37 protein-coding genes, 2 pseudogenes and 1 riboswitch are annotated in these 44,432 nt (G+C 46.7%); of the genes and pseudogenes, 16 read left to right on the top strand and 23 right to left on the bottom strand.

Annotation, left to right across the window (positions count from 1 at the left end):
• A pseudogene (locus ACVA53_RS20075) lies at positions 1–521 on the bottom strand (myo-inosose-2 dehydratase); the annotation flags it as partial.
• A 574-nt stretch (positions 522–1,095) separates the two neighbouring features.
• Between ACVA53_RS20075 and ACVA53_RS20070 the strand changes: the two are divergent.
• Positions 1,096–2,559, top strand: a complete 1,464-nt coding sequence (locus ACVA53_RS20070; RefSeq protein ID WP_446506056.1) for a sugar porter family MFS transporter — start codon at positions 1,096–1,098, stop codon at positions 2,557–2,559.
• 178 nt (positions 2,560–2,737) lie between these two features.
• On the opposite strand, the gene ACVA53_RS20065 is transcribed toward ACVA53_RS20070, so the two are convergent.
• The gene (locus ACVA53_RS20065) at positions 2,738–3,649 is read right to left on the bottom strand and encodes a LysR family transcriptional regulator (RefSeq protein WP_255041299.1); all 912 of its coding nucleotides are present in this window, start codon (positions 3,647–3,649) and stop codon (positions 2,738–2,740) included.
• Between the two features lie 201 nt (positions 3,650–3,850).
• Here ACVA53_RS20065 and ACVA53_RS20060 point away from each other — a divergent pair, with 201 nt between their 5' ends.
• From ACVA53_RS20060 to ACVA53_RS20050, 3 genes are all read left to right on the top strand, one after another.
• On the top strand, positions 3,851–5,632 hold the full coding sequence (locus ACVA53_RS20060; protein ID WP_255041298.1) for a sodium:solute symporter family transporter: 1,782 nt from the start codon (positions 3,851–3,853) through the stop codon (positions 5,630–5,632).
• Between the two features lie 73 nt (positions 5,633–5,705).
• On the top strand, positions 5,706–6,257 hold the full coding sequence (locus tag ACVA53_RS20055; protein WP_255041297.1) for an acyltransferase: 552 nt from the start codon (positions 5,706–5,708) through the stop codon (positions 6,255–6,257).
• Position 6,258: 1 nt separating this feature from the next.
• Positions 6,259–8,529, top strand: a complete 2,271-nt coding sequence (locus ACVA53_RS20050) for a heparinase II/III domain-containing protein (RefSeq protein WP_446506055.1) — start codon at positions 6,259–6,261, stop codon at positions 8,527–8,529.
• Between the two features lie 141 nt (positions 8,530–8,670).
• Here ACVA53_RS20050 and ACVA53_RS20045 read toward each other — a convergent pair whose 3' ends face one another.
• Positions 8,671–9,066 (bottom strand): thiol-disulfide oxidoreductase DCC family protein, encoded by a 396-nt coding sequence (locus ACVA53_RS20045; protein ID WP_446506054.1) that lies wholly within the window; start codon positions 9,064–9,066, stop codon positions 8,671–8,673.
• Between the two features lie 320 nt (positions 9,067–9,386).
• Here ACVA53_RS20045 and ACVA53_RS20040 point away from each other — a divergent pair, with 320 nt between their 5' ends.
• Positions 9,387–10,466, top strand: a complete 1,080-nt coding sequence (locus ACVA53_RS20040) for an alcohol dehydrogenase family protein (protein ID WP_446506053.1) — start codon at positions 9,387–9,389, stop codon at positions 10,464–10,466.
• Between the two features lie 513 nt (positions 10,467–10,979).
• On the opposite strand, the gene ACVA53_RS20035 is transcribed toward ACVA53_RS20040, so the two are convergent.
• The 9 genes from ACVA53_RS20035 to ACVA53_RS19995 all read right to left on the bottom strand — a co-directional run bounded on the left by ACVA53_RS20035 (position 10,980) and on the right by ACVA53_RS19995 (position 19,865).
• Positions 10,980–11,534: a DUF1097 domain-containing protein gene (locus ACVA53_RS20035; RefSeq protein WP_446506052.1), complete on the bottom strand. Its 555-nt coding sequence runs from the start codon at positions 11,532–11,534 to the stop codon at positions 10,980–10,982.
• Between the two features lie 12 nt (positions 11,535–11,546).
• Positions 11,547–12,431, bottom strand: a complete 885-nt coding sequence (lsrF, locus tag ACVA53_RS20030) for a 3-hydroxy-5-phosphonooxypentane-2,4-dione thiolase (protein WP_446506051.1) — start codon at positions 12,429–12,431, stop codon at positions 11,547–11,549.
• Positions 12,424–13,080 (bottom strand): dihydroxyacetone kinase subunit L, encoded by a 657-nt coding sequence (locus ACVA53_RS20025; RefSeq protein WP_255041288.1) that lies wholly within the window; start codon positions 13,078–13,080, stop codon positions 12,424–12,426. The genes lsrF and ACVA53_RS20025 overlap by 8 nt, the downstream gene beginning before the upstream one ends.
• Positions 13,081–13,189: 109 nt before the next feature.
• Positions 13,190–14,185 (bottom strand): dihydroxyacetone kinase subunit DhaK, encoded by a 996-nt coding sequence (locus ACVA53_RS20020; protein ID WP_255041287.1) that lies wholly within the window; start codon positions 14,183–14,185, stop codon positions 13,190–13,192.
• A gap of 26 nt (positions 14,186–14,211) precedes the next feature.
• Positions 14,212–14,526: a hypothetical protein gene (locus ACVA53_RS20015; RefSeq protein WP_255041286.1), complete on the bottom strand. Its 315-nt coding sequence runs from the start codon at positions 14,524–14,526 to the stop codon at positions 14,212–14,214.
• A gap of 336 nt (positions 14,527–14,862) precedes the next feature.
• Positions 14,863–15,213 (bottom strand): helix-turn-helix domain-containing protein, encoded by a 351-nt coding sequence (locus ACVA53_RS20010; RefSeq protein ID WP_255041285.1) that lies wholly within the window; start codon positions 15,211–15,213, stop codon positions 14,863–14,865.
• Between the two features lie 96 nt (positions 15,214–15,309).
• Positions 15,310–16,482: a MerR family transcriptional regulator gene (locus tag ACVA53_RS20005; RefSeq protein WP_446506050.1), complete on the bottom strand. Its 1,173-nt coding sequence runs from the start codon at positions 16,480–16,482 to the stop codon at positions 15,310–15,312.
• 237 nt (positions 16,483–16,719) lie between these two features.
• Complete coding sequence (gene pflB / locus ACVA53_RS20000) at positions 16,720–19,017, bottom strand: formate C-acetyltransferase (protein ID WP_446506049.1); 2,298 nt, start codon at positions 19,015–19,017, stop codon at positions 16,720–16,722.
• A 437-nt stretch (positions 19,018–19,454) separates the two neighbouring features.
• Positions 19,455–19,865, bottom strand: coding sequence for a DUF2799 domain-containing protein (locus tag ACVA53_RS19995; protein WP_446506048.1), 411 nt, complete (start codon positions 19,863–19,865; stop codon positions 19,455–19,457).
• A gap of 219 nt (positions 19,866–20,084) precedes the next feature.
• Here ACVA53_RS19995 and murQ point away from each other — a divergent pair, with 219 nt between their 5' ends.
• Together murQ and ACVA53_RS19985 are read left to right on the top strand one after the other, a co-directional pair.
• Positions 20,085–20,993 carry an N-acetylmuramic acid 6-phosphate etherase gene (murQ, locus tag ACVA53_RS19990; protein ID WP_446506047.1) on the top strand — a complete coding sequence of 303 codons (909 nt, stop codon included), beginning with the start codon at positions 20,085–20,087 and terminating at the stop codon, positions 20,991–20,993.
• Positions 20,994–21,331: 338 nt separating this feature from the next.
• Positions 21,332–21,448, top strand: a pseudogene (locus ACVA53_RS19985) (DoxD-like family protein); the annotation flags it as partial.
• Positions 21,449–21,549: 101 nt separating this feature from the next.
• On the opposite strand, the gene ACVA53_RS19980 reads toward ACVA53_RS19985, so the two are convergent.
• Positions 21,550–21,750, bottom strand: coding sequence for an MbcA/ParS/Xre antitoxin family protein (locus ACVA53_RS19980; RefSeq protein WP_255041278.1), 201 nt, complete (start codon positions 21,748–21,750; stop codon positions 21,550–21,552).
• A 208-nt stretch (positions 21,751–21,958) separates the two neighbouring features.
• Between ACVA53_RS19980 and ACVA53_RS19975 the strand changes: the two genes are divergently transcribed.
• Entirely contained in the window at positions 21,959–23,305 is a 1,347-nt protein-coding gene (locus tag ACVA53_RS19975; RefSeq protein ID WP_446506046.1) for a magnesium transporter, read from the top strand.
• Between the two features lie 330 nt (positions 23,306–23,635).
• Here ACVA53_RS19975 and ACVA53_RS19970 read toward each other — a convergent pair whose 3' ends face one another.
• Positions 23,636–24,523: a patatin-like phospholipase family protein gene (locus ACVA53_RS19970; protein ID WP_255041275.1), complete on the bottom strand. Its 888-nt coding sequence runs from the start codon at positions 24,521–24,523 to the stop codon at positions 23,636–23,638.
• Positions 24,524–25,010: 487 nt separating this feature from the next.
• Between ACVA53_RS19970 and ACVA53_RS19965 the strand changes: the two genes are divergently transcribed.
• From ACVA53_RS19965 to ACVA53_RS19955, 3 genes are all read left to right on the top strand, one after another.
• Positions 25,011–25,205, top strand: a complete 195-nt coding sequence (locus ACVA53_RS19965) for a helix-turn-helix transcriptional regulator (protein WP_255041273.1) — start codon at positions 25,011–25,013, stop codon at positions 25,203–25,205.
• A 122-nt stretch (positions 25,206–25,327) separates the two neighbouring features.
• Complete coding sequence (locus ACVA53_RS19960; protein ID WP_255041271.1) at positions 25,328–26,002, top strand: fibrobacter succinogenes major paralogous domain-containing protein; 675 nt, start codon at positions 25,328–25,330, stop codon at positions 26,000–26,002.
• Between the two features lie 247 nt (positions 26,003–26,249).
• Positions 26,250–27,455: an acetamidase/formamidase family protein gene (locus ACVA53_RS19955; protein ID WP_255041270.1), complete on the top strand. Its 1,206-nt coding sequence runs from the start codon at positions 26,250–26,252 to the stop codon at positions 27,453–27,455.
• 431 nt (positions 27,456–27,886) lie between these two features.
• On the opposite strand, the gene ACVA53_RS19950 is transcribed toward ACVA53_RS19955, so the two are convergent.
• The 8 genes from ACVA53_RS19950 to ACVA53_RS19915 form a co-directional block, all read right to left on the bottom strand.
• Complete coding sequence (locus tag ACVA53_RS19950) at positions 27,887–28,951, bottom strand: saccharopine dehydrogenase (protein WP_255041269.1); 1,065 nt, start codon at positions 28,949–28,951, stop codon at positions 27,887–27,889.
• A gap of 42 nt (positions 28,952–28,993) precedes the next feature.
• Complete coding sequence (locus tag ACVA53_RS19945; RefSeq protein WP_255041268.1) at positions 28,994–30,490, bottom strand: Na+/H+ antiporter NhaC family protein; 1,497 nt, start codon at positions 30,488–30,490, stop codon at positions 28,994–28,996.
• A 155-nt stretch (positions 30,491–30,645) separates the two neighbouring features.
• A riboswitch (Lysine riboswitch) is annotated at positions 30,646–30,822 on the bottom strand.
• 405 nt (positions 30,823–31,227) lie between these two features.
• A complete protein-coding gene (cspE, locus tag ACVA53_RS19940) occupies positions 31,228–31,437 on the bottom strand; it encodes a transcription antiterminator/RNA stability regulator CspE (RefSeq protein ID WP_107349178.1) in 210 nt (69 codons plus the stop codon).
• Positions 31,438–31,715: 278 nt separating this feature from the next.
• Positions 31,716–32,621, bottom strand: a complete 906-nt coding sequence (locus tag ACVA53_RS19935; RefSeq protein ID WP_446506045.1) for an ROK family protein — start codon at positions 32,619–32,621, stop codon at positions 31,716–31,718.
• A gap of 74 nt (positions 32,622–32,695) precedes the next feature.
• Positions 32,696–34,441 (bottom strand): DUF2264 domain-containing protein, encoded by a 1,746-nt coding sequence (locus tag ACVA53_RS19930; RefSeq protein WP_446506044.1) that lies wholly within the window; start codon positions 34,439–34,441, stop codon positions 32,696–32,698.
• Positions 34,442–34,452: 11 nt separating this feature from the next.
• Positions 34,453–36,378, bottom strand: a complete 1,926-nt coding sequence (locus tag ACVA53_RS19925) for a TRAP transporter large permease (protein ID WP_446506043.1) — start codon at positions 36,376–36,378, stop codon at positions 34,453–34,455.
• A gap of 93 nt (positions 36,379–36,471) precedes the next feature.
• Positions 36,472–37,452: a TRAP transporter substrate-binding protein DctP gene (gene dctP / locus ACVA53_RS19920; protein WP_446506042.1), complete on the bottom strand. Its 981-nt coding sequence runs from the start codon at positions 37,450–37,452 to the stop codon at positions 36,472–36,474.
• Positions 37,453–37,489: 37 nt separating this feature from the next.
• Entirely contained in the window at positions 37,490–38,659 is a 1,170-nt protein-coding gene (locus tag ACVA53_RS19915; protein ID WP_446506041.1) for a glycoside hydrolase family 88 protein, read from the bottom strand.
• Positions 38,660–38,986: 327 nt separating this feature from the next.
• On the opposite strand from ACVA53_RS19915, the gene ACVA53_RS19910 reads away from it, so the two are divergent.
• The 3 genes from ACVA53_RS19910 to ACVA53_RS19900 all read left to right on the top strand — a co-directional run bounded on the left by ACVA53_RS19910 (position 38,987) and on the right by ACVA53_RS19900 (position 42,015).
• The gene (locus tag ACVA53_RS19910; RefSeq protein ID WP_446506057.1) at positions 38,987–40,072 is read left to right on the top strand and encodes a LacI family DNA-binding transcriptional regulator; all 1,086 of its coding nucleotides are present in this window, start codon (positions 38,987–38,989) and stop codon (positions 40,070–40,072) included.
• 225 nt (positions 40,073–40,297) lie between these two features.
• The gene (locus ACVA53_RS19905) at positions 40,298–40,618 is read left to right on the top strand and encodes a hypothetical protein (protein ID WP_446506040.1); all 321 of its coding nucleotides are present in this window, start codon (positions 40,298–40,300) and stop codon (positions 40,616–40,618) included.
• Between the two features lie 737 nt (positions 40,619–41,355).
• Positions 41,356–42,015 carry a cupin domain-containing protein gene (locus ACVA53_RS19900; protein WP_446506039.1) on the top strand — a complete coding sequence of 220 codons (660 nt, stop codon included), beginning with the start codon at positions 41,356–41,358 and terminating at the stop codon, positions 42,013–42,015.
• Between the two features lie 36 nt (positions 42,016–42,051).
• Here ACVA53_RS19900 and ACVA53_RS19895 read toward each other — a convergent pair whose 3' ends face one another.
• Positions 42,052–43,230 (bottom strand): MBL fold metallo-hydrolase, encoded by a 1,179-nt coding sequence (locus tag ACVA53_RS19895; RefSeq protein WP_446506038.1) that lies wholly within the window; start codon positions 43,228–43,230, stop codon positions 42,052–42,054.
• Between the two features lie 120 nt (positions 43,231–43,350).
• Here ACVA53_RS19895 and ACVA53_RS19890 point away from each other — a divergent pair, with 120 nt between their 5' ends.
• Positions 43,351–43,965 (top strand): TetR/AcrR family transcriptional regulator, encoded by a 615-nt coding sequence (locus ACVA53_RS19890; protein WP_446506037.1) that lies wholly within the window; start codon positions 43,351–43,353, stop codon positions 43,963–43,965.
• Between the two features lie 85 nt (positions 43,966–44,050).
• Positions 44,051–44,299 (top strand): CG2 omega domain protein, encoded by a 249-nt coding sequence (locus ACVA53_RS19885; RefSeq protein ID WP_446506036.1) that lies wholly within the window; start codon positions 44,051–44,053, stop codon positions 44,297–44,299.
• The last annotated feature ends 133 nt before the right edge of the window (positions 44,300–44,432 follow it).

Genomic DNA, 44,432 nt, shown 5'->3' with positions numbered 1-44,432 from the left:
AGCTCCATCATGATGTTGATGTCGTCTTCAGTTTCACAGATAGTGCCCACGTGGTGGTGGAAAGACAGCTTGATGTCATGCTCGTTTAGTAGGTACTCAGAAACTGTTGTTAGCTTCTCACAGTAGGTTTTCCACTCATCCATTGTCAGGATAACGCGCTGAGACAATGGTGTGTTGATGTCGCCGTGAACTGTATTGCTCACTTCACCAAATACCATCGCTTTACAGCCAGCGGCTTTCAGCAGTTTGATGTGCTCCTGCATTGCTGCGATTTCTTCGTCAGCGGTTAGCGTCATCAGGTTGCCGCTGTACCAGCCAGAAGCGAGAACCAGACCGTGTTGCTCTAGAAGTGGAATAAGTACTTCTGGCTCACGAGGATATTTAGTACCTAGTTCAGTACCAGTAAAGCCCGCTTCTGCCATCTCACTCAAACATGTTTCCAATGGGATTTCACCACCCAATTCTGGCATATCATCGTTAGTCCAAGTCAGTGGGCTGATTCCGTATTGCACATTGCTCATGTTTGTTCTCCAAAAATATAACTTAAATAAAAATTTAACGTGATGAGGTGATTAGCTTGTTCTTTGGATTATGCCTTTTTCGCATCTAGGTAAAGAATGTCGCTCTGTTCACCGTTCGCTTAACTTGGGAATTACTATAACCAAAAAAAACAAAATGAAAAATATTTTCCGAACATCTAAAAGCATTTCATTTTTTTGAAAAAAATAGAAAGAACCCAGTAACCACGCGGTCCAAGGCGATTTCTTGAGCAAGATCACAAACCGATAAAACCCAATAAAAACAACCATTTAAATTAAAAATTAATTTTGAAAAATATTTTTCTTAATTTGATCAAGATATCATTTACGAATAAAAATCAACTTTAGGTATAGCCGAGAGCAAATGTTGTCCATATGATTAAAACATCACCTTATGAAAAAATATTTTCAGAGCAACATATAACTACTACAGATAAAAGGGTGAAATAAAACAGCCGATACCTATGCCCTACAGTAAAGGCGTATCGGACCGCTACCCAGCTCATGCTTATTCGATGGTTGAGTGAGAGAAGGGAAAAAAATCAAGGAGCAACGCATGTCACCCACAACCGCGGCCGAGGCCCGAAAACATAATTTTGCTTACATTATTCGAATTTGTTGTATTGCAGCCCTAGGGGGAATCTTATTAGGTTATGACACTGCTGTTATTTCCGGCGCCATCGGCCCCATACGCGAACACTTTGGACTAACCTCTGCACAAACCGGCTGGGCAGTATCAAGTGTGGTTCTAGGTAGTATCATTGGTGCGGTAAGTGCCGGCTGGGCAGCCCTCAAATATGGCCGTCGTAAAACCCTCTTCATCGGCGCTATCCTCTTCATGATCTCCGCCATCGGCTCGGCACTTGCCACTACCTTCACGTTCTATGTTCTACTTCGCATTGTTGGTGGTGTCGCTGTTGGTTTGGCCTGTGTGGTTTCACCTATGTACATGTCTGAAGTGGCGCCGAAAGACTTCCGCGGCCGTGCCGTCAGTATGTTCCAACAATCTGCTGTTATCGGTCAGACTGGGGTGTTCTACGTTAACTACCTGATTGCAAAAGGTATGAGTGAAACGTGGTTGGTTGATATGGGCTGGCGCTGGATGCTGGGCTCAGAAGTGCTTCCAGCCGCACTGTTTGCTGGCCTGTTGTTCCTTATTCCTGAATCACCACGCTGGCTGGTACTAAAAGGTAAAGTTGACGAAGCCAAAGACACCCTGTCGCGTATTTCTAATCCTAAGCATGCTGATCAGCTAATTGGTGAAATCCAAGCCTCACTGGCTGACTCCAATGCGCCGGGCAAGAAAAAAGTCAGCCTGCGTTCCCCACTACTGTTCTCTATCTTGGTGATCGGTACCTTCGTTGCTGCTGCCCAGCAGCTAACCGGTATCAACGTGATTATGTATTACACGCCGGAAATCCTAAGACCGATTACCGGTAGTACTGAGAACGCCCTATTCCAGACGACTTTTGTCGGTATTGTCTTCATCCTGGGTAACGCACTGGGTATGTATCTCATCGATAAAGTAGGTCGTTTACCACTGATGAAATACGGTACATTCGGTTGTGCGGTGGGTATGACGGTTGTCGGTTACGTACTTTACACTGGCACTGAAGGCTACGCAGCATTGTTCGCACTGTGTCTATACGTTGTTTCTTATGCGACATCGTGGGGTTGTGCTTGCTGGACCATGATCTCGGAAATCTTCCCGAACAGCATTCGCTCTCGTGCAATGTCTATAGCAGTGGGTGCACAGTGGTTCACCGGTTTCATCGTCACCCAGTCGTTCCCAATGCTGAATGACAATGCCTTCCTAAGAGAGCATTTCAACGGTGCATTCAGCTTCTGGTTGTTCGCTATCCTGTCACTGATTTGTATGTTTGTTGTGGTCAGGTTCGTTCCAGAAACCAAAGGTGTCAGCCTGGAGAAAATGGAAGAAGTGATGGCCAAAAAACTTGGCAAGAAAGTACCAGCACCAGCTGCTACTGAAGCGCAAGCAAACGCAAACGCAAACGCTTAATAATCCATTTTCTCTACCAAATCCAACTGCTCCACATTTAGACCAACAAACAGGCTTACCTCGGTAAGCCTGTTTTTTTATGTCTACGCCGACAAATACAGATCCAAGCAAAGCTTCTGCATTATACCAATCTGGATAAGTAATTGATCTATGTATTACGTAGGAAAAATGGTTGGTATTAGCTTTGCAGCATTCGTTGAATATCCGGTACTTTGTGCTGACACGCTTTCACCAACTCCGATAGCTGAGGTGCGACCCCTTGCCTTTTGTAATACATATATAATGGCAACACTAAGTTCACCTCAGTGATCGGGATACAAACACAATTGTCCTGAGCGATGAACTTGATACACCTTGGCGCAATGGAAATACCCAACCCAGAAGACACCGAGGTTACCAAGTGACGCATGTTATCAGGGTGACTGGCAACCTTTGGCGAAAAGCCACTTTCCTGGCAAAGCAGGAGAATGTGCTCGTACATTTCAATCCACTCGTGGGGCTGAAACAGGATAAACCGCTCATTTCGCAGTTCGCTCAAAGACAACTCATGACGCTCAGCAAACGGATGGTTCAACGGAAGGATTGCCATCAGTCGGTCTGAGTAAATCGTCTCAACCATAAACTGCTTGCCGTCTAATTTCGGCTGCCGCCGGGAAAAAGCAATATCAATCTTGTTCTCGGTTAACGCCTGGTATTGCTCATCGGCGGCCATTTCGAACAGGTTGGTCTGGGTGTTGGGATTCGCCGCTGTAAACCGGCTCAATAACGTCGGTAAGAAGAACGAACAAGCAGTCGCCAGATACCCAATATTGATCTGGCACTCACCTTGCTCGGTCGTTTGCCCCAACATTGTTTTAACCCGCTGATCGTTAGCAATGATATTCAACGCTTCTGGCAGCAACATTTCTCCCGCCAACGTGAGCTCTACCTGATGGGTAGTGCGTTGGAACAGCTTTACACCCAGTTCATTTTCCAATTCAGAAACATGGCGCGAGACCGTCGGCTGCACCGTGTGTAATTCCCTCGCAGCAGCTGAAAAGTTCTTTAATTTCGCTACGGTTATGAAGGTTCTGAGTGTTTTTATGTCCATCCAACTGCCCATTCGTCATTTGTATTATTGTTATACATTAATATCATTTCCACCGATTGATAAGGATCTCTATAGTGAAACGTGTATCAAGTCTCATGCTTTTTTTTCTGCATGGTTACTTGCGCCAAAACAACAAAAGGGATGAGACACCTCAACTTTGTCTTATTACACCTTCTCCCTATCACAATAGGAACCTACAAAATGGATATAGATATTCTTGTCGTACTCGTGTACTTCATCTTTCTAATGAGCCTTGGCTGGGTGTTCCGCTCGGCGGCATCCAATACCAGTGAATACTTCCGTGGGGGAGGCCGCATGCTATGGTGGATGGTTGGCTCCAGTGCGTTCATGATGGCACTGAGTGCGATGACCTTCACCGGGTTGATGGGAAAAGCGCTAACTAGCGGCATGTCCGTGGGTGTGGTATTTATTGCTAACGCCCTTGGCTACTTCTGCAACTACCTCTTCTTTGCTGCTAAAGCGCGTCAAATGCGTGTGATCAGCCCACTTCAGGGCGTAAGGCTACGTTTGGGTAAAGTGAACGAGCAGGTCTTCACTTGGGCTAACGTACCACTCAGCGTGCTTCAAGCCGCTATCTGGCTGAACGGTTTGGCGGTATTTACCAGTGCAGTCGTCGGTGTCCCTCTTGAGCAAACCATTATCGGTGCCGGTCTGGTCGTACTGTTCATGTCATTGGTTGGCGGTAGCTGGGCAGTTATCGCCTCAGATTTCATGCAGATGATCATTATCACCGTAATGACATTTGTCGCAGCCATGGTGGCGATTTGGAAATCTGGCGGTGTGGGTAACCTAATGGAAGTGGGTCTGCCTGCCCAACAACTAATTGGTGACGGCTACAGCTACACCCACCTGTTTGTCGGCTGGTTTATCTGTATCTTTATCAAGCAGTTCTTTAGCACCAACAACATGGTCGACTCTTACCGCTTTATCGCCTCAAAAGATACTAAAAACGCCCGTAAGGCAGCCCTTTTAGCCTGTTTCCTAATGATCCTGGGTCCAATGATTTGGTTCCTGCCTGCATGGTTTGTTGCCGGTAACTACCCAGATGTCACGACTTGGGGCTTGGAAGGCCTTGGTGACAAAGTAGCCGATGCAACATACTACATCTTTGTTAGCCGTGAAATGCCTGTCGGTATGGTTGGCTTGATGCTAGCAGCCATGTTTGCCGCAACCATGTCATCAATGGATTCAGCACTGAACCGTAACGCCGGTATCATCCTGAAAAGTGTCTATGAACCATACTTCTGTAAAGATTACTCTGAAAAACACCTGATGCTTGCCAGTAAGATCCTAACTGCGGTATTTGGTGTGGTGATCATCATCACTGGTCTGTTCCTGACATCTCTAAAAGAATTCGGCCTGTTTGACCTAATGATGCTGGTCGGTACGCTAGTTGGCTTCCCAGTGCTTATTCCTTCCATCATGTGTTTCTTCATCCGTAAAACACCTGACTGGGCTGGCTGGGGCACAATTTTGGTTGGTATGGGTGTTTCTGCCATCATTGCCTTTGTTATCACGCCACAGACTATCGAAGCTGTACTGGGTCTAGATGCACCAATCAGCGCCCGTGAATTTGCAGAAATGAAGTCGGTCACTCTGGGTGTTATCGGTCACATGTCGATCACGTTGCCATTCTTTGTACTGTCTCGCTTCTTCTACAAAGAGCCATCTCCAGAGCGTGCGGCTGAAATCAACAAGTTCTTCAACAATGTCGATACCGAAGTCGTGGTTGAAGACACCGAAGCTAGCATCCGTATGGATAACAAACAGCATGACATGCTAGGTAAGATGCTGCTCACTGCATCGCTATTCTTGGCGTCATTGGCCCTCGTTCCTAACCCGCTATGGGGTCGTGCACTGTTTATCGTGGTTGCATCGATTGTCGGCTTTATCGGTTTCTTACTTCTTCGCTCTAAGCGCAAGTTGACTGAAGCAGTCGATGCCGAGTTGGCCATTAGCTAAGCAATATTGATTTTTATTTTGAACGACTTGGGATAGGAGCAGCCTTGCTCCTATCTCTTTTAGGGAGACGAACATGTCAGTACAGCAACGATTCGGTGGCGAGCTAACTGAAGAAGAATTCAAAAAATTCACGCTCTACACCAGCCAAAGCAATAACTTTGAAGATGATAATGCCCGTGCCCAAATCCTCGGGTTCCTAAACGAAGGGGTCCGTATTGCCCCTGGCGCCATTGTCCGTATTGGCGACAATCAAATCGCCAAGCATTCTTATATTGGTCTCTATAGCTACATCAACGGCGATGTTTCGATCGGTGAGAATGTGTTGATTGGCCCGCATGTCTCGATCGTCGCCTCAAACCACCTGTTCGACCCGGCCTCCGGCCACTTCAGTGCCCGAACCTGCCTAGAGAAGGGCAAAGTGGTCATCGAAGACGGTGTTTGGCTGACTTCCGGTGTGGTGATCACTCCCGGTGTCACCATTGGCAAAGCGGCCTTAGTGTGTGCCAATGCTGTGGTGACCCGCAACGTCGCTCCACATGCCATAGTTGCAGGCTCTCCGGCCACGCAAATCGGGGAAATAAACCCGGAAAACGGAGAATACATCTGGTTTAACAAGGAAGTGTAATATGTTGTCTCTACGCCGAACCCATGATTTTCAAAAGTTTGTCACCCCAGAACAAAACAAGCCGGCACGGATCAATCCACCGAGCTTTAACTGGCCGCAGTCAGACTATACCGCCGTGTATAGCATCGAGCTAGAACATGTTGAAAAGCCACTTCAATGGCGCTGGGAAAACATCAGTTCACCATTCCGCCTGCCTTTCATGCTTTCTTGTGGCCAATACCGCTGGCGGGTGCAAGATATCAATAACGAAATGTCACAGTGGATGACATTTGCCATTGATGAACAAACTGAAAAGTATCAGCCGCCAAGTGCCAACGAGCTGTTTGAACTGTGCGCCGAGCATGATCAATTCTTGATGTATTTTGATAGTGATATCACCGACGTTCGAGATGCTTCTTCGCAAGCTTACGACAAATTCAAGAACACGGTTGCACTGGTCAATCTCGATGCTATTACCTACCCGACCCACTACCGCCGTGGAGAAGAAGAAGGTAAACGTACCGCCATTGCCAATGTGCGCAACTGGATTGATCGCGACTTGATGGCGCTTACCCTGCTCTACAAAATCTGGGGCGAGGAAGAAAGCGGTGAGTTAGCCGTGCAACTTATGCTACGACTAGCCGAATGGAGCCCTGAAGGTCCGGCATCACTGCTTCGTCCGTGCACCTGGGGCGACGAGGTTGGCCTATCGCTAGCTCGAAACCTTTACCTTGCTTATCACTGGTTGGCACCGCTACTGACCGACAGTGAAAAAGATTTCATCAGACCCATGCTGGTGCGTATTGCCTACCAGATGGAACAACGTCTAGAGCAAGATCAGTTCAAACAGTTCCCAGGCCATTCACACACGTCTCGCCTGCCCGCTTATCTGGGTGTAGCGGCATTAGCACTGCACAAAGAATATGATGCGCAGGTTTGCGAGCGCTGGCTCAACTACGCCTTGATGATTTACCAAAGCGTGCTGCCATTTTACGGTGGCGAAGATGGCAGCTGGGCTGAAGGTCCTTTCTATTCATCGTCGTATAGCAAGTGGCATCACCCTTTCTTCCTATCAGTCGAAAGGATAAGCGGATTCTCTTTTTATGAGCATCCTTTTTACAAAAACTACTGTCAATTTGCGATGGACTTTGTCGCGCCCGAACAAGATATCCATCCGTTCGGTGATGGCTTTTGGTGCAAACGTGATGGCCGCGAGTGGCCGGGCTTTTTTGCCCAGAACCCACTGCGGATATACGCCGAGCGCTTCGGTGATGAACATGCCCGTGAGACCTGCAAGCAGCTAGAGTCGAAGATCGATGTGTTCCATCTGCATTTGCTTGATGTTGTTCCGACACATACACAGCTGGCATTTGCCAAAGACGCCGCGCTTTGTGATAAAACGACTTCTGCCAAAGTAGATTGCCAAAAGAAGCCTGTTTATAGTCAATATTACCCTTTTGCCGGCCTTGGCAAAGCACAGACCCAAGAGCTAGCGCTTTACTATCGAGCCAGCCAATTTGGTAACAGCTCACACCGTCATGCCGATCAGGGTAACGTTGCGTTGTTTGATGATGGTGAGAGCATCCTGACCCCAAGTGGCAGCTACGGCTACCGGTTTGGCAGTGGTCACCACAGCCAATGGACCCGTACTACCCAAGCCCATAATTTACCCCTATTTGTTGATAACCAAAAGGGTGGTAAAGAAGTGGGAGGCAAAGGCCAAATCTTGGATAACGAAGCAGCGACGGCCAAGGTACTGCGGCAAGAACAAGGGACAGGCTGGTCACTGGTGCAGTTCGAACTTGGCCATGCCTATGAAGAGACCAACCACTTTACCCGTACTGTAGTCATGCTGACTGGCAAAGGTCTGCTGATTTGTGATCAAATTTCGCTATATAAACCTCAGGCAGTGCAATGGCGACTTCACTCTCCACTCTATGCAGTAACTGCAGGTGGCAACATCAGCCTTGCAGGACAAAGTAAAGACTACCAAGTGAGCTTGCCAAGCCATGATCGCATCAGCCCTGCGCTCTCCTATGGCTACGACGAGGATAAATCACATGATGAACAAGTGATCTCGGATGCCAGCGAGCAAATGTATCATTTACAATGGTCGCTACCTGAGCAACAGGAACACTTAGTGATTTCGTGCTGTGAAAAGCAACCTATCGCCCACCAGCTTGGGGCCGATCAGACACTGACAATTTTTGCCGACCAAGAAACAATCGTAATTGACCTTAACAATGACCTTGTTGAAGTCCAACAAGCCACCCAAAAAGTTGCTGTTGGTTGATTTATAAGAGGGTCGATAACCAGCCCCACCAGGTGTCCATCCGGTGGGGTTGTTGTTATATCACTCATCCAATTTGAACTGGAAACCGAGACCGCTCTGCAAAAAACCATTGCCATTACCCACTACGGATAACTTGGCAACCTACTTGGAGCAAGCGTTGCTGTCACAGCGGAATTTGCGCGCCAATAGCGAAGAAATTAGCTGACGATGTTTGGCAAAAAACAAGTATGCCCTATCGGCAAACGGTTTAATCCACCACCAGCGCAAAAAAGCCACCCGCCATTTTTTGCCAACTAATCGCCACGCATGGTACGTCACATCCAACCCATACACAGCTTTACCTTCTAACTGACCATGCAAGATCTGCATTGCAGCATTTGGGTCAACGGCTGGAAACCGCTCGGAAAAATCTGGCTGCTGGATATCTTCAAGCTGAATTACATCGCGAGAGTCATACTGCTTCAAGGTCGCCATTTCCTTTGCGCAGAGTGGGCATGAGCCGTCAAAAAATATCGTCAGCATATAAACCTCATCCATACGTAAACCACCCTTGTACGTCAAAAGGTGCAGATTAGATTACCGATCACACTGAGCAAACGATCACCAATAAAAATAATGGACCAATCTGGATAAGTCGTTGATCAAGTATTTGCACTGGAAAAATCGTTGTTATCAAGGCAGAGATAGCAGTAACTAGTTGCTCTAATTATAAAATATCTAACGCAGAGAACAGCGATTTTAACCTGCAAGACTGATCAAATGTTTATGTAGGTTGGTATTAAATATACATGCACAAATAAACGAACTCGGATACTCTCTTGCTAGTCAATATTGAGAGATCGCTAGGAGCAAAACACATGGAACCAAAATGGATGAAAGCCATTGTTACCGTTGGACAAGGCGGCTATGAACAGTTGGTTTACAAAGATGTGGCATTGCCCCCCCTTGAGCATGACGAAGTATTGGTGCAAGTCCATGCTGCGGGGATGAACAATACCGAAATCAACACCCGTTTAGGCTGGTATTCATCCTCTGTCACCGACTCAACCAATAACACGTCAGATAGCGCATCACCTAGCCAACAACAAAAAAGTGATGGCGGCTGGAATAAGTCCACCCCTTTCCCACTCATTCAGGGTACAGACTGCTGTGGCACTGTCGTTTCTGATGCTGATAACTCCCATCGTCACTTGGTTGGAAAGCGTGTTCTTTTGCGCCCTTGCCAGAGAGGAGAAGGTTTCGATAATGCCTGGCTGGGTTCGGATTTCAATGGTGCCTTTGCCCAATTTACCAAGGTCAAAGCCAAGCACGCATTTGCCATAGAGTGTGAATGGTCTGATGCCGAGCTTGCCACGATTCCGTGTGCTTATGGTACTGCAGAAAACATGCTTCACCGCGCCAACCTAGTTGAAGGTGAAACAGTCCTGATCGCGGGTGCATCCGGCGGTGTTGGATCGGCAGCCATTCAGCTAGCCAAAAGGCGAGGTGCTAAGATTATTGCCATTGCCAGCCGTGACAAGCATCCGCAACTGGAAAAATTGGCCGTTGATCTACTGCTGGATCGCAGCGATGATCTCATCAGCCTACTGGGCGAAAACAGTGTCGATTTAGTCGTCGATAATGTCGCGGGCAAACAATTCCCAACCATGCTAAAGGTACTCAAACGCGGTGGACGACTGGTTTCTTCCGGCGCCATTGCCGGCCCTGTGGTCGACTTAGACATGCGGGATATGTACCTCAAGGACATCACCCTTATCGGTACGACCGCTTGGGATGCCCCCGTTTTCCCTAACTTAATAGGCTATATCGAAAGGGGCGAAATCCAGCCATTACTAGCCAAGACCTTCCCACTCGAAGAGATTGCCGCCGCACAACAGGCGTTTCTCGAGAAGAAGCATGTGGGTAACTTTGTGTTAATCCCTTCTTCGCAGGGCTAATGACCCAAAGGAAGGCCAGTTGCGTTTGCGCTGGCCTTTTTGGCTACGTCCTTATTTTCTATTCAATTCCCCTAGTAATACCAACCTACATAAGTATAAATCATCGAATCATTGATGGGCAGCAGGATAACTTCATTATTTTGCCATCAGTCAAAATAATGCTCCACGAAAAGGCAAAAAGCCCCACCACGCTCAGTAGAAAATGTCGGTTCTGTGAACTGGAACGAACCATCGCTGATAGATCTATCAAAAAGTGATAACTAGGCCTTACCGAATCTGAGCCTGATATGACATGATGGTTTCAAGTTATATAGCGTAATGAGCTTGAAAGGAGAAACGTATGGGATTTATTATTTTTTCACTCGCCACTCTTATCTCTGGAGCAGCAGGCTTCATCCACTACAGCTTCAGCAACGAACATTAACGATAAAAAAACTTGCTGAAAAACCAGTTAACTTATCCGACAATGACAAGTTAACTGGCATCCTAATCCCAACATTTACCATGTTAGTATTAGGTCGATGGGTGCTCCACCGAGGCTTTCTCTGTAGAGTCTTGCAGTGATGCTTCGTATTTACCCCTAAGAGTGACAGTCATCCAACCATAGCCAAGGCCGATGACGCAATATACCAACTCGGTGATTGCTGCAGTCGCAAAAGTTGCTCCCGGCACATAAGACATGAAGCCAAAGAAGATACCAGCCCCAACAAACAACGCTGGCACAAAATCAAACGGCGGAATGCGCTCCAGACAGATGCAAGGGATCACCACAACGAATACCGCAACAGGGAAAGCAAAGAACCCTAAGCCTCCCCCCAATGCCCCGCCTAGCAGCATAATCGCAACTGACGCGACAATACCGGTCACATAGTTGCAAAAGACCTTTTTCCCACCTTCCAAGGTACAACCCGCCATGAAGTACATGGCCCAGGAGATAAAGGCTATCCAGCCAAACCCTACATTATCGGCCACGGGCATGAGTCCAGCCAATACCTGATCGAGCCCTTGAATAGTAAACGCTAAAGTCGCAACCATAATCGGGATAACAATAAACTTACTCCAGTTCATAGCGTATTCTCCTTATGCCAACTGGCTTTTCACTGATTGGTATAGGTCAAACCCCTGCGGTGGTGTCAACCCATCATGGACGATCGCACTGATAGCTCGGAGCATGCCAACCGGACAATCCGACTGGAACACATTACGCCCCATATCAACCCCAGCAGCACCGTCTTGGATTGCCTTATAAGTCAGGTGCAAGGCGTCCATTTCCGAGGTTTTCTTGCCACCAGCGACAACAATAGGAACAGGGCAGGCAGCCGTGACCTTTTCAAAGTCATCGCAATAATACGTTTTGACAATATGGACACCTAATTCCGCCAGCACTCGGGTCGCCAGCATGAAATAGCGAGGAGTACGCTCCATCTCCTTGCCCACCGCCGTAACCCCCATAGTCGGAATACCGTAACGAGCGCCACTATCGACGGTGCGAACAATATTTTCCAAGCTGCGGCACTCACCACTAGCACCGACAAATGCTTGTACAGCAAGACAAGAGGCATTGATCCGCACCGCATCATCAATATCGACACCGGACACTTCCCAGCTCATATCATCTTTGAGCACCGTGCTCCCTGCAGTGGCACGGAGGATCACCGGTTTATTGTGGTTGGGCTGTATACAGGTTCTGAGCGCTCCACGGGTCGCCATCAGAGCATCTGCATATGGGGCCAAAGGGTTGATAGACAAGTCTAAACGCTCCAGCCCGGCCGTTGCCCCCATAATGTAGCCATGATCAAAGGCTAGCATGACCGTTTTACCGGTATCGGGGCGGAAAATACGGCTAAGCCGATCTTTCATTCCCCAATCAACATGATCCATGCCCTTTATATGGAAAGCCTCTTTCACCGGAGGACAATCCAAGCCATATTCTTTCGCCAGTACCATTCCATCTTTGTCAGCCATAACACTCTTCCTTATTCATGACGTTTATCTGATTGGAAAAAGAATTGAACAGGATCGAAATACTGGTTGCCCCCGGATCAACAAACCCAATGGCTTTTTCCCCCATATTTTTAGCTCTGCCCCGCACTGGTTTCATCTGTTTGGTCTTCTCAGCCCCGCTTTTTGAGGCCTTTGCCGCACTCAAAAACATCGCAGCGATATCCTCGGAATCCAATGCCAATTGTTCCATCACTTCAACCGCTGGGATAAGCGCATCCAACATGGTTTTATCGCCAGCTTTCGCGCCGCTGAAATAAGCGAGCTTATCAAGCCCCTTCCTGAAGGCTGTCGCCGTTTGCTGCGGTGTGAGTTCCGGTTCATTAAGACCCGTAGCCAAGCCGCAGAACAGATTGCCAATTAACATGCCGGCAGAGCCTCCATCTTGACTCATGATGGACCAGCCCATGTCATCTATGGTTTTCTGCCAATCTGGATCGCTGCTATTTGCCAATGCTTTATCAATGCATTGAGATACCCTTAGCATGGTAGTGCCATGGTCTCCGTCACCCGTTTTGCCATCTAAATCATTCAACAGCGGCACAGATTCACGAATGTCCTTCGCAGCAGATAACAACATGCTAAATAATAACTTTTGATTAAACGTCTTCATTTATGTCACCTTTTTCAGGCCAAATGATCCCCTGCACCTTTCGATACACGTCTGGTTATTATTCAATGAAGTGCCAGGTATCTTACCTGGCACAAAGACATTGCTCTGGTTAGTATTGACACCAGTATGGGGTGTTACACGGCCTATCCCAATAAGAGAGGATTTCTGGATCGAATTTAGCGATACACATTTGGAACCCAGCCATCTCCTGCACGGTTAGCAATTCATCAATCTTGCTACGGCTGATCGTAATACCCGCTTCTTTCAGCTTGATATGGCAGGCACGGCTGACTATAAACATCTCCATCAAGGTCGTTGCCCCAGTGCCATTAATCATCAGCATCAAGTCGTCCCCCGGCTGAGCATCAATCGCCGCACACAGTTGATCTAACATGATATTAGCGGTGTCATCGGCCGAGCGAATTTTCATTCTGCCGCCGCCACCTTCGCCATGCTGGCCCATACCGATTTCCATTTCATCGTCAGGAAGATCACCTATCGCCATACCCGACTGCGGATGGGTCGCATTACTCATTGCAACAGCCAAGGTCGCCATATTCTCGTTAAATGAATTGGCAATCCGGTATACTTCATCAAGGGAGAGCCCGGCTTCGGCAGCAGCTCCAGCAATTTTATACACCGGGACACACCCCACCAAACCCCGCCGATCTTTGATATCGGTGTTCAATCCGGCACTGATATCTTCGTGGGTCAGCAGCATTTTGACATTGATATTCTCACGCTTTGCCATTTCCATCGCCATATTGGCGGCCATGACGTCCCCTTCATGGTTCAACACAACAAAGAGCACACCAGCAGGACGGTTGGCTAATTTGAGTGCCTCAAAGACCTTCGGTGCTCCGGGCGCGGCAAATACGTCCCCAACCACAGAAAAATCGAGCATCCCCTCACCCACAAAACCACTTAAAGCAGGTTCATGGCCAGCACCACCAAGGGTCACAATGGCCACTTTATCTTGGTCTTTAGGCACCGCACGTGTAACGATTTTATCCTCTACCACTCGCACTTGGTTGGGGTAACTCAATGCAAATCCTTGTAGCAACTCAGAAGTGATATTCTCAGGGTTATTAATAAACTTCTTCATAGTCGATATCCTTTTATGCGGTGATATTAGCAGTACTGCATCAGTTCAACGGGCGCTTCGTCTTCCATAATAAATGCGACGCGCAAAGACTCATTCGGGCTAAACGGCTCAAGTAGTATTTCCTTGCCTTCAATCGCTTTATCAAGGTCATCAACTTCATAAGCCACGTGTGCGGTATTCTTTAGTACCTCTGGCAACGGACTGTTATCCAAGAAGCGCAACCATTCAATACGGTTCTCACTCTTTTCAAAATCTGTTGTATAAAGGCTAATATCAGGATTAAAAGATTCACCGGAGTGCTCTACTGGCGACGGGATCCCGACATGATTAAACTTTTTCATCTTAACCTCCATTGATTCATAGCTGGTAAAGCTATCGGACAAATCAAATATAGAGAGGTTACAAATGAAATAACGTGATATCCCTCACCTAAACAATCAGCTTAAAAAACCACCAAAATCAACACCTTAACTAAAAGTAAATATTACTAATAGGCAAGTGCAACAACGGTAAATACAAATAAGGTTTTAGCAAGTGCAACAACATTGACGGTAAGAAAGCTCAATACTGATTAGCCTTTCAGGGCAAGTGCAACACCAGCGGTTAATCACAACGCTCAGCCTCCCAAGGGGCAAGTGCAACATGAGATCGCTATCTCATTTCCAACCTTAATTTCATTACTGGCCATAAGAAACAATCAGGTTTTCCAGTTGCTCCATATCAAGTTCGGGGTGGTAATGGAGGATGAAACGCTGGCATTGTTCTTTATTCAGCCCCATCTGATTGAGCTTGATAACCAACTCTTCATATTGCTTCTCAGTCACCTGTTGATGAAACTGTTTCCGATACCTTGCCATTTTATTGGCAAGTTGTGGCTCATAACCATAAGGGCCAGAGTTACGAGCCAGCTCCCTACTAACAGTCGAGCGATGAATATTTAATATCCGCGAGATCTGTGATTGGTTCTTGCCTTCTTTCCGCAATGCCCAAATTTGCAAGCGGTTTTCTTCTGTAAGCTGCTTGTACATAAGGTCCCGTATTCACAATGAAAACAATACAATGAAATTTATATCACTGATTGGGAGCCATGCCATTAACAGTAAAGTGAAACTGTGAAGGGGTAATTATTCAAATCTACCTAAAATAAACATCTGGTAGCCGAATTGCTCAAAGCCCTGATGGTAAATATCCAACTCAGTTTGAATATCTTTGAGTGCCTGTGACTCAGCCATCGTCTCTTTCAGCTCATTGATCCGCTGCTGAAGTGGCAAGAAATACGCCTGCCACGCCTTATCGCTCAGGGTAAAGTTATCGATCACGTGGTAACCGGCCTCTTGTGCCTGCTTGATCCGCACCTCAACCGTGGTCATGTCTGGGTATTCTTTCTGCCAGAACGCTAACCTTTCTGCACTTGGTGTCTCGGTATGCCACACCAAATCACTGAGCACCAATACGCCTTTATCTTTTAGCAACGGACGCCACTGTTTGAAAGCTTTGTTCACTCCCATAATATAGGCAGAGCCCTCGGCCCAGATAACATCAAAGCTGGCATCGTCAAATGGCAAGTCAGTCATACTGGCACACTGGGTAATGACTTTGTCTGCACCACCTGTCTCAGTGGCTCGCTCGCGCAACTTGCTTAGTGCATCTTCATGGTTGTCGATCGCAGTAATCACGGCATCAGATTGTTTAGCCAGTACGGTAGTTGTAATACCCTTACCGCAACCAATTTCCAGCACCGTTTGCGGTATTGATGGAAGCAACTTGAACGCCTTGATGGTTTCCGCCTCAGTTCCCGGCCCCCAGCGATCCAAACCGTCAAAGATAGTATTAAAGTCTGCCATGTATTGTTCGTGTGTATTCATGTCTTTTGATAACCACTTCAGTCTCAAGGCTTGTTTCTCATCAAAGCCCTGTTTCATTAACCAATCCAAATGGGCGTCAGGGGCAGTCTGCTCCAACGACTGATGCCATGCCGTCATGTCCGATTCACCCAGCATCGCAGCCAGTAGATTCCGAGATTGCTGTTTGTGGGCGATCTCGTCATCCAGCTGTTGCATGCGGTTAAGCAGTAACTGGCGATCGACTTTCGCTTCTAGGCATGCTTGACACTCCTTAAGAGTTAGCCCACCGGCTTGCAGTTGTTGCAACAGCCGCAAGCGTTGGAGATCCCGCTCGCTGTAACTGCGATAGCCATTGTCGAGTCGCTTTCCGGCAATCAGCCCCAGCTTCTCATAGTACAGTAAGGTAGAGCGCGAAAGACCGACGTGCTCTGCTAGTTCTGAAATTCGATACATGGCGCGGCCCTATGGAATAAAGTCGTGAGCTTAAACTATAAAGCCTTAGACAGGTCAATAACACTTATACAGAAAATCTCCCAGTAACATCCGCTGCACAGCCCCACCGCAAGGTGAAACAGGTTTCGCTCTTGGAAGATAAAGATAAAAAAGGCCTGCACGGAGGCAGGCCAAGTTTTGCTAACAAGTAGCTAGGTAGTCACAGCTTGTTATATTTCAGCAATGCTCCTTGAGCACTTACATTTTTTCGGTAAAGGTACGGGTTATCACATCCTGCTGCTGCTCTTTGGTCAGCGAGTTGAAACGGACCGCATACCCCGATACACGAATCGTTAGCTGTGGGTATTTTTCAGGGTGCTCGACAGCATCTAACAACATGTCACGGTTCATCACGTTAACGTTCAGGTGCTGCCCACCTTCAACGCCTACCCCATGCTCTCCCGTTTCATGGTGGAAATAGCCATCCATCAACGCTGCCAAGTTTTGCTTCTGGGTCTCGCTATTTTTACCCAGTGCATTTGGCACAATCGAGAAGGTATATGAGATACCGTCTTTGGCGAAGGCAAACGGCAGTTTCGACACCGAGGTCAGCGAAGCCACCGCCCCTTTCTGATCTCGGCCATGCATTGGGTTGGCACCGGGACCAAACGGCATACCTGCACGGCGGCCGTCTGGGGTATTACCGGTCTTCTTACCGTAAACCACATTGGATGTGATAGTCAGAATTGACTGCGTTGGCGTCGCTTCACGGTACATACTCATCTTCTGAATTTTCTTCATGAAGCGCTCAACGAGATCACAGGCAATGTCATCAACCCGAGAGTCGTTGTTCCCAAACGTCGGATAATCGCCGTCAATATCAAAATCAATCGCTAGACCATCGTTGTCACGGATCGGTGTCACCTTGGCAAACTTAATCGCAGCAAGGGAGTCTGCAACCACCGACAAGCCAGCAATACCACAAGCCATTGTGCGTTTAACATCTCTGTCCATCAGTGCCATCAGTGACGCTTCATAGCTGTAGCGGTCATGCGAGTAGTGGATAATATTCAACGCTGTCACATACTGCGTTGCGAGCCAATCGAGCATGGCATCGAAACGTGGCATAAGGGTGTCGAAATCCAATACATCATCGGCAATCGGAGATTGTTTCGGGCCCACCTGAGCTTTTGACTTTTCATCAATACCGCCATTGATAGTATAAAGCAGTGCTTTTGCCAAATTAGCGCGGGCACCAAAAAACTGCATGTCTTTACCAACGATCTGCGGGCTAACACAACATGCGATGGCATAGTCATCATTATTAAAGTCAGGGCGCATCAAATCATCATTTTCATACTGCAGAGATGATGTATCAATAGACACCTTAGCAGCATATTTTTTAAACCCTTCAGGTAGTTGCTCAGACCACAGCACCGTCATGTTAGGTTCTGGCGCCGGTCCCATGTTATACAGCGTATGCAGGTAACGGAAGGTGGTTTTACTAACCAATGTACGTCCGTCGACACCCATTCCCGCCATCGCTTCTGTCGCCCAGATTGGGTCACCAGAGAATAGCGAATCGTAATCTGGCGTACGAAGGAAACGCACCATGCGCAGCTTCATAATGAAATGATCGACGAGCTCCTGAGCCTGTGACTCACTCAATACACCATTGGCCATATCTCTCTCGATGTAAACATCAAGGAAAGTGGAGGTACGGCCAAGGGACATTGCTGCGCCGTTTTGCGATTTTACAGCAGCCAGATAGCCGAAATACGTAAATTGGATAGCTTCCTGAGCAGAGCATGCAGGAACAGACATATCAATGCCGTATTTTAACCCCATGGTGCGGATGTCTTCCAAGGCTTGGATCTGATCAGCCAGTTCTTCTCGTAAGCGCAGTGTTTTTTCTAAATCTTGGCCTTGCTCTAAAAAGGCTTGGGTTGATTTCAGCTGCGCTTGTTTGTCCGCTTTCAGGAAATCAATACCATATAGGGCAAGACGGCGGTAATCACCAATGATACGTCCACGACCATAGGCATCTGGTAAACCAGTAATGATGCCGGATTTACGGCACGCTAAGATATCTTTGGTATACAGATCAAAACAGGCTTTGTTATGCGTCTTGCGGTATTCGGTGAAGGTTTTTTCAACCCCAGGATCTAACTCTCGACCGTAGACTTCGCATGAGGTTTTCACCATACGGATACCACCGTTGGCAATAATGGCACGCTTGAGAGGCTTATCGGTTTGTAGACCAACAATCGTTTCCAACTCTTTATTGATGTAGCCAGCATCGTGCGAAATAATAGTCGATGGTAAGTCAGTATCAAAGTCAACCGGCGCATGTGTGCGGCTTTCCTCTTTGATCCCTTCTAAGACATTATTCCAAAGCGTTACCGTTGCTTCTGTTGCCTCTGCAAGAAAAGATTCATCACCTTCATAAGGTGTATAGTTAGCCTGAATGAAATCACGGGTGTTGACCTCAGTCTGCCAATCGCCAGCAGTAAAACCTTTCCACGCTTGAAGCATTTCAGTAGTAGGAATAGTCATATTAAATACCTAACAATAATAGTTTTCTGTGATGTATATTTTTCAAAAGAAAAAAAAGAAGAAATTTCAAGGTTCAAAGCTTTTAATAAATAAACTTTTACGATCTATAAAATACAGGTTAAATGTATTTCATTAATATTTAGACTGGCACTTTTTCGATGTGCACTTGATGGTTGAATCTTATGACAAACCAATACATGAGTAAAATGAATGCTTTTCATTATCTAGATGCATCAAATGCATAGGCAAAAATAAAATCAATACAATCATGTGATTAAAAGAAAAAATCACAGTAAAAAAGGAATGAAAATGTGCTAAACAAGATCAAATGGAATAATCATTTTCTTTTAAACATAAAAAAACCTTCATATTAGCTATTATAAATAACGTTAATGAAGGGCTTTTCTAATCTATTCGCAGCTAATCAAGCAAGGTCTTTAATAGCCAAAGCCAAATCCATCAGATGAGCTCTCTCGCTCCATCTCTATAACGAAAGCATCGTGGCCATAATTATATTGCTGCCTAAATTCGCCACCATCAGGCATGCCATCGCAAATACCAAAATAGTTTTGGCCTGATTTTCCTAGTTGCCATGCCTTATCAATATCACAGAACTCTACGCGACCAATCTCATAACCCGTACTGTATTTTTGTTGCGCCGCCAATAGATCACCGTCAACCAACGATGACAGTTCCCTAACCCGATGACCTTTAAGTGCATCTTGCTCACCCAGCGATTGCCAATCTTTGGCAGCAACGTAGCTATCGACGTAATTGGTACTGCACCCACTCAATGCCAGCCCCATTGAAACGCCCAGTATGGCACGCATCCGTTTTTGATTATCCATTGTCGTTACCCAAAAAATATAGCCAAAATCAGCAATGGCTAATTATGGCACAGAGGAATAGAGATTTTAGCTAGCTTTTTGATAGCACGTGAGAATTTGGCTATAGCGAAGATACAGTGCTGCTGGATAGCTCCAACAGCAGGCAATCTCCACCTAATTCCTCGCTCTAGACTTTGCGATAACATAAAATAGTGATACCTCATTGAAACGGACCCCAGAATGAAAATTGATTTGACCAAGATGGTGACTGAAAGCCGTAACAGCGCCAGCGCAGAGATTGATACGCTATCAACCATTGATATGTTAAACGTCATCAATCAAGAAGATCAAAAGGTCGCGCTTGCCGTCGAAGCGGTACTGCCTGAAATCGCCCGCGCGGTTGATGCCATTGCTGATGCCTTCCTGCAAGGTGGCAAACTGATTTATAGCGGCGCAGGTACCTCTGGTCGATTAGGCATTCTGGATGCCAGTGAATGCCCGCCGACCTTTGGCAGCAAGCCGGAGCAAGTGGTTGGGCTTATCGCAGGTGGCCATCAAGCCATTCTCAAGGCGGTCGAAAATGCCGAAGATAACCGTGAAATGGGGGCAGGCGATCTGCAGGCGATTAACTTTAGTCGCAAAGATGTGTTGGTTGGCATTGCAGCCAGCGGCCGGACTCCCTATGTACTCGGCGCCATGGACTATGCAAAATCTGTTGGCGCAACGGTTGCTTGCATCAGCTGTAATCCACAAAGCCCTATGGGTCAATCGGCAGATATAGCTATCACACCGGTTGTCGGACCGGAAGTCGTCACCGGCTCATCACGCTTGAAGGCTGGTACAGCACAAAAACTGATCCTCAATATGCTTACCACCGGTGCGATGATCAGAACCGGTAAGGTATATGGCAATTTAATGGTGGATGTCGAAGCAACTAACGCCAAGTTGGTCGAACGCCAAAAGAACATCGTCATGGCTGCCACAGACTGTAGCCGAGAGCAGGCCGTTGAAGCACTCAAAGCTTGTGACGGCCACTGCAAGACGGCGATTGTGATGCTATTGGCTGGTGTCGACGCAGCAGAGGCATCATCGCTGCTGACCGAAAGTCACGGCTTTACCCGCAAAGCAATTCGCAACAATACCAATTAGGGTAAGCTAAGAAACAATTAAGACGCTCAGTTCAGGCAATAGAAAAACGATAGCGGCTGTGGAAAATACAAAAGGCTGAAATCATAATGGGCAGAAATAAAAATGCCCAGCCGAGGCTGAGCGAAATTTGCAAGTGTCCAAAGTAAGACACAATTAGCGAGTCAAATTCTAGCAAGTAGATACAGGTAAACATTGTATCTGTATCCATCATAGCCACATCTTCCTTAACCAATACTGGCACGGCTACATTAATAGTAGTTCATTTCCCATATTTGAGACTGGTCGGATGTTACTCCCCTCTCTCTACCCCATTCACCGACTGGAGAAAAAGCGAATGAATACTCGGTTGGTTCGGCGGCGATGGGCTAGAAGGCACTGGTCAGTGGATGGTCTTCGTCGGTCTGGAGCCCGGCTACCTGATGGCCGGTGGCTATGAATTCAGCTTGGCGCTACTCGCGATGTCAATCTCGTTCAAGCATCCAGCCACAGAATGGCGAGTATCAATAGGTAATGCTCGCCACTGACAGAGGCTAAGGACATTTAAGCCATCGTGGGTTCAAACAGTATCACCGGCCTTCAAACGGCGAAGCAGTTCTTTGACTTCCGCTCTTCCCGATTCAGATTTACATAGGCTCGCCGGTGAAACCAAACCCAGGGCGATATTTTCCGTGTGCAGCCAATCGTCGGCTTTTTCACGGTCGCCGAAATACGCCAAGGCATCATCGTATAACGCTTCAGGAACTTGCTGTTTATCCATCCGTCTTCTCCTCGCCAGTAACTAACCACTCACTCAATATTAAACTAACCTGATTTCATAATAGCGACAGTTAGCGACATCACAATTGACCGACAAAAATGAAAACCATACTCTATACCCAAGCTACGAGGGGCTCCCCCTCTATTACGATAAAAACAACAAGCCCAACCTTTAGCTGGCTGCTTGCGTTTGCAACAAGGAAACCTGCATGAGCAACACCATAGACTTAAGCCTGCTCATTGAGCGTATCTCTGCCGCAGATACCGACGAACAACGTCAAATTTTCAATGAACCCGAGCTCCAACAGCTAGAAGCCGGCGCATTCGCGACCTTGTTAGAGGCTCTGCCGCTCGATCAACGTATGGAGCTCTGGCGTCAGTTACCCCTCAATGATCATGTCGATGTCCTTACTGCAATGCGCGGCGACACCCGGGAATGGGTTATCCAGTCATTGAGCGATGCCGAATTAGATTTGGTACTCGATAAACTCGACAACCTTTCGTTGATTGAGTGGGCTGACTCACTACCAGAAAATATCATTGATCGGGCGATTGAAAAGCTCAGCAAAGAAGACATTGAGCTGTTTGATCGGGCCAACCAATACGATGACGATCAGATCGGTCGTTATGCCAACCCCAAGGTGCTTTCACTGCCGCAGGGGATCTCGGCCAAACGCGCCAAAATTTTGCTGGAGCGCTATGGCTACCAATATCCGACTTCAATTTACGTCGTCACCCGTGACACTAAGTTTGTCGGTAAAGTCAATTATCAACAATTGGTCGAGGCAGAGCCACTCACCATACTGAGCAGCCTGGCCGATACCGACACGCCGGTCCTAGAAGATGGCGCTTCTCTCACCGAAGCGGTAGAAGCCGTAGAGCATAGCCAACAATTTAGCTTACCGATCGTTGATGAAAACTTTGCCTTGATTGGCGAAATCGATACCCATCTCGCCCTCGAACTGATGCGTGAAAGCTATGAGAGCACCTTGATGGCCAATGCTGGTATGAGTGAAGAGGATGACTTATTCGCCCCAATCACCAAAAGTGCCAAGAAGCGTGCAGTATGGCTAGGTATCAACCTTATCACCGCGGTACTGGCTTCTATGACCATCAGCCTGTTCGAAGATGTGATCGCCCAGGTCGTGGCCCTTGCGATCCTTATGCCGATTGTCGCCTCAATGGGAGGGATTGCTGGCAGCCAGACCCTGACCCTGATGATCCGGGGTATGGCGCTGAATCAGGTTACCGCCGGTAACCGTCGCTCATTACTGCGCAATGAATTGGGAATAGGCTTTATCAACGGCGTGCTATGGGCAGTTTTGATCGGCCTGATGGCCGGTTTATGGTTCCAATCACCGATTATCGGCGCAATTATTTCGGTCGGCATTGTGGTTAATATCATTACAGCAGCGCTGTTCGGTGTTGTGATCCCGGTGGTACTCGACAAGCTTAAACTTGACCCGGCACTGGCAGGCTCAGTGATCCTCACCACGGTAACCGATGTGGTGGGTTTCTTTGCCTTCCTCGGAACCGCCAAGCTGTTGCTTATTTAAAAAAGTCTGTACACCGAGTTCCTCGGCGCCCCCCAGTTCTGGGGGGCTCGGCTTAACGGAATGTCTTCACGTTTACCTTACCCCTGATTATCCATATTGCTGTTAGTACCCTCATCACAATGCCACGAATAACAGCCAATAGTGGGTGTTGTTCGATGTGTTATTTACCACAATGGAGGTCAAAGCCATAATCAAAACCATCATGGTTAAGTCACTGATTACAAATTAATAAAAAATTAAAACATATCCAACCCTTTAGCCTTTTTGTCCTTCGGTCTAACTTTGTCCAGCGATGTGATACCGCTGAAGCGGTATAACCCAAAATGTAAGCTATTTCACGAGTAGTGCTTTTATCTGCGGCATCACTTCTTTTGTTGCAAGGTATCCAGCTTCGATCGCCTGTGCTTTTTCATCAAATGCTCCGCTGCTGTTCGGCTCAAATTTAGGAGCTATAACAACATCAGCACTATTCAACTCATCTTGAGACAAACGACAACTCTGCATTCGAAAAGCAGCGAGAGTAATCTTGCTAGCGGAGATTTCTGGAGCGGTTTGGTTGTGACAATAAATATCAATAGCGATAACCTTTTCAGCTCCCAAGTCTCTTGCGGTGTATACCGGTACTACGCTAAATACGCCTCCATCAACCAATATATTGCCCTGATTCTGCACAGGTATAAATGCACCCGGGATCGTTGATGAGGTTTGCACAGCATGCCCCGGATTCCCAGAACGAATCATGATTGTCTCTTGGGTGGTTAGATTCGTTGCTGTTACAGCGACAGGAATCGGCATGGCCGCAAGATCATCGTACTCGACTTGAGAGTTAATCCATTCTGATAGTCTCTTACCGTTGACTAAACCTTTTGTAGAAACAACAAAGTCAGCAATTTCCGACATTCCAACCTCATCGATGGTTGTTTTCATCTCCGCTAGGGTCATTCCTGATGCATATAGCGTTGCAGCGATTGAACCTGCGGATGTGCCGCTAACTACATCAGGTCTTATCCCCTCTTCTTCGAGTGCTTTAAGTACCCCGAGATGCATGAACCCACGTACACCACCACCGCCAAAAGCAACCCCTAGCTCATGTTCGCCGCGCTCCATTGCTGTAGACGCATTAAGGTCTTCATAAACATTTGGAGAAGAACAAGCCATTAAGCTGGCTGCTGTTACGGATAATATCAGGCTCTTTAACCTCAATTTTTTAACACCCATGAATTATAGAACACACTCTAGTGACGTTTTATCTAACGATAAGCCCCATAGCTGATAAGCCATTTCTTTATCTACCGCGCATCGTCTAGTTTATTTTCACCAACAGGGCCTAAGCTATTAGCACGCTTTGTCGGGCCATATAGCTTTATAGTTGGTAGGTTTTGATCTGTTGCACACATCACCTCTGGTCATGCCCCTCACTCTGCAGATTGAGCAATAATACGAGACATGATTGACCACATTACCTTGTTAAGCGTACTTGCATTATCCATCAACAAATTGGGGCGTGAAGCGCCAAGGTGACAAACATGCACCTCGACTTGTTTACCCGCAGATTCAATGCGTCGCTGCAACTCAAAGCCAGCTCCGCTGTTCGTGGGAGTATCTTTAAGTGGATTTAACTATATCTCTCACAAAGTTGTATAAATAGGCGAATTAGTCTCTAAAAAATGCCTATTTGTACCAATTTGATTATTGAAGCAAAAAATTGAAGGGCGATGCAGGTATCTCAGCAAGGAGAGCATTTGGTATCGGGAACGAAATCGCCAAATCGATTGAGTACCTATCACTTAACCATAGCAAGAACGTAACAATTGATGAGCTAGCTTCTTTGGTCGGTATGAGCCGTACAGTTTTCCATCGCAAGTTCAAACAAGCAACTCGAAATGCACTACTGATATAAATAGGCACTTTTTTAAGAGTATCTCGCCTAGTTTAGATACAGGGTGATAGATATAGTAATCTCACAACGTCAACGAAGGGTCACTTGTCGTGAAAAAGCTCATTTTATCTATAGGAGTCAGTATGGTTCTTGCTGCTACAACCTCAGCTAATGACACCAACAAAACGCTATACCAACTGGAAGATACTGATACTGTGCAGGACACGGAAGGTAATATCTATCGAACCGTGACGATAGGTGATCAGGTTTGGTTAGCAGAAGGATTAAGAAGCACCAAATTCCAAGATGGCTCTGATGTCAGATCAGGCGCAATACCAAAAGATGATGAAGATAACTTGTTGAAGTATGGACGACTCTACAACTGGTATGACGTTGCAGATGACAGAAACCTTTGCCCAGAAGGCTGGCGAGTCGCTACCGATGAAGATTGGAAGACGCTTGAGCGAACTATTGGTATGACCGAAGAAGAGCTTCACCAAGAAGGTTGGAGAGGTGGTGACCAAGATCTTGGCTTGCAACTTAAAGAAGCACAATCTGATGGCCCATTTAAGAAAGTGGATCAATCACTAGTCAACAAACACAACTTTTTCGCAAGACCAGCAGGTGTTATATGGAACGGCTGGTATATCACTGAGGGAGCTTACACCGAGTTTTGGACAGCAAGCAGTGCTTCCGAAAACAAGGGGATTATTCGCACTTTAGCCTATTCTTGGTGGAATGCACACAAGGGTGAAATTCGCCGCGCTACTAGCTCTAAGGACTATATGTTTTCAGTAAGGTGTGTTCGAGATAATTAACTCACATTTGTCCAGAGCTGTTTGGTGTCGTTCTACTTTTATGAGGTCGCTTGGCCAGTCTTGTCTATCATCATATTTGTGCAAAATATACATACAGGTGCACTTGTGTTTGTTTTGCACCAATATGGTGACTGGAATAGCCAAATAACCCTACAAAACGCCCGGATACTCCAAGGTAGCATCAAATAAACACTGGCACAGTAATTGCTTTATGGTATTTAAAGGTTAAAAATATCATGGAGATACAATGAAAAAACTCTCAAGCTTAGCACTTCTAGTTGCCTCGTTTTCTGCAAGTGCAGTGGTCATGGATGGTGTTGAGATTCTGCAGCCACTTTACGATGAACCTACATTTATTGAGTCTGGAAAATACGCGCAAAGCTTATATATTCCGTCCACTTTAGACACAATCATGTGGGGATATCTTCCCAATAAATTAACACAGCCTGTCGCTACAATAGATTCAGGGAGTACCGTTGTTTTTGATACTGTCTCGCACGAAGGTTTATTAGAAGACCAAGGAAGAGATCCACTTAAATACTTTGGTGCTCATGGCTATTCAACGGAATATGTACTTGAAGATGCAGTTCAGATTACGGGGTCTGACCTTGAACATGATTTCTACAAAGATGGGCCACACATTGTCACAGGCCCGGTTAAAATTAAAGGTGCGAAACCTGGTGATGTTCTGAAGGTAGACATTGTTAAGCTAGAACCAAGAGTTCCATATGGTGTGATTTCAAACAGACACGGAAAAGGAGCCCTAGTCGGTGAGTATCCTAAGAGAAAACCACAACCAAACCCTAGCGCCGAGCACCCTGAACGCTTTGGTAACGTTTCTATTCTTTCACCTATCTTCAAGGAGGACGATAAATATTTCGGTAAGCTCAAGTCTGGAGATAAGAATATTGTCTTTCCGCTAAATCCGTTTATGGGAATTATGGGTGTGGCACCTGATAAAGAGTTTCCTATCCATTCCGTTGCTCCTCAGTATTTTGGTGGGAACCTGGACGTTAAAGACCTAGTGGAAGGAACTACGGCCTACTACCGGGTAAATGTAGATGGCGCTATGTTCTATACGGGTGACAGTCACTTTACGCAAGGTGATGGTGAGGTAGCACTAACCGCATTAGAAGCCTCAGTTCGAGCAACATTTAAGCTGACAATTCTGAGAGAAGGCTCTGATGCAATACCGGGTGCATTTATTGATACTCCAGTTGGTGAAACCGCAGAGTTCTGGATTCCTGTCGGCCTTGATGAAGACTTAAACATCGCTATGCAAAACGCTACTCGTGAATCAATTAGATTCTTGGTTAACCACTATGGGATTAGTGAAGAGATTGCCCTTGCTTACTTGAGTGCCAATACTGATTTTGCAGTATCACAAGTAGTCGACAAGACAAAAGGTATTCATGCGAAAATTCGCAAAGCTGACTTTGCCGAGTTCGAATAGCGTTAACACATATAACCCCTCTGCCCCCCTTTCATGGGGGCGAATCAAAGCTCTAGACTAGCCGTTTAATCGTTAATCTTGGGGACAACAGAGTTGATGTCAGGTGTCATAGCTTACTCACTTTGGTCGCTAAAGTTTTGCCTCAACCAGACACAGCATTGTGACTAACTTTGTCGTCTGTTAGTGACTTATACCAACCTACATAAATATTTGATCAGTCTTGCAAGTTAAAATCGCTGTTCTCTGCGTTAGATATTTTGTAATTAGAGCCACTAGTTACTGCAAAATCTGCCTTGATAACAACGATTTTTCCAGTGCAAATACCTGATCAACTACTTATCCAGATTGGTATTACTCACCGTTAAATAAAAAGGGATCTAACAAACTTAGATCCCCTATCATTTCTCAGCCTAGGCGAGTCGCCCCGGTTATTACTTTAGAATGTTCTGTGCCGTTACGTAGAAATCACGTGCTCGCCCCCACACACCGTTTGGATCTTCACCCTGACATAACGTCAGCAAATGAGGTAGAAGCTGGCCGGCGAAATCTTCACTGCTTTCTTTTGGCAATACGGTCGGTAGGTGATCCACCGCCTGTACATACACACCGCTAACATCCGACTTAATAATTGGCTTAGACAGCTTAGTGCATTGGTTATAAATACGAATTGGGTTATCCGGGTTATTCGGATCGCAGCTGACATCACTGACCATGCTCAGGCGTGGATTCTCACCTAGGCTCTCCTTGGTAATGAACGGAGGAGTGCCTTCAGCAAGGTAAGCACAGTTAACCAAGATGTCGTAGTCATTGATGGCAGTGAACGGGCCGCCTGCTTTGGTTTCTTCGATATCCCAACCGTCGGCGTCGATACCCAGCTCAGCAAACAAATCCAAAGCACCACGGCCACAACGACCGTACTGACCGATAACCAATACTTTAGGCTTTTCAGCTAAGGTCGCAACCTGCTCACCCAACACCGCTAAATAATGCTCACGATCTGGATAGCTGCCCACTGCTCCGAACGCATCTTTACAGTGTAAATGGTGGATAAAACCGGACAACCCCATCGCCGCACCAACATAACCCGCCCAGTAACCGAAGGCACAAACGCGCTTGCCTAGCTCGTCTTGCAGAAACTCCAAATCAAGGATCTGACCACCACCAGCATTGAATCGTGATAGGATCTGTACCGCTTCATCCTGCCCCTTGAAGGCGTGGGCAAAATAAATGTGCTGATGCTTGAGTGCAAAATCGGCTTCTGCCAATTCCTTCAAACCAAGGATATAGGCGTGATCCGGCGCTTCAGTCCAACTATGCGCATCTGTCAGTTCACAGCCGACGTCGACATAGGCTTGGTTGGGAAAAATACGTGTTGTGCTGCGTTCCACAATCACTTTCGCACCAGTATCAATCAGTAATTTGGCTCCTGTTGGTGTCAGCGCTGTTCTGTGTTCACCGACTTTAACTTCATCTCTCAGCCAAAATAATGTATTCATTTTCAATCCTTTATAAACAATATGTTTTTAAGCCGTCACTTCTTAAACGGTAACAGGGCTTACTGAAGCCTGACGACGCACCATCAATACAATCAGAGCGATTTGCATTAATGCCGCCACTAAAATGGTGTACGGGCTACGGGTGATCTCAGCGACCATAAAACCAATACTGGCGGTCACCCCGGTTAATATGGCGTACGGGAACTGGGTACGGACATGGGAAACATGATCACACCCGGTAGACATCGAGCTCAAAATGGTCGTGTCTGAAATCGGTGAAGAATGATCGCCCAACATACCGCCACTCAGCGCTGCGCCAATACAAATCAGCGGATCAGCACCGAGCGCACTGGCAACCGGTACGGCAATTGGGATCAAAATGGCAAAAGTGCCCCACGACGATCCTGTCGCAACCGAGATAAAACTACCGATAACGAAGATCATCGCTGGCAGCAAAAATACCGGCAGGCGGTCATTCATTACCTGGCTGATATAATCCCCAGTCCCCAGAGACTTACAGATATCACCCAAGGTCCATGCCAATAGCAAGATAATCAAAATTAGCATGATCCGCTGCATTCCCGACACAAAAGTGTTGAAGGCTGTCGAAGCGGTCATAGTTTTGGTGTAGGCGTAGTAAGCAATTGCCGTTATCGAGGCAATCAAATAGCTGGTTCCCAGTGATGTACGGATCACCGGACCATTGATTGTGCCATGCAGATGGTAATTGTAAGTAAATAGGGCAATCAGTGAGCCAAACAACACCGTCAGAGGCAAGACTATCAGTGAAATTCGGCCAGATTTAGCCAGTTGCGTTTGATCTGATGACGGCTCACTCACTTCTGCCTGCTGACGAGCTTGGTGTTCCGCTTCAGCCATCGGGCCCCAATCTTTTTTCAGCACCGCATACACAGGCACACTAAACAGTGTCAGCAACGCATAGAGTTGGTAAGGGATAACTTGGAGGAAAGTAGTAAAACCATCGACTTGCTGACCCATATTATCAAACGCATTTTCAATCAACCCCTGCGAATAGACCCCCCAGCTGATAATCGGGATCAGCACACAGACCGGTGATGAGGTCGAGTCGATAATGAACGCCAGTTTTTCTTTGCTCAATTTGAGCTTCTGGTAGATTGGCGCGAACATCGGGCCAAGGATCAACGAGTTTCCCGAATCAGTAAAAAAGATACCGATCCCAGTTGCCCAAGTGGCTAGCTGGGCTTTCAATGGCGATGACACATAGCGAGTAGCCATGGACGAAAACGCCGCCATACCGCCACTTTGTTCAACCAGATAGATAAAGCCCGAAATGATAGTAATAACAATAATGATCTGTGCGTTGCTACCCGAGGCTAGCTGAATAAATGGCCCTTCAGACAGGAACATCAACGCTGTATCGACTGGATGACCCTTGGTTAAGATCAGCATGCCGCTGATCACTGCAACCCCAAGGGCTAAAACAACATGCCGAGTGGTAAAGGCGAGTATCAATGCCAGCACCGCGGGTACGATGGACAACAATCCGTAATCAGCCATTCGTAGACTTCTCCTAAAAAACAAAAAGGTATATACCCAAGCGACTTCAAGCAGCCTGGAGTGACTTGAGTATTTAAGAGGGGGGAGTATAGAAACGCGCGAGCAGACAAAGGCTGTACGAAATAGGTAGACGAACTTACCTGTTCGATGACAAAAATTGCGGTAGCTCCCCATCCAGACAGGGTCTGGATGACAGTGCTGTTCCTATTAAGAACAACCCCAGCAGCATGGCTGACGACCGGTACTGCTTCGGCATTGGCTCCTTTCATTTAGCTTCTCTGGCTGTCGACCTTCACTAAACTACTGTTAGGCAATGCGCCTCTACTAACGAGTAAGACTGAATAACTTCTCACTCTATATTGAATAAAACACAAATCTGGCCAAACCAAACTGAATTGGCCACGTAACGTGACAAAGATCACGAAAATTATTTCTTAAAACATTAATTTAACATTATCAATCACTGGAAAAGCATTGAACTGCAGGGGAAACAACCAGAGTGCTCACCCTTTCCCCTACCCCAGTCATTTCACATAAAAGTAGACCGAGTATCGAGATGTGGTGATTTAAATTGGGTTTGATTACAGAAACAGAGAAGTATTACCGAAAAAGAGTTGGTTGCATATTTACGCAACAAGGGGACATAACAGCAGGTATTGGAGGAAAAATGCAACAGATATGACAGACATAAAAAATGCCGGCCTAAGCCAGCATTTTATCACAAAGTAAGTTTCGGCTTACAGAGCTACAACGTTTGCAGCTTGTGGGCCTTTTTGACCTTGTTCTACGTCAAAAGAAACTTTTTGACCTTCAGCAAGAGTCTTGAAACCTTCAGAAGCGATAGCGCGGAAGTGTACGAATACATCAGCACCGCCGTTTTCTTGAGTGATGAAACCGAAACCTTTCTCTTCGTTGAACCACTTAACGATACCAGTTGACTTAGACATAGACTGCCCCTTATAAATTCATTAATAAACTAATCGCAGTATGCGATATGATTGGTTACTGAATTATTTAATGTTACGTTCAATCTAAGGGAAACAGTGAGATACAGTACGATAACGTAAAAGTAGCTAAAGGTTTAACTTGTACTTGATGTTGCATTGAATAACTCTTTGTTCTAAGAACGAGAGGGATATTAACAGCTGGGCGCTTTATGTACAGCATTATTTTTAAAAAAATGCATTTTTTTTCCTCAGCCAAGATCCATGACGTATAAATAGCGTTAGCTACATTGACTGCCAACCTTCACAGCACCGTATATCCCGCAGTCATCACCCAGCTTAGCGGGTAACACAAGCGTGTTGCACTTACCTCCGAAGACATACTTTGGCAAAACGGTTGGCAAATCTTCAAAAATACGGCTTTGTTTTGATAGTCCCCCACCAACCACTATCATGTCAGGATCAATAAGATTAATGATGCTAGCCAATGCACGGGCTAGCTGGTCGACATAAAGCCGATAAAAACTGGAGCAATCCGCCCGATGGTCAATGTGCTTAAATATGTCAGCAGCAGATAACGCTTCACCATAAGTAGTGGCAAATCGCTTCGCGATGCCAGTCCCGGACAGAAAACTTTCGATACAATGCGCCCTGCCGCAATAGCAAGGGTCGACGTTACCATCTATCTCCAAATCATAACCCGGCAGTGGGTTGTGGCCCCACTCCCCGGTCAACCGATTTGGCCCTCTAACCAGCGTCTGGTTTATAACTAAACCACCCCCGCATCCGGTTCCGAGTACTATACCGAAAACGACTTGTTTACCTTCACCAGCACCATAGCAAGCCTCCCCTAAGGCAAAACAATCAGCATCATTGGCAATATGAACCTGATGACCAAGATGATTTGCCAAATCCTCTTCAAGGTTATGGCCATTGACCACTTGGCAGTTACAGTTTTTCACCACGCCAGATTCACCATCGATGGCGCCCGGCAGACCGATCCCCACCAAGGCTTTATCACCAGCTTCCGTTTTGAACGCCTCGATCACTGCCAAGATTTGCCCAATAAAATTTTCATACGATGATTTATCCGTACTGTATCTTTGCCGGTGAATAACCCTATTTTCGGCATCAAACAAAGCGGCTGATATCTTCGTTCCACCCACATCTAAACCAATCTTGTACATATATCCCCCAATATCCTTTTTATCGGCCTTAACGAAGGCCGGGAAACCTAAACGAATAGACTCAATGAATGCTATTAACTCTTACCCATCTTGTAATAACTCTCCAGGGTATGTTTGCCAGCCGGAAGCTTAGTGAGCAAGAACGGCACGGCACTGCGTGGGAAAGACACATCGGTATGTACTCGGGTGGTGAGGTGGGCTGATTTTTCATGATCGTCCCGGCTCTTGATTATCGAGGTACCATTACAGCCCTGAACACAAAGTTCCGCCCCTATAACCGCCTCTTGCAATCCGCTAGCCCGGAGGACTTTCTCCTCTTGGTACCACTTACCCACCGCAAACCCTGTTTCGGCAAGCCAAACCTCTCGCTCAAATTCGAAACTGTGGCGACGGCTAAATCCCTCTTCCCCATCAACGGATATGACAGTAAGTACCTTGACCTCACCAGATTGCCAGTAAATGGATAGCTCGTCAGAAGAGACAGTAACCTCTAGGTTTTTCTGACGCATCTGCCAGTTGGCGCCCTGATCAAAGCTCAGTGCCAAAATGTTATCGCCGAAGCTAAGCTTTTCGCTATAAAGCAAGGCATTAATATCCATGCCCCCAAAAGTCGAGTAAGCAAACTTATTGTATTTATCGAGCTGAAATAGCGGATGAATATTTGCCCCATAATGAACAATGCTATTGCCATCAATTCGCTGAACCAATGTCTTATTGGCTGGCATGGCAACCACACTGTTGCGGTACGCCAGAGGCTCTTCCCCGCACACCCAGAAATCAGAATCATCAGGCAGCATTAGTGGGAAGAACGCTTTCATCGCCCAATAGGGAGACGTCGGTGAGTTGTATACCTCACACATGTGGAGGTTGGGGTAGTCATATCCTCGACTCAACCGGCCATCGTGAGTAAAAATAGGTTTGTGCTGCCAACTGCGAAGGTGCCGTGCCCACAACCCTTTAATTTGCCCTGGTGTAAACGTGGCTTCCCCAACAACTGAATAGGCCGCCCAGAAGCCACAGCATGCAAAGCGGTAAGTCAGAGATCGCCCTTGCGCTAAGGTATCGCCATTGTCTGCGAACCAATAGCTAAAGGGTTCTGCAAATGCATTGGCTCGCTCGATAAACAGTTCTGCATAAGCCGGATCTTTATGTTCGAACAACGTCGCATAGATAAGGCCGTAGAAATGCATGGCAAAGCCACCATAATGATCAACGGCCTCAATATCACCGTCCCCATACCAGCCATCATCCAGATACCAGTTTTTAATTTTCTCAAGATAATGCTGCTCTAATTTGGTATCAACCAAGTCAGTGCGTCCAACCTTACGTAGCCCTTGTTGGACAAAAATAGTAAAGAACAACCAATTATTATGGGACGTCGGTTTATCTTGAATACTCGCCAGCCACAACGCCAAGTTATCCTGTTGTCGTTCGGTCAGCGGCTCCCAGCCTTGTTCAGGCAAAACAGCAAGCAATAAGCCAATCGCAGCCATCTCAACGCTGCGTTGGTCTACATCACCCAATACTCCCCAGTATGTCTCTGAGCTGGGTTCTGTTCCCTGAATAAGCAACTCTCGAATTAAAGGCCAGTGTTCAAACTCACCGCCCCCCAATGTCAATGGAATAACACCCCAGAGCGGCCTAGCCACACCTTCAAGTGAGCTCGCTACCATATCAAAGCAGGCACCGCCCTCATCGAAATCGATCCTCGGTCCTTGCTCACGGTAATAGGGAAGCAAGGGAGTAAACAAATCCCGCGCCAATTGCTGGAAATCAGTCTTAGTTTGCATTGGGTTGTTGGTAAAAATAGCGTGTTTCATAACTCGGCCTCCTAGCTGATTAAACCGAAGAATTTTGGAAGTCCAAGGCTTAACATCGGCACGTAAGTCACCAGCAGTAGGCCGATAAACTGCACAAAGAAGATAGGTAGCAATGGCTTGATTACATTCGTTATCTTCTCGCCGCTTATACCACACGAAACAAATAGCACAGTGCCGACCGGCGGTGTGACAATACCCATTGAGAGGTTGTAGATCATAATGATACCAAAGTGGACAGGATCAACACCTAAGCTCGTCACTACTGGATACAAGATCGGGGTGAAGATCAGCTGGGCCGGAGCCATGTCCATAAATACACCCACCATCAACAGCGTCAGGTTTATCACGAACAAGATGATGTACTTATTCTCACTCACCGCAACGAGCATTTCACCTACCGTGTCGGGAATGCTGGCGAAAGTCATCGACCAACTCATTAACCCAGAACACGCGATCAAGAATAAAATCACTGAAGTGCTCAGTGCCGAGTCATACAAGGTTTTCATCAAGCTTTTGACGGTAAGCGTCCGGTAACAGATAGCAAGAAGCAAGCTGTAAATGACTGCGATTCCCGATGCTTCAATGGCTGTGAACATACCGCCGATAATCCCGCCGATCACCACCACAATCAAGAACATACTAGGCACAGCTCGCCAAATGATATCCGCGACCTCACCAAACGAGTAATGGGTTGTATCTATAGGATAATTGTTCTTGCGGGCAAAACGGTAAGCAACCAGCATGACACTCAAGCCCAGAATAATACCGGGCACATAACCACCAAGAAACAGAGCGGCAATTGATGCACTACCACCGGTGATCATGGAGTAAACAATAAATGCACCCGCTGGCGGGATCAGCATGCCTGAAATAGAAGAGGACGCATTAACCGCTGTCGAAAACGGCATATCATAGTTCTTCTCTTTTGCCATCGGCGTGATGATCCCACCAATAGCGGTAGAAGAAGCAATGGCCGAGCCCGACAACGAGCCAAACATCATATTGGCGACAATGTTGGTCTGCCACAGGCTGCCCGGAATGCGCTTACCAATCAACATAGCAAAAACAATCAATCGCTTGGCAATCCCGCCTTGGTTCATGATGTTGCCTGCCAGAATAAAAAACGGCAGCGCCAGAAAACCGAAACTATCAAGTCCACTAAACAGCTTCTCACTGGTCGTGCCCATCAAGTTAACAAAATCAATTTGTAACGACAGAGTGAAAATACCGGAAAAAGCCAACCCGACAGCGATCGACGTTCCCATCAACAAGAAAAACAAAAAAGAGATAAACAAAGTGAAAAAAGACAGCATTTCGATATTGCTATAGAGATAATCATCGAAGGCATCTAGCTGTTTAAGTTGAGAATATCCCACAACCAGTAATCCGGCCCCGACAATGTAACTAAGCAATACCAATGCTTGGCGGGGTTGCTGTTTAATGTCTTGGGCGATGGCATACACCTGGCTAATCATTATCAATATGCCACTGATGACCAATACGCTTTGTACCACCCCCAAAGGAACCTGTAACGTGGGGGTTGAGAGACTGAGGTTTTTCGTTGCAGCAACATAACCGCCCCAGCTCATCACGGCCCCTAGCAGCACATACATGAAGCGGCTAAACAGCTCCATCTTCTGGCGCACTGATGGTGATACATAGTCCAATAACAGGGGCAAGTTAAGATGGGTGGATTTGATAAAGCACAGGGCGGCGCCGAGAATACCAAGCCAAATTAATGAGAAACGTAATAGCTCTTCAGACATCGCGCTGGGCGAGTTAAATACATAGCGAGCAGCGACCTGATAAACAATCAAGACACTCATTGCCGCTAATAGGAAAGTTAAAATGACTTTGAGGGATTTCTCCAACACCTCGATAAAACGCCACGGCCGGTGCTCTATCAAATCAGCGTTGTTAATATTTAACTGGTTCATATCCGATCCCTAGTTGTTATTGGAGTGTGCTTGTTTATTGTTATTTATTGAAGTTAGGCAGGCTGCTGTAGGGTAAGCAGCCTGCTTAGGGGGTTAACGATCTTGAATCGTAAAGATGGTTTCGAGCAGTTCGCTTTTGACCGGATCAGCCAGAGCATCATCGTACATCGGCTGCATGCGAGCGATCAGAGGCTCTTTATCTATCACGGTATATTGAACGCCCAGTTCAGATGCAGCTAATGCTTCTGATTTTTCGATTTGCTCAGCAACAGCATTGAAAGATTTCTTGGTTGTGCGTAAGAACTCCTCCTCGACAATCGCTTTGTCTTCATCGCTGAGCGATTTTAAGAAACGCTCGCTCGACACCACAAAGTCAGTGAGTCGAGTATGTTCTGTGCGCAAGGCATACTTGGACACTTCACCAAACTTTACTTCCCACAATCCGGCTAAACCGCCTTCAGCACCATCAATAATGCCTTGTTGCAATGCCGGGTATACCTCACCAAAGTCCATCGGTGTGGGTACTCCCCCGATTGCTCGGATCAAGTTCATGTAGGTATCACTCGGGGAAGTACGCAGTTTCAAACCTTCCAACTCTTCAAGGCTTGTGACTGGGCGAGTGGTATAGACACTGCGGAAGCCATTACTAAGAAAGCCCATTGGGTACACATTTTTTGACGCAACCGCATCATAAATCTGCTTGTTGACCTCAGGATTGAGCATGGTCGTTTCATACTCCTCCAGGTCCCTGAAGATATAAGGCAGGTTAATCGGCGTTATTTCAGGTGCAAGGTTCTCCAGTGTCGCACTGTTGACCAACCCCATATCAATCACGCCACTTTGGATCTGTTGCAGGTACTGGGCTTGGCCGCCGAGCGTGCCATTCCAAAAGAAGCGAAGACTTACCCGGCCATCAGTGCGGTCTTTAATTGTCTGCCCCATCTCTGTCAACAAGGTACCAGCGGCATCCTCGCTTGGAATGTTGGTGGCAAATTTGTAGGTTTTAGCGTGAATATTGGTTGATGCCAATACCAGTGCACCGAGAAGCAGAAGCTTGGTTTTCATTCCTTTCATTTTTTTATCCTTTTAGTTCAACGTTATTGTTTAACCATTACCAGAACAATTTGTTATGGCCGAGCGAGCGTAATACCGCTTCAAAATAGTAATAATCACCATATGGCAGCATGGCATTGGCCAAGTAATCTAAGTCGCGTTCAATCGCATGGGGGACAGATGAAGCGGCATCGGAAAGCAACCCTTGCGCCCCTTCAACATGGGTTAAGTCATAGTGTTCGCGCAGCGCCAGCAGCATTTGCATGGCCACATCGTGATATTTGGCCGCCTGACCTTTGTCGCCCTGACGCTCAAGTACTTCAGCCAAAATAAACAGACCGGCCGATGTTACCGATCCGGCTGAAGTATCTTTATATTGAATTTCATTTTCAGGCAGCAAGTAATCCCACACCGGCACCATGTCATCAGTGATTTTCTCAAGCATATAGTCGGTTAATTTGGCACTGACCTCGGCATAACGCATATCACCCGTCATTAAAGCCATTTGGGCATAACCATGGATCGCCCAAGCCTGGCCGCGGCTCCAACATGACTCATCCGCATAGCCCTGATGGGTACAGCCACGTAACGGCTTGTTGGTCGAAGTGTCAAAATCAAAGGTGTGATAGGTACTGTAATCTTCACGCACTATGTGCTGAAGCGTCGTCTCGGCCTGCCCAATTGCAACCTGCTTAAAGGATTCCACATTGGTTTCCTCATACGCCCACCACAACAAAGACAAGTTCTGCATACAGTCGATGATAATCTTGCCCTGAACACTTTCTGCATGGGCTTTATCTTCAGCGCCGGCTGTCCAAGCCACTATATAGTTTCCGTTCCAGTTATAGCGGCTGCGCAATGCCTCTGCTGCTCGAAGTCCAAGCTCTCGTGCTTTAGGGTCACCGGTTAGCTTGTAGTCAGCGACCGAAGACAAACTAAATTCAAAGCCCAAATCATGGTTAAGCCAAAGAGGTTTATCGAGGATTTTGGCCATATGAGCATTGCGCATACGAGCCATATTCTTAAGCTCCTGCTTCCCTGTCAGCATATAAGCTAGCCACAGTTGCCCAGTCCAAAACGAATCTGTCCAGAAATACTCATCCGGATACAGCCAAGTAAAGTCCTTTGCTCCCGCACCGACCATCGGGTTTCGAATACCAATGACCGGCGCATTTCGCTCAATAGTTGCGATAATGTCGTGTTTGATCTTTTCCAAATTCTGCGTCATTTCCAAAGCCTCAGCATAGAGATAAATGTGACCACCCCGGCAAAATGAAATGTTTCATGGAATCATGAAAAGATAAAATAAATGCAATTTCATGACTGCGAGATGTCATTGATTGATTTTTATCTTACCCAAATGAATGGAACTATCTGTGATAACAACCACGAAATGAAACAACAGCAAATAATGAAACGTTTCATGATTTTAATGAAAACTGCTTGTATTGTTCTGATAGTTGCTTTACAACTACGGCTAGATGAATGCCATATTGCACATTGGTGACAGCAAGTACCTTTGGTACCCGCCGCCTCGCAGGAGCCCACTTTGAAAATGCAAACAAACTCACATAAAAAGCCGACACTCGAACACATTGCGACCATCGCTGGCGTATCCAAAGCAACGGTTTCACGGGTTCTAAATGGCAGCCCCAAGGTCAAAGAGGACGTGGTAAAACGAGTTGAGGCAATCATCGAGGAAACGGGGTATGTGAAGAAAAGAAGTGCGCTGGAAATTCCACTAACTCTTGATACGCTGACGGTATTTTGTGACGACTCGGCATTTGCCCCTCATACCTTCTATGGCACCTTGCTCAATGAGCTTAAAATCGAAGCCAGTAAGCTCAACATCAAATTAGAGATGTCGATGTTCAACCAATTGACATCGGATGAGCAATTGAGCAGCCGGCTGGATCAAGCACAAGCCTTGTTGATATTAGGTACGCCGAATCAAGATGTGATCCGACAGGGCCAAAAAACCAAACTGCCGATTGTGATCATCAACGGTGTTGATCCTTATATGCAATACCAAAGCATTTCACCTGACTATGAATTCGGCGGCTTTCTTGCAACGGATCACCTGATCCGCCACGGCCATTCAAAGATCAAAATTCTAACGGCCAATGACCGGCACTCAACCTACCAGAGAACCGATGGTTTCTTGAGGGCTATGAATATGGCTGGTATCGAGTTCGACAGAGACGACGTCGTTGTGGACTTTGTTAAATATGCAGACAAAGTGGAGTCAGCCCGAGGGCTAAGCGGAAATGAGCTAATCACCAACCCTTCAGGTGATTTTGGAGCTCGTGAAATACTGCCTCTACTCATTGATGAAGGTGTCTTTAACGATTGTACCGCGGTATTTTGTATCTGTGACATGATGGCACTGTCGCTTATTGAAGCCCTTTCGAGTCTTGGGGTTAGAGTGCCAGAAGATATTTCTGTGATCGGCTTTGACAATCTAGGGGTTGGTGCCATCTCCACTCCCCCGCTAACCACAATCAGCGCCGATTACAATAAAATAGCCCAAACAGCCGTACACAAGTTGATCACTATAATGAGCACACCAGCCAAAGTGGCCACCCGATCAAGTATGGCAGTAGAGTTAATCCAAAGGGGCTCGGTAGCTGCACCGCAATAACAAGATTAAGCATAGTGGAAGTGATTATCAATCAAATACATACATGATTTCCTTCTGGGAAGTACCTAACAAGTGGCCTGAATATGACTCAGGCCTTCCATTTCTTGGCACACCCCTGCCCGACTCAAAACACATTTAGATACATTTCCCCAAGTCATTTTTCAGTGCCTATTCAAGCAACGAAGCTATGATGGTCACGAATTATCCCCCAAGAAAAGTAATGCTATGAGTGTGTTCGATCTAATCGCTGAAAACCAAATTCAAGACTACAACCGCCGCAAAGCCAATGGCGAAGTAAATGAATCGCAAACTATTAAGCCGGAGGAAAGAACCAGCTTTGAATCTCACTTATTTAAATCCATTGTTGGTTGCTACGAAAAAGCCGCGGAGAAGCCTGAGGGTGAACGTCAATCGTTAGAAGAGCGCGCTGAGAATCTGCGAATGCAATTACTGATCGGTCTAGAACAAAAAGGTATGCGTATTACTGCCCAGTCAATGTCAAAAGAGCTGATGGCCAAACGCCAAGCGATATTGGGTTGCGAATAACTAAACCCAAATACCAATGCGTAATTGTACACAGGGATCGTGTCATTTTACTTTGCTATTCCCACCCACAGGGAAATCTATTCACTCCAGTCTAAATGTGTCCACTTGTAACTGTGCATTACATTACATTAACACCAATCAGGACATTGGTCTCACTTATTAAAAACTTCATTACATAGCCATAAACTCAACTAAGAAACAAGATGCACATCAAGTTTTTTAACGTCCTTTTCTGATTAATTGACAACCAAGCAGAGCGGTCAGAAGGACGATGTTATGAGAGTACCCATTCGATGCCCAGAATGTTATTGCACCTCTGGTTTAAACCGAGTTAGGCGTAAATGGCATGAAAAGCCACTCACCACAACCGGACAAGAAAAACTTCAATGCCCAGCTTGTCTCTCTTTTTTCATGCGTGGAATAGGAGAGCAAACATTACTGTATATTGGCACTCATGATGCAGTGAAGAAAAAACAGCCAGAATTTGAGCTTTAACCTTTCCATACACATTTAGTAAGCTCAACCACCATAAAAGCGCCGGACAAGTTTGGCGCTTTTTAATATCAGCTACTGCGCCCCCCAAGCCAACCTCGATGACCCCCACAAAGTCTTCATTGACCATTCAGTGGCCGATAATGATACTTATATGGCGATCGAACACAGTAGTGGCCAGCGAAGCTAGCCCGACCCACAATGAAAATAGCGACGAACTAATACACTCAGCATCGAGGGCACGCATGCACAATATGGATTTTCAGCAACGCTTGGTAATAGACACCAAGAAGATGGAGTGGCTGCCCAGTCCCGCTAACGGAGTATGGCGCAAGCCGCTTGAACGACAAGCCAAAGAAACGGGCCATACCACTAGCATCGTGCGCTACGCAGCAGGCTCGTCATTTGCCCCCCACTCTCACCCTATGGGTGAGGAAATCTTTGTCCTTGAGGGTGTATTCTCGGATGAGACCGGTGATTTCGGGCCCGGAACCTATATCCGTAATCCGCCGGGGAGCCAACACGCGCCGTTCAGCAAACAAGGCTGTACTATCTTCGTCAAACTCAACCAGTTTTTGACGCAAGACAGCCAACAGATCAGCATCGATACTAACAAGGCACCTTGGCTAGCAGGGATCGGTGGTTTGCAAGTCATGCCGCTGCACGAGTTCGGCCACCAGCACACCGCCTTGGTGAAATGGCCAGCCGGTGAGCGGTTCCAGCCCCACCACCACTGGGGAGGGGAAGAAATACTGGTGCTCTCTGGTCAGTTTCAGGATGAATTTGGCCTATACCCAACAGGTACTTGGCTGCGCAGCCCCCATCTCAGTGAGCACTTCCCCTTTGTCGAGCAAGAAACGGTTATCTGGGTGAAAACAGGGCATTTACCGCAACAAGGCGATTAAGTGGATGAGATGTGACCTATTATAAATAACCACGCATTATTCAGCCCTGAAAGCCAGCTGGCTCACATCCGGCTCAACCTGCCACTGTTCACTATCCTGCCACCAAAACGTCGTCTGGAATGGCTGTGACATATCCAAGCTCTGGCCTACCAGCGGCGTCACCAGTTCCACCCCGTGAGTTTGCGCCTCAGCAATCAAATCATTGACCGGTTCATCCCATTTGTGCAGGAACAATTCGAACGTTGACCAATGAACGGGAAACAGTTTGTCACCGCCGACATCCAAGTGCGCCTGCATGGTATGGGCAGCCTGCATATGGCCCCATCCCTCTACCGGGTAGCCTTTACCGTCTTTGACATTGGCCGCAACTTCGATAAAGGTCATATCAAACGGACCTAACCGCTCACCAATTTGCTTGAAATGATCGCCATAGGCCGAATCACCACTGAAAAACACACTGCCAGCCTCCGCTTGAATCGCCCAGGATGACCAAAGAGTGCGATTACTATCGAATAGGCCGCGGCCTGAATTATGATTAGCAGGCGCCGAGGTAATGCGAACCGTACCGACGGCAATACTCTCCCACCAGTCAAACTCTTCAATATTGCCCGGCTTCACCCCCCACTTTTCAAGATGACGTCCAACACCTAATGGAACGAAGAACCTTACATTTTTATCAGCATAAAAACGGGCGGTTTTCTCTTCCAAATGATCGTAGTGGTCATGGGAGATTAAAATCACATCCGGCTGGGGCAAACTTTCACGGCTGACCGGTGCATCAACATTACGCGAGAACATTCTGGAAAATGCTAACGGTGATGCGTAATCAAATACCGGGTCAATCAACATGCGCACACCATCGGCTTCCAAAAACAGTGACGAATGCCCCAGCCAAGTGACTCGCAATGCGCTGCTCGGGCTTTCCAACAATGGGGTATCTACCGCCTGGAATTGCAGACGTTGCTGGGGCTTATATTGATCGCGCTGCATGAAGAATTTCCACATGACCGACAGCATACCCTCTTCACTTTTTACACTGGGCATATGGCTAATGGCTTTGCCATCTTTAAATTGAGGCGAGCTGGCAATGCGCGCTTCCCGGATCTCATGGCTACGCACATAACTGCCGTCTGTATTTGCACTTCCACTGCTGTATGCCACTAAGCCAAGGGCCCCCATTACGGCAACCAAAGATGCTTTCAGTGTAGTTTTCATTTGTTGCTAGCCTCAAAAGTAAACGATGGTGTATACTTTTCATCATAGCCACTAAAATTAGAAAGTAAACACCACCGTTTACCTTTTAATTCGACATCATTACGTACATGGGTAATTTTTATGGGTAAAGTCGCTGAAATAAAAAAGGAAAATATCGTCTGTGCCGCGCTGGAAATTTTTTCAGAAAAAGGGTTAGAACAGGCGAGTATGGAAGCGATCTCGAAAAAAGCCGAAGTCTCCAAGCGAACGCTTTACAAGTATTACCCAACCAAAGAAAGCTTGTTCGAAGTCATTGTTGAGCGGCTTGTGTCAAACGTTAAGGTGATCAGTTCTATTTCGTTCAACCCAGAACAGAGTATCGAAGACCAGCTAACGCATATTGCACACAAAGAGGTAGCCTTGCTCTGCAGCCCTTGCTTCATGGCAGTTGCACGCGTGGTGATGAGTGAGTGTATCCGCTCCAAAGATCTCGCAGCTTTAATGGTTGATAAATTTCAGCCTCTCGACGACTGCCATGGTCTTAGCCAGTGGATCCGCGACGGCATTGCTGCAGGCAAACTTGATGTCGCCCACCCAGACGTTGCCTCAGAGCAATTCATTGCCAGCCTAAAAGCCACTGTTTTCTGGCCCCAGATCATGGCCCATATGCCAGCACCGGACGCCAACGTACAGCAGGCCACCATTGAATCGGCGGTCAAAACATTTGTTGCGGCATATGAAGTTCAGACGGGCTAAGCCTATTCTATTCGCCTAAAAGTTCGCAGTTAAAGCTCTAACGGGCTTCTACACTTGATGTGATACCCACAACAAGGAGTGTGCCATGTCCCGAGTTTTTTCTTGCCTATTTGCCCTACTACTTATCGGGGAAGTCAATGCTGATGTAAAGATTTCTGGCGACGGATTCGAAATCAGTAAAGACTGCCTAAAACTCGAATCTGACAATGTCAAAATCACCTCGGAAGAGTGTGAGCAATGGAAAAAGAACCAAGAAAACCGCAGTGTTCACGGTGATAACAATCCGGGCAAAGGCAATAAAAAAGACAAGAAACCCAAAAAAGAAACCTACTAAATCCAACGTTCATCATATTTGCTCATTGAAGCGATCAAAAAAGCCATCCGCTGGATTAATGCCGATCGTTTAAGCTAACTTGAACGATCCTGCAGTTAGGCGATAATCCCAACTAGTTGATTTCTAGTTGGGA

It is taken from the genome of Photobacterium sp. DNB23_23_1 (genome assembly GCF_052873815.1).
The sequence above is the reverse complement of the archived record's forward strand: the minus strand, read 5'-3'. Positions and strand labels throughout refer to the sequence as shown.

What these genes read in the sequence shown, in the direction of transcription:
- ACVA53_RS20070 (WP_446506056.1), top strand. Translation starts at nt 1,096, where the DNA reads ATGTCACCCACAACCGCGGCCGAGGCCCGAAAACATAATTTTGCTTAC.
- ACVA53_RS19995 (WP_446506048.1), bottom strand. Translation starts at nt 19,865, where the DNA reads ATGGATAATCAAAAACGGATGCGTGCCATACTGGGCGTTTCAATGGGG.
- ACVA53_RS19910 (WP_446506057.1), top strand. Translation starts at nt 38,987, where the DNA reads ATGCAAACAAACTCACATAAAAAGCCGACACTCGAACACATTGCGACC.
- ACVA53_RS19960 (WP_255041271.1), top strand. Translation starts at nt 25,328, where the DNA reads ATGGTTCTTGCTGCTACAACCTCAGCTAATGACACCAACAAAACGCTA.
- ACVA53_RS19890 (WP_446506037.1), top strand. Translation starts at nt 43,351, where the DNA reads ATGGGTAAAGTCGCTGAAATAAAAAAGGAAAATATCGTCTGTGCCGCG.
- dctP (WP_446506042.1), bottom strand. Translation starts at nt 37,452, where the DNA reads ATGAAAGGAATGAAAACCAAGCTTCTGCTTCTCGGTGCACTGGTATTG.
- murQ (WP_446506047.1), top strand. Translation starts at nt 20,085, where the DNA reads ATGAAAATTGATTTGACCAAGATGGTGACTGAAAGCCGTAACAGCGCC.
- ACVA53_RS19980 (WP_255041278.1), bottom strand. Translation starts at nt 21,750, where the DNA reads ATGGATAAACAGCAAGTTCCTGAAGCGTTATACGATGATGCCTTGGCG.
- ACVA53_RS20045 (WP_446506054.1), bottom strand. Translation starts at nt 9,066, where the DNA reads ATGGATGAGGTTTATATGCTGACGATATTTTTTGACGGCTCATGCCCA.
- ACVA53_RS19950 (WP_255041269.1), bottom strand. Translation starts at nt 28,951, where the DNA reads ATGAATACATTATTTTGGCTGAGAGATGAAGTTAAAGTCGGTGAACAC.
- ACVA53_RS20040 (WP_446506053.1), top strand. Translation starts at nt 9,387, where the DNA reads ATGGAACCAAAATGGATGAAAGCCATTGTTACCGTTGGACAAGGCGGC.
- ACVA53_RS19915 (WP_446506041.1), bottom strand. Translation starts at nt 38,659, where the DNA reads ATGACGCAGAATTTGGAAAAGATCAAACACGACATTATCGCAACTATT.
- ACVA53_RS20005 (WP_446506050.1), bottom strand. Translation starts at nt 16,482, where the DNA reads ATGTATCGAATTTCAGAACTAGCAGAGCACGTCGGTCTTTCGCGCTCT.
- ACVA53_RS20025 (WP_255041288.1), bottom strand. Translation starts at nt 13,080, where the DNA reads ATGAAGACGTTTAATCAAAAGTTATTATTTAGCATGTTGTTATCTGCT.
- ACVA53_RS20060 (WP_255041298.1), top strand. Translation starts at nt 3,851, where the DNA reads ATGGATATAGATATTCTTGTCGTACTCGTGTACTTCATCTTTCTAATG.
- ACVA53_RS19900 (WP_446506039.1), top strand. Translation starts at nt 41,356, where the DNA reads ATGCACAATATGGATTTTCAGCAACGCTTGGTAATAGACACCAAGAAG.
- ACVA53_RS19935 (WP_446506045.1), bottom strand. Translation starts at nt 32,621, where the DNA reads ATGTACAAGATTGGTTTAGATGTGGGTGGAACGAAGATATCAGCCGCT.
- ACVA53_RS19895 (WP_446506038.1), bottom strand. Translation starts at nt 43,230, where the DNA reads ATGAAAACTACACTGAAAGCATCTTTGGTTGCCGTAATGGGGGCCCTT.
- lsrF (WP_446506051.1), bottom strand. Translation starts at nt 12,431, where the DNA reads ATGGCTGACAAAGATGGAATGGTACTGGCGAAAGAATATGGCTTGGAT.
- ACVA53_RS19955 (WP_255041270.1), top strand. Translation starts at nt 26,250, where the DNA reads ATGAAAAAACTCTCAAGCTTAGCACTTCTAGTTGCCTCGTTTTCTGCA.
- ACVA53_RS19975 (WP_446506046.1), top strand. Translation starts at nt 21,959, where the DNA reads ATGAGCAACACCATAGACTTAAGCCTGCTCATTGAGCGTATCTCTGCC.
- ACVA53_RS20055 (WP_255041297.1), top strand. Translation starts at nt 5,706, where the DNA reads ATGTCAGTACAGCAACGATTCGGTGGCGAGCTAACTGAAGAAGAATTC.
- ACVA53_RS20015 (WP_255041286.1), bottom strand. Translation starts at nt 14,526, where the DNA reads ATGAAAAAGTTTAATCATGTCGGGATCCCGTCGCCAGTAGAGCACTCC.
- ACVA53_RS20035 (WP_446506052.1), bottom strand. Translation starts at nt 11,534, where the DNA reads ATGAACTGGAGTAAGTTTATTGTTATCCCGATTATGGTTGCGACTTTA.
- ACVA53_RS19925 (WP_446506043.1), bottom strand. Translation starts at nt 36,378, where the DNA reads ATGAACCAGTTAAATATTAACAACGCTGATTTGATAGAGCACCGGCCG.
- pflB (WP_446506049.1), bottom strand. Translation starts at nt 19,017, where the DNA reads ATGACTATTCCTACTACTGAAATGCTTCAAGCGTGGAAAGGTTTTACT.
- ACVA53_RS20050 (WP_446506055.1), top strand. Translation starts at nt 6,259, where the DNA reads ATGTTGTCTCTACGCCGAACCCATGATTTTCAAAAGTTTGTCACCCCA.
- ACVA53_RS19885 (WP_446506036.1), top strand. Translation starts at nt 44,051, where the DNA reads ATGTCCCGAGTTTTTTCTTGCCTATTTGCCCTACTACTTATCGGGGAA.
- ACVA53_RS20065 (WP_255041299.1), bottom strand. Translation starts at nt 3,649, where the DNA reads ATGGACATAAAAACACTCAGAACCTTCATAACCGTAGCGAAATTAAAG.
- ACVA53_RS19945 (WP_255041268.1), bottom strand. Translation starts at nt 30,490, where the DNA reads ATGGCTGATTACGGATTGTTGTCCATCGTACCCGCGGTGCTGGCATTG.
- ACVA53_RS20010 (WP_255041285.1), bottom strand. Translation starts at nt 15,213, where the DNA reads ATGTACAAGCAGCTTACAGAAGAAAACCGCTTGCAAATTTGGGCATTG.
- ACVA53_RS19930 (WP_446506044.1), bottom strand. Translation starts at nt 34,441, where the DNA reads ATGAAACACGCTATTTTTACCAACAACCCAATGCAAACTAAGACTGAT.
- ACVA53_RS19905 (WP_446506040.1), top strand. Translation starts at nt 40,298, where the DNA reads ATGAGTGTGTTCGATCTAATCGCTGAAAACCAAATTCAAGACTACAAC.
- ACVA53_RS20020 (WP_255041287.1), bottom strand. Translation starts at nt 14,185, where the DNA reads ATGAAGAAGTTTATTAATAACCCTGAGAATATCACTTCTGAGTTGCTA.
- ACVA53_RS19970 (WP_255041275.1), bottom strand. Translation starts at nt 24,523, where the DNA reads ATGGGTGTTAAAAAATTGAGGTTAAAGAGCCTGATATTATCCGTAACA.
- cspE (WP_107349178.1), bottom strand. Translation starts at nt 31,437, where the DNA reads ATGTCTAAGTCAACTGGTATCGTTAAGTGGTTCAACGAAGAGAAAGGT.